We start from the raw sequence: 57,137 nt of genomic DNA, 5'->3' as shown, positions 1-57,137 counted from the left end.
TATTGCCGAAACCGGCGCAGGCCAGCATGGTGTCGCTACGGCAACTGTGGCGGCGCGCTATGGCCTGGAATGTGTGGTTTACATGGGCAGCGAAGATGTGCGCCGCCAGGCTTCCAACGTGTACCGCATGAAGCTGCTGGGCGCCACCGTGGTGCCTGTGGATTCGGGTTCGCGTACGCTTAAAGATGCGCTTAACGAAGCCATGCGCGATTGGGTGACCAACGTCGAGAACACTTTCTACATCATTGGTACGGTGGCCGGGCCTCATCCCTATCCCGCCATGGTGCGCGACTTCCAGGCCATCATCGGGCAGGAATGCATAGAACAGGTGCCCCTGGAAACCGGTCGTCAGCCCGATTTTGTGGTGGCGGCGGTGGGCGGTGGCTCAAATGCCATGGGTATTTTTCACCCCTACATTGATTACCAAGACGTCAAACTCATAGGGGTTGAGGCAGCCGGCGAAGGCTTAAGCTCCGAGCGCCACGCGGCCTCGTTGAATGCGGGGTCGGTTGGTGTGTTGCATGGCAATCGCACCTACGTTTTACAAGACGAAAACGGTCAGGTCTGCGAAACCCATTCGGTTTCCGCCGGTTTGGATTACCCCGGCGTTGGCCCAGAGCACGCCTGGTTGAAGGATTCCCAGCGAGCCCAGTACGTAGGCATTACCGATAGCGAGGCCCTGCAGGCTTTTCACGATTGCTGCCATACCGAGGGCATCATGCCGGCGTTAGAGTCTTCTCACGCCATTGCACATGCCGTCAAGCTGGCCCCTACCTTGCCTAAAGACAAGGTAATTCTGGTTAGCTTGTCTGGTCGTGGCGACAAAGACATGCATACGGTCGCCGAATTCAGTGGTATTAAGCTATGAGCACCCAAGTCAATACAAACGACAGGCTGGCAGCAGCTTTTGCGCGCATCACACCGCGTCCCGCATTGATCCCGTACGTCACCTCGGGCTATCCGTCAGCGCAGGCCACCCCTGCGGTCATGCATGCCTTGGTTAAGGCCGGTGCCGACATCATCGAGCTCGGCGTTCCGTTTTCCGACCCTATGGCCGACGGCCCCGTCATTCAGCAGGCTAGCGAGCATGCCATTCGCCAAGGCGTAGGCTTGGTTCACGTTCTGCAAATGGTCGAGGCCTTCAGGCGTGATGATCAGCAGACCCCCGTCGTGCTGATGGGTTATGCCAACCCTATCGAACGCATGGGTCAGGCTAAGTTTGTCGAGCAGGCCCAAAAAGCCGGCGTAGACGGTGTTTTGGTTGTTGATTACCCTCCCGAAGAAGTGGCCGAGTTTGCCGCCATGATGGAGGCTGCCGGCATGGCGCTGATCTTCCTGTTGGCGCCCACGTCTACCGACGAGCGCATTCAACAGGTGGCCCAAGTAGCGCGAGGCTACGTTTACTATGTTTCGCTTAAGGGCGTTACAGGCGCAGGCAATCTCGACGTCGATGATGTGGCTAAGCGGCTAGACGCCATTCGGCGTCACATCAAGGTGCCCGTAGGTGTAGGCTTTGGCATCCGAGACGCAGATAGCGCCCAGCGTGTGGGTAAGGTGGCAGACGCCATTATTATCGGCACCAGGCTGATTCAATCCATGCAGGAAGCCGTAGCGCAAGGCGAGCAAGCAGGTACTGACTCATCCGGGCTAGATCAGCGTGCCGCGCAGGCGGCGCACGATTGGCTGTCGGGTATTAGTCAGGCCTTGCAGTCTGTTGCGGCGCCCACCCAGATAACCGAGGATGCTTCACGATGAGCTGGATAGAAAAAATATTGCCGCCACGGATCAATCGCACGAATGATGCGAACTCCCGACGCGTGCCCGAAGGGCTTTGGGTCAAATGCCCCAGTTGCGAAACCGTTCTCTATAAAGAAGATTTGGTTGCCACGCTGAACGTGTGCCCTAGTTGCAGCCATCATATGCGTATCGGCGCCCGCGCCCGCATCAATTCGCTGCTCGACGCCGAAGGTCGCGTCGAAATCGGGGGCAGCACGCGCCCTATGGATCCTCTTAAGTTCAAGGATTCGCGCAAGTATCCCGACCGGGTTTCTGAGGCCGTCAAACAGACGGGGGAATCCGAGGCCTTGGTCGCCATGTCCGGGCGCATCCAAAACCTGCCAGTGGTGTTGGCCTGCTTCGAATTCGCTTTCATGGGCGGCTCCATGGGCTCGGTGGTGGGGGAGCGTTTTGCACGGGGTGTGCAAGAAGCCATACGTCAGCGCAGTCCCTTTGTTTGCGTGGCTGCCTCGGGTGGGGCGCGCATGCAAGAAAGCCTGTTTTCGTTGATGCAGATGGCTAAAACCAATGCCATGTTGACGCGTCTTTCCGAAGCCGGTCTGCCTTTTATCAGCATTCTTACCGATCCCACCATGGGCGGGGTCTCGGCTAGTTTTGCTTTCATGGGCGATGTCGTGATTGCCGAGCCTAAGGCCTTGGTGGGTTTTGCCGGGCCTCGAGTCATCGAGCAGACGGTGCGCGAGAAGCTGCCCGAGGGCTTTCAGCGTGCCGAGTTCTTGTTGGCTAAAGGTGCTATAGACATGATCGTCGATAGGCGCGAGTTACGCTCCGAGTTGGCGCATCTGTTGGCTTTGCTGACGCGTCAGCCAGCCGAAGTCATTGCCCAGGAGAGGCCGACGCCGCAGGCATAAAAATAAGCGCCACTTTACAAGTGGCGCTTGGTAGCAGCAGATAAAGGCCGGGTGGTATCACCCGGCCTTTATCGTTAGTGGGTTTCCACCTGCTGCAAAGGCTCGTCGGCGACGGCGCTGACACGCTTGCGTGCACGGCCCAGAACAGGCTTAGGCGCGTCATGAGCCTCTGGTGAAGTGGCTTGTGGACGGGTCTCGATCAGTTGCAGGCCGGATTCCTGAACAGCGCTGGCCACGATGGGTGCCTCAGGGCTGGCAGGCGCAGTCTGTGCGGGAGACGGCTCGGGCTTGACGTCTGCCACAGGCGCTGCTGCCTGAGGCTCAACTTCAGCTTCAACCTTGGCAATGGCTGGTTCCGAGGCTTCAGGGGCAACATCATTGATGACCGTTTCGATAGGCGCTGGCGTTTCGGCCGGGGCTTGGGCGACGGTTTCAGCAGATGCTGCGGTCGGCGAAGCAGTGACTTCAGCTTGGTCGGCAGGCGCGCTGCTCTGCGCTTGAGGCTCGGCTTGAACTGGCTCGGTTTGCACCGACTCGGCTTGTGCAGGTTCGGTCTTTTCAGCTTCGACCTGTTGCACAGGCTGTTCCTGGGTTACCGGGGCAGCGTCCGAGGGAAAGGTGAGGGCCTGAGGATCGAACTTTGGCGTCTCGTGTGTGACGATGGCGGGTTCGGCTGCGACAGGCGCTGCAGCTTCGGTTTGAGCCGGTGTGGACACCTGGACATGGTCTTCGGTGGCGGCTGTGGATGAGGCCGTCTCGACCTGAGCGCTGACGGGGGTTGCCGGCGTGTTCGCGTCGCTATCATCTTCTGCCGTGTCGTCGGCGTTGATGTCCGTAGCGGCGCCTTCAGCGCCACGGCGGCTGCGACGACCGCGACGACGACGGCGCTTGCGCTCGGGGTCGACTTGTTCGCCGTCTTGGCTGGTTTCCAGTGCCTCGGTATCGGTGTCGCCGGCCTCTTGCGAGTCGCTTACATCGACGGCTGGCGCGGCTGGCACATTCGCGGCAACGGCTGCTGCCGCAACGACGGGCGTGGAAGTGACCGCGTTATCGCCGGCGCTGGTAGCTTCTTGCAGCGAAGTGTCAGTGGCTTGTGGGTTATCAACGGCCTGGGCCTCGTCTCGGCGGTTACGGCCACGGCCACGGCGGCTGCGACCATTGCGGCTGGAGCCACCTTCTTGGGCTTCTTCAGTGGCTGCGGCGACAGGTGCGGGTGCCTCGATAACAGGAGCGGTCTCAGGCTGACGACGCGGCGGGCGTGTGCTGCCGTTGGCAGACTGGCGTGTGTTGCGACGCTGCTCGGTATCTTCTTCGTCCGTGCGACGCTCGTTGCGGCGACCTCGGTTGCGTTCGCGGTCTGCTTGGCCTTGTTGTGCTTGGGCACCGCGTTCGCGACGGCCTTCGCCACGGTTGTTGCGCGAGCCATTACCGCCTTGTGCGTTGCGGCGGGAGCTACCTTCGGTCTTTTTGGCGCCTTCGGTGCTGCTATCAGCTTGAACCGCATCGTTGGCGGCATTGCCGCTCAGCCAAGAGAAGAGGCGCGTGAACAGCCCTGGTTTGGGCGTGCCTTGAGCGGCGGGCGCTGCAGCGGCTGCCTGGACTTGTGGTCGCGGTGCGGGCTGTGAAGGCGTAATGCCTTTAACCAGTGCTTCGGGGCGCTGACGGGCTTCTTCGGCCTTATTGGGTTGCCACTCTACCAGGGTGCTGGGCGCTTGGGCCAAGTCAAAGCTGGATTTGCTGTCCTCGAGACGTGGGTCGTCGTGGCGCAGGCGTTCAATGTGATGGTGCGGGGTTTCGAGGTTCTTGTTGGGGATAAGAACCAAGTTGACCTTAAGGCGCGACTCGATCTTGGTGATGTCGTTGCGCTTTTCGTTAAGCAAGTAAGTGGCCACCTCTACCGGCACCTGCGCATGCAAGGCAGCGGTGTTTTCTTTCATGGCTTCTTCTTGCAGCAGGCGCAACACGTGCAGGGCGCTGGATTCCGCGTCGCGGATGACGCCGGTGCCATTGCAGCGTGGGCAGGTGATGTGTGAGCCTTCGTTCAGGGCTGGGCGCAGGCGTTGGCGCGAGAGCTCCATCAGGCCGAAGCGCGAAATCTTGCCCATTTGTACGCGGGCGCGGTCGAAGTGCAGGGCATCGCGCAGGCGCTGTTCAACGGCGCGCTGGTTCTTGCTGTCCTCCATATCGATGAAATCGATGACGATCAGGCCGCCCAAGTCGCGCAGGCGCAACTGGCGGGCGACTTCGTCGGCGGCCTCAAGGTTGGTGCGCAGCGCGGTTTCTTCAATATCGGCACCGCGCGTAGAACGTGCGGAGTTGACGTCGATGGCGACCAGCGCTTCGGTGTGGTCGATGACGACCGCACCGCCCGAGGGCAGTTGAACCGTACGCGAGTAGGCGGTTTCGATCTGGTGTTCGATCTGGAAGCGCGAGAACAGGGGGACGTCGTCGCGATACATTTTGACCCGATGCAGATTGTCGGGCATGACCACGCTCATGAAAGCCTGGGCTTGCTCGGCTATCTCTTCGGTGTCTATCAGTATTTCACCGATTTCGGGTGAGAAATAGTCGCGTATGGCGCGAATGACCAAGCTGGATTCGAGGTAGATGAGGATGGGGGCGGCGTTCTCGCGTGCGGCGGTGTCTATGGCCGTCCACAGTTGCATAAGATAGACCAAATCCCACTGCAGCTCTTCGACACTGCGGCCTATGCCCGCAGTGCGGGCAATCAGGCTCATGCCTTGGGGCACGTTGAGCTGCTCCATGGCTTCGCGAAGCTCTTGGCGGTCTTCACCCTCTACGCGGCGCGAAACGCCACCACCACGAGGGTTGTTGGGCATGAGCACCAGATAACGGCCGGCCAGCGAAATGAAAGTCGTCAGGGCGGCGCCTTTGTTGCCGCGTTCTTCTTTCTCGACCTGGACAATGAGTTCCTGGCCTTCTTTCAGGGCTTCTTGGATGCTGACGTTACGGTGGTCAACGCCTTCTTTGAAGTAGCTTCTGGCGACTTCTTTAAAGGGTAGAAAGCCGTGACGTTCTTCGCCATAGTTAACGAAGCAGGCTTCGAGGCCGGGCTCGATGCGGGTGATGACGCCTTTATAGATGTTGCCCTTGCGCTGTTCGCGCCCGGCAGTTTCGATGTCCAGATCGATGAGTTTCTGTCCATCGACGATGGCGACGCGTAATTCTTCTTGATGCGTCGCATTGAACAACATGCGTTTCATGAGGTGTTTCTCCGTAGTCATGGCGCTCCGTTTATCGGAGCGCGACCGCGGGCCACACTAGGTACGGCGCAAAAGCTTGCAGGGGGCAGGGGGCCGACGGCGCCTTGCCCCGACGACGTCAGGCAGGCACGATGCGTGGATGATCACGCGATTCAGTCAGCAGTAGGGTCAGGGTCACGGGTGGTGAGGTTGACGAAAAACGGTTTGCTGGGAGTGACAGACGAGCCTGTAAAGTAGGAGGGCTCGTCTGGTGCGTATGCGATAACTTTTTTGCAATGCTTCAGTGCCGCAAGCGGCTGGCAAGGGGTTGGGAAGGGCGGCAGTATGTCTGCTCGCCAAATATTTATCAACGCAACCCGTTGCGCCGGCGACCTGGTGACCCGAAAGCTGGAATTCAGGCAGTACAATAGTGTGGTCTTGCGACCCACGGAGACGCATCCGTTGCATCTCTACGCAGGTGTGTTTCCCAGCTTTCATAGGCTGACGCCAATTATATATGCGACCTTCCCCCAAGGGCAAACTATCTTCCCCGCCGCCTGCCGCGCCTAGTGTCAGGTTCTTCCAGATCGACGCCAACCATGCCGGGCAGCGCCTGGACAACTTCCTCGTGGGGGTTTGCAAGGGAGTGCCCAAAAGCCACGTCTATAAGGCTATACGCAGTGGGCAGGTGCGGGTCAACAAGGGCAGGGCGCAGGCTGAGTATCGCCTTGAAGACGGCGACCTCGTACGCATTCCTCCTATGCGTTTGCCGCAGCCCAGCCAAGCGCGTGCGGTGCCGCCTGGCCAGTTTCCCATAGTCTTTGAAGACGACGCCATGCTGGTGGTTGATAAGCCGGCCGGAGTCGCAGTGCACGGGGGCAGCGGGGTGTCGTTCGGTGTCATAGAACAACTCCGTGCGGCCCGACCCGGCGAGATGCTCGAACTGGTGCATAGGCTGGATCGTGAAACTTCGGGGCTGTTGATGGTGGCCAAGCAGCGTAAGGCGCTGGTGGCTTTGCACCAACTGATGCGGGAAAGTGGTGGTCGCAAAATGTATCAGGCGCTGGTGGTGGGTGATTGGGTCAACGACAGGCAGCACCTGCGCCAGCCTTTGTTCAAGTGGCTCACGCCGTCAGGTGAGCGCCGCGTTCGGGTCGACCCCGAAGGTAAGCCCGCGCACACTATTGTTACCCTGCTTGAGCGCTTTGGTGATTATTCGTTGGTGCAGGCGGAGCTGCGCACTGGCCGCACGCACCAGATCCGGGTGCATCTTGCCTCTAGCGGCTTTCCTATAGTGGGCGACGAAAAATATGGCCCTGATGCCGTGCGGGCCGAGTTCTCCGCCCGAGGGTTCAAGCGTATGTTTTTGCATGCCGGCAGGCTGGAAATCCCACATCCTCTCACCGGCGCGCCGCTCACATTCGAAGCGCCCTTGCCCGAAGCGTGTCGTCGACTTCTCGAAGATTTGCGCGCACGCGCTTAAGAGCGCCATGGAAAAGACGTTTTATGTCTAGGGCAGGCTTTTCAGAATGCCCAGTGTTTCGGCGTCGGCAATACCGTTGAATAAGAAAGGCCTGTAGTGCATTTGGAAAGCCCTTACGACATTGCGGGTAGCGTCATCCCATACCCCGCTGCGCGGCACTTCGTAGCCTACCCGCGCTAGTTGTTCTTGCGTCCATGAGGCGTCCGGTAAGCCATTGCGCTCAAAATCCGCCTTGTGCTGCGCGGCCAGTTGCTCGTCATACCAGCGGCCCAGGCCGTCCTGGGCGAGTTTTTTCCAGGGAAACAAAGGGCCGGGGTCTACCTTGCGTTGGGGGGAGATGTCGCTGTGCCCCACAATATTGTGAGGAGCGATGTCATGCCGTTGCGCGATGTCCTTCAGCAGCAGGCCCAAGGCTTCTATCTGAGCGTCAGAGTAAGCGGCCCAGTCTGTGGTTTCGCCCGAAGGGGCGTACGAGCCACCGGCATTGACGATCTCCACGCCTATTGACGAAGCATTGAGCCAGCTGCGGCCATACCACGAGCTGGCGCCGGCATGCCATGCGCGTTGATTTTCATCCACGAGCTGGTAAATGCGGGGCTCGGGATGGTCGGTGATTAAATAGTGGCTGCTGACGCGGTGGCGGGACAGCAGGGTAAGGGAGCGTTCTGTGGGGGCGGAGGTGTAATGCAGCACGATGAATTCCACCCGGCTGCTTTGGCTGACGGCCTGAATGCTGCGATCTATGGCAAGCTCGCGAGGAAGTGGCCCTGTGGCGCATGCGCTCAGCAGGGCCAGCGCAACCATGCAGGGTGGGGTCCAAGGCAGTCTCATGCCCCTATTGTAGGGCTCTGGCGCTGGGCCTGCTAGCTCGCCAAAAACAGAAAAATACTAGGTTTTTTGTTGAGGTCTGGTGGTGGCCGAGACTTCCACTGGTCTATGGTGCACGTGCGTATCCACTCTTCTGGGGTGGTCAGTGCCCGGGCAATGCATAGGCGGGTGCCGCCATGAAGTGCTTGTGTCAGGGCTTTGAACATCGGCTCGTTGCGATACGGGGTCTCGATGAATAGCTGGGTCTGGCGGTGCTTGCGTGACTCGGCCTCCCATTGCTTGAGGCGTTTGGCGCGTTCGCCGGGCTCCACCGGGGCGTAACCATGAAAGGCGAAGCGCTGGCCATCCAAGCCGCTGGCCATCAGTGCCAGCAATAAAGAGGACGGGCCCGTCCAGGGGCGCACGGGTATTCCCATGCGATGCGCTTGGGCGGCGACTAGTGCGCCAGGATCTGCAACGGCGGGGCAGCCGGCTTCGGAAACCAAGCCGATATCCTGGCCTTGCTGGGCGGCTGCCAGCCAAGAGCGGATGTCTTCGGGGCGTGTGCGCGCCTCCAGGGTGTGGATGGTGATGCTTTGCAAAGGGTGGGGTGTGCCGACTTGCTTCAGAAAGGCGCGTGCGGTTTTGGCGTTCTCGGCGATATAAATGGTCAGTCGTCTAGCCTGTTCTTGCGCGGCGACCGGTAGCCAGGTGTCGGTGGGGGAGTCGCCCAAACCCACGGGGATCAAATGCAGGGTGCCGGGTGAGCTCATGTGGCGCAGCCCTCGGTGAGCGACGCGGCCAAGGGATTAACGCCGAAACTGCGCAGCATGCGGCTAAGTGCAATAAGGGGCAAACCTATGATGGCGGTAGGGTCGTCGCTGTGCATGGCGTCCATCAGGCTGATTCCCAGGCTCTCTGCCTTGGCGCTACCTGCGGTGTCATAGGGAAGATCTAGGCTGAGATAGGTCTCGATTTCTTGATCGCTGAGTTCGCGAAAAATGCAGCGGGTGATGACGTCTTGGGCCTCAAAGCGTTGACCATCGTGTACGCACAGCGCGCTATGAAACAATACTGTCTGCCCGCTTAAGTGTCGAAGCTGAGCCACGGCTTTTTCATGAGTGCCGGGTTTTCCGATGGCCTCGCCGTTTACGGTGGCTACCTGATCGGCGCCAATCACCAGGCTGCCTGGGTGTTGCTGGGCGACTTTGCGCGCCTTGTCTACCGATAACCGCAGCGCAAGCTCGTGCGGCGTTTCTCCAGGTCGTGGGCTTTCGTCCACATCGGGGGATTGAGTGGTAAAAGGCACGTGCAGGCGCGACAAAAGTTCGGCGCGGTAGCGAGAGCTGGAGGCAAGAATAAGCGGCATGAGGTTGATTGTGGGCTTTGGCCCACAGTTTGACGTTATCTAGGGATAAGCGCTATTATCTAATGTTTTCCCGGTCTTCGCTTGGGCTACTATTATGGTGGCTTGAATTGTTGGTTTAAATTGCTGGTTCAAGCCGGCCCAACAGCTAGCAAGCAAAGATAGGGTCAGCGGCGATAAGGATCGGCGGGGGTTTATGCAAGGGCTAGACGCAGAAAAACGCTTTGTCGATGCTTTTGGGCTGGCTAGGGCGGGTCAATACCTCTCGGGCGAGCTTGCTTTGGCCGAGTTTACGCGGTTTTGCGAAGGGCTTACGCCTCAGGCGGGGCGGGTGCAGTGGCAGGTGCAGGGCGAATATAATGCGGCAGGTCAGGCTTTTTTGACTGTTCAGGCGCAAACCATTGCCGTGCTCGAATGCCAGCGTTGCCTTCGTCTTTTCGAGCAGCCCTTGCAAGTATCGAACCGGCTAGAGGTGGTGCGTAGCGACCGTTCCCTGGAAGGTGACGATGCGCCCGATGCCGTAGAACGCATAGTAGGAAGCAGTCGCTTCGACCTGCAGGCGCTCATCGAGGACGAACTCATCTTGGTTCTGCCCTATGTGCCGCGCCACGAGGTGTGTCCGTCCAAAACGGTCGAAACACCGCGGGTAGAGCCAACTGAAAACGCCAAACGGCCTTCGCCGTTTGCGGTGTTGGGAAAGCTGAAAAAGCCTTCCGCACCATAAGTATTGTTTAGGTTTATTTAATTAGCATGCGGGTATCGCGCCATAGTGTTGCGGTGTCTGCCACCAGGAGTCATCATGGCTGTTCAGCAAAACAAAAAGAGTCCGTCCAAGCGCGGCATGCATCGTTCGCACGACGGTCTGGGTACGCCTCCCACGGCCATCGAACCCACCACCGGTGAACTGCACCTGCGTCACCACATCAGCCCCAACGGTTTTTACCGTGGTCGCAAGGTCCTCAAGACCAAGAACGACGAGTAATACCGGTCCGACTGCGATCTGACTACAGATTGCGCCTTTGATGTCATTGAAACCGATCCAGATCGCCGTGGACTGCATGGGCGGCGATATCGGCCTGCCCGCTACGGTCACGGCTGCGTACCAGTTCGCGCAGCAGCACGCCGACACGCGCTTTTTGCTCGTGGGCGACGTGGCGGCCATCGAGGCTCGCTTGCGGGCCCTGGGCTGTCGAGATAGTAGCTGGTACCGCTTGGTGCCGGCCTCTGAAGTCGTGGCCATGGACGACCCGGTCGAAGTCGCTTTGCGACGCAAAAAAGACTCGTCCATGCGCGTGGCCGTGCAAGCCGTCAAAAACGGCGAAGCCAATGCTTGCGTCTCGGCGGGCAATACCGGCGCCTTAATGGCGATTTCCCGTTATGTGCTCAAGACGCTCGACGGTATAGATCGCCCGGCCATTGCGACGTCCATCCCGAATCAAAAGGGCGGCGCCACCACCGTGCTCGACCTCGGCGCCAATGTCGACTGTTCCGCCGAGCATTTGCTGCAGTTTGCCATCATGGGCGCGGCTTTGGTCACCGCCCTGTATGGGCGTGACCGTCCCAGCATCGGCTTGCTCAATATCGGCGAAGAGGTCATCAAGGGTAACGAAGTCGTTAAGCAGGCTGCGGTGCTGCTACGTCATAGCGGGCTTAACTTCTACGGTAACGTCGAGGGCGACGACATCTGTAAGGGTACGGTGGATGTCATCGTCTGTGATGGCTTTGTGGGTAATGTTGTCCTCAAATCCATAGAGGGCCTGGCTCGCATGGTCAGCAGCATGATGCATGCCGAATTCAAGCGCAATTGGCTGTCCATGGCGGCTGGTTTGGTGGCGCGTCCAGTCCTTCAACGGTTTCGCGGTCGAGTAGACAACCGTCGCTACAATGGCGCGGCATTGCTGGGTTTGAAAGGTATTGTCATCAAGAGCCACGGCTCGGCGGATGCCTATGCCTTCGGGAATGCCTTGCAGCGTGCACGTGAAGCCGTGTATAACGGCTTGCTCGAAGGTACGGCCACTGCGGTAGAACAGATTCGGCGAAGCTTATCCGCCGCAAACGTGCAAGCCGTACCGCCGGACGAAACAGTCTCTCCCCCCTCCAGCGTGCCTGGGGCCTGACGGAAGTGAATATGTCCTACGCAAAAATCATCGGGACGGGCAGTTGTTTGCCTGCTCGTGTCGTGACCAACGACGACCTGGCCGCCGAACTGGCTACGCGCGGCGTTGAAACTTCCGACGAATGGATAGTCGAACGTACGGGTATACGGCAGCGTTACATGGTCGAGCCTGGCACGACAGCGACAGACCTTGCCGCTATCGCTGCGCGTGCGGCTCTGGAAGATGCCGGTATCGAGCCGCAAGCCATTGATCTCATCATCGTGGCTACCTCTACCGCCGAATACCTCTTCCCCTCTACAGCCTGCTTGGTGCAAGCCCGACTGGGCTGCCACGGCGCAGCTGCATTCGATGTGCAAGCCGCTTGTACCGGCTTTGCCTACGCCATGGCCACCGCCGACAGTTACGTCCGTGCGGGCCGGGCGCGCAATGTCCTGGTCATCGGCTCAGAAACCTTCTCCAATATTCTCGACTGGGACGACCGCCGTACTTGCGTACTGTTTGGCGATGGCGCTGGCGCAGTCGTGTTGTCGGCCAGCGACGAGCCAGGGGTGCTTGGCGTACATTTGGGGGCCGATGGTTCCCAAGAAAAAATTCTGTACGCTGCGGGCCACGTAGCAAATGGTCAAGTTACGGGCGATCCCTTCCTGCGTATGGATGGTCAAGCTGTGTTCAAGCAGGCTGTGAATGCCTTGGCGAACTCGGCTCAAGAAGTTTGCCGCCAAGCGGGCGTTCAGCTCGAAGAGATAGACTGGATGGTGCCGCACCAGGCAAACGTGCGTATCTTGAATTTTCTGTCGCGCAAGCTGGGCATAGCGCCCGAAAAAGTTGTGATCACGTTGGACAAACACGCCAATACATCGGCGGCCAGCGTGCCTCTTGCCCTTGATGCTGCGCGTCGCGACGGTCGTATAAAGCCTGGTCAACTGGTGTTGATGCAAGGTGTGGGCGGCGGGTTCACTTGGGGCTCGGTGCTGATCCGCATGTAAGGCGGGTCGGGCTGCAACCAAGACATAAAAACAAACATGAGGAACGAGCTTTAGCATGAGTAAGATTGCATTCGTCTTTCCGGGGCAGGGGTCGCAGACTGTAGGCATGCTTGATGCCTGGCAGGAGCACCAAGGTGTGCAGGAAGGCATGGCGCGTGCTGGCCAAGCACTGGGCCAGGATCTTTCTGGTTTGATTGCTCAAGGGCCTGCCGAAGAGTTGAATCTGACGCTCAATACTCAGCCGGCGATGCTGGCCAGTGCCGTTGTGATGTACCAGGCATGGATAGCGGCGGGTGGTGCTGTCCCCGTCATGGTGGCTGGCCACAGCCTGGGCGAATATTCTGCGTTGGTGGCGGCGGGTTCGCTTACCCTTGAAGATGCGGTTCGCTTGGTGCGCATACGCGCCGATGCGATGCAGCGTGCTGTGCCGGTGGGGCAGGGTGGCATGGCTGCCGTCCTGGGCCTTGACGACGACGCCGTGCGCGAGGTTTGCGCCCAGGCTGCGCAGGGGGAAATCGTCGAAGCCGTTAATTACAATGCTCCGGCTCAGGTAGTGATTGCGGGCCATCAGGCTGCTGTAGCGCGTGCCTGCGAACTCGCCAAGGCTGCTGGTGCCAAGCGTGCCCTGATGCTGCCGGTTTCCGCACCTTTTCATTCCAGCTTGCTCAAGCCGGCTGCGCAGGTGTTGGCTGAGGCCTTGGCGCAAACCGACGTGCGCGCGCCTACCGTTACATTAGTGAATAACGTTGATGTTGCTTGCCCAACCGAGCCCGCACAGATACGCGATGCCTTGGTTCGCCAAGCATGGCATCCCGTGCGTTGGGTCGAAACCATACAGTTCATGAAATCCGCAGGTGTCACGCATGTGGTTGAATGCGGGCCCGGCAAGGTGTTGAGTGGTCTGGTCAAACGCATAGACCGTGATCTCCAGGTGTTGTCCATTTCCGATCCCGCCTCGCTCGACCAGACGATTGCGGCCTTAAGGGGGTAAGCAAAGTGAAAGATCAAGAACTGCAGGGCAAATTGGCCCTTGTCACCGGCGCGACTCGCGGCTTGGGTAAAGCCATTGCGCACGAGTTGGCCACACGTGGCGCGGTGGTGGTCGGCACCGCTACCAGCGAGGCCGGCGCGCAAAGTATTAGCGAAGCCCTGGCGCCTTTCAATGGGCGCGGTGTCGTACTGAACGTAGGTGATGCCGCTGCTTGTGAAGCGCTGGTCGCTGAGCTGGCCAAAGAAGACGGCGGCCCCCATATTCTCGTCAATAATGCAGGCATTACGCGCGATATGCTTGCCATGCGCATGAAGGACGATGATTGGGCCGACGTGATCGATATCAACCTATCGTCGGTTTTCCGCTTGTCTCGTGCTGTCATGAAGAGCATGATGAAGGCACGTTGGGGGCGCATTATCAATATCACCTCCATCGTTGGTTCTAGCGGCAACCCGGGTCAAGCTAACTATGCAGCGGCCAAAGCCGGCGTGGCGGGTATGTCTCGCGCGCTGGCGCGCGAGCTGGGCAGCCGCGGCATCACGGTAAACTGCGTGGCGCCCGGGTTTATCGAAACCGACATGACGCGTGCCCTGAGCGAAGCTCAGGCGGCGGCGTTGCTGACACAAATTCCGCTGGGTCGTCTGGGTTCGCCCGCTGACGTAGCCTACGCCGTGGCGTTTTTGGCCAGTCCGCAAGCTGCCTACGTCACAGGAACCACTGTGCATGTCAACGGAGGCATGTACATGTAGTATGCGTGCCAGGCGCTTTTGCATGCCCGAACCGCTTAGCGATTTCGGAACGAGCAAGTCAAAGCGCCCGACACGTTCTAAAATCGAACAGGGTAAAATCTGTTCACTTTGAAGTGTTACCACTGGACACAGCATTTGTTTGCTGCAAAATGTCAGGCTATACGGAAACACGTTTTTTTGTCATGGTCGGTATCCCCTTCTTCCGACCATTTGGCTATAATTCGCGGGATTTTTTTCCCAATTGGAGATCTGCATGGAAAGCATCGAACAGCGCGTCAAGAAGATCGTCGCTGAACAACTTGGCGTTAACGAAGCCGAGATCAAGAACGAATCTTCTTTTCTTGACGACCTCGGTGCCGATTCACTCGACATGGTCGAACTCGTGATGGCACTTGAAGACGAATTCGAAACCGAAATCCCCGATGAAGAAGCCGAGAAGATCACTACGGTCCAACAGGCGATGGACTACATCAACTCGCACAATAAGTAATTGGTACAAGGCTGCGGCCATAGGCTGGCAAGTCCAGCCGGCTTAGCCATGGCGGTTTCCAAAGCAAGGCTCCGAGTCTGAGTCGCTATCGTCGGCAGGCTTTCAGCCTGTTATAAAGCACGATGACATGTCAGTCTCCTGCCTGGGCAAGGCGTCCGGGCCATGCTGGGTTCTTTGCTTATCGAGCCGCCTTTTTTACATTTCGGGAGTCAATCTGTGAAGCGACGTGTCGTCATAACCGGTCTGGGCATTATTTCGCCCGTAGGCAATAACATACAAACCGCTTGGGACAACATTGTCAATGGTCGTTCCGGTGTCGGTACGATTACGCGTTTCGACGCCTCAGTTTTGACTGCGCAGATTGCCGCCGAAGTCAAAGACTTCGACGTTTTGCAGTATTTGCCCGCAAAAGAAGTCAAGCAAATGGATACCTTTATCCATTATGGTATTGCGGCGGGTATACAGGCTTGGCAAGATGCCGGCCTGGATGTCCAACAATGCGACGCTGAGCGCATGGGTGTGATTGTAGGCTCTGGTATTGGTGGGCTACCTCGCATCGAAGAAACTCAGATCGAATTTTCCGAGCGCGGTCCGCGGCGTATTTCGCCTTTCTTCGTACCGGCTTCGCTCATCAACCTGATCTCAGGGCAATTGTCCATACGCCTGGGCCTTAAAGGCCCCAGCTATGCAGTGGTGTCTGCGTGTACCACGGGCTTGCACTCCATCGGTGATGCCGCGCGTCTTATTTCATACGGCGATGCCGACGTCATGCTGGCCGGCGGTGCCGAGTCTACGGTTTCCCCGCTGGGTATTGGCGGCTTTGCCGCCATGCGGGCCTTGTCTACACGCAATGATGATCCCACAACAGCTTCGCGCCCTTGGGACATCGATCGTGACGGCTTTGTGCTGGGCGAGGGGGCTGGTGTCTTGGTGCTCGAAGAATACGAGCATGCTCGTAAACGCGGCGCGCGCATTTACGGCGAGTTCTGCGGCTATGGCATGAGCTCCGATGCCCACCACATTACCTCGCCCGACCGCGATGGTCCCCGCCGCGGTATTGAAATGGCTTTGCGCGACGGCGGTATCAACCCCAGCGAAGTCAATTATGTCAATGCTCACGGTACGTCTACGCCTTTGGGCGACAAAAACGAAACCGAGGCCTTGAAGTTGGCATTCGGCGATCACGCCAGCAAATTGGTGGTCAACTCCACCAAGTCCATGACCGGGCATTTGCTGGGCGCGGCAGGGGGTATCGAAGCCGTGTTCACCACATTGGCGGTGCATCATCAGGTTTCGCCTCCCACTATCAACATCTTCAACCAGGATCCCGAGTGCGATCTTGACTACTGCGCCAACGAAGCCCGTGATCTCAAGATCGACGTGGCGCTGTCGAATTCCTTTGGGTTCGGCGGGACCAACGGGTCCATGCTGGTCCGCCGGCTCTAAGGTAAGCCCGTTGCCGCAGGCAGTCGGAACCCTTTGGAGCCTGCGCAGGCCTTTGCATGTGCAGGCACTCGTTACGGTCTCCCTCTTTGTTATTTTGGCAGGCTTGGCTTGGGTGCTGCCCTTGCTGGCCCTTGCTCTAGTGGCTTTGTTGTGGTGTACACGCCACCACGCACGCAATGGTTTGTTTAACCCCTCGGACGTGCTGCAAGTAGGGGGCTCACAATGGTGTCTGTTCGACGCCGGCGGTAATCTTAAGCTGGCCAATGGCCACGCCCTGCATTTATGGAATGGGCCAGCTTGGAAGGTGTTACGCTTACAAGGCGTATCGCCTGAAGGCAAGCTTATGCGCTACGACGCTACATTATGGCGGGCCAGCGCAAGCCCTCAGGCGTGGCGTCAGCTGCATGACCTTACCGCGCGCTTGGCTGCGCAGGCTTCCATCATCAAAGGGGCGCCATGACGGAACGCGATGTCGACGCCGAACTTGTCGCCCGTGTCCAAAAAGGTGACAAACGAGCCTTCGATCTATTGGTCATCAAGTACCAACGCAAGATCATGAGGCTGCTGTCGCGCATGATACGCGACCCTGGCGAAATCGAAGATGTGGCACAAGAAGCCTTTATCAAGGCTTACCGAGCCCTGCCTCAATTCAGGGGCGAAAGCGCCTTTTACACTTGGTTATATCGCATAGCGGTTAACACTGCTCGCAACTGGCAAGCGGCGCAAGCCAGGCGCCCAAGTGTATCCGACACTGTCGAAACAGAAGATGGTGAAACTTTTAGCCAGATTGACAACCTAAGTGATATCAGCACGCCGGAGTCGCAACTGGCCAGTCGCCAGATCGTTGAAACGGTCAATGCCGCCATTCAGGCGTTGCCCGAAGAGTTGCGTACCGCCATCGTGCTTCGTGAAATCGAAGGCATGAGTTATGAAGATATTGCCCAGACCATGGATTGTCCCATCGGTACGGTGCGTTCACGCATATTCCGCGCTCGCGAGGCGATTGCCACGCAGTTACGCCCAGTGCTGGATAGCAATGCCGATCGCCGATGGTAAGGAGTGTTGAATGACACAAGAGGCTGTTAAACCAAACATATCTGACGAAGTCTGGGAAAGCACCTTGTCTGCCTGGATGGATGGGCAAGAAGAAATGCGTACGGAAGACCTCGACACCCCTTACGGGCGGCAGGTCTGGGACACCTATCATATGATCGGTGATGCCCTGCGCAGCGAAGAGCTTGCTTTCCGGCCCACCGACCTTTTCTATGCCCGCCTTTCCCGCGCCATCGATGCCGAGCCGCCCGTGGTGGTCGCCCAGCATAAGGTGTTTACGCGCTCGCGCTTAGGCTGGTCTGGGGCGGCAGTGGCTGCGGCTGTGGCCACGGTGGTGTGGGTTGCCATGCCTTATCTGTCCGGCGAAGTGTCGCCGGGTGTCTCCGAACCCGTCATGGCTTCGTCCGACGATTCCGGCTTTTACACCTATGTTGATGCGCATCGGCAGTTCGCCGGCGGCAGCCCCATACGTCAGGTGTCGCTGGATGTCGGGGTCTCCCATTGAGGTGCGGCGCATGAGTCGCATGCTTGGGGTTGGCTTGTCTTCCGTTCGTAAAGTCGCGCCTGTTTGGGGTGGCACCGGTAAATGGATGTTGGTGTTTGCCTTGGCTTTGCCCGTGCTGGCGCAGGCCCAGGTAACTGAAGATGACGGTTGGCAAAGGCTTCAGAAGGTTCAGCAGGCCGCGCGCCAAGTTGACTACGCGGGCGTATTTACCTGGCAGCAGGGGGCTACGCTACAGTCTTCACGCATCACCCATATCGTAGATGGAACCGGCGAGCGCGAAAGAGTCGAAGTGCTGGACGGCGCGGCGCGTGAGTTCATCAGGCATAACGATGTCGTGCAATGTCTGGTGCCCGAGAAAAACCTGGTGCTTGTCGAAGAGCAACGCATACAGCGGTTTCCCAGCCTTATGCTGGATCAGGAAGAAGTTCTGCAAGATCGCTACGAGTTATCGATAGGCCCCAGCGACCAGCGTGTGGCGGGTCGCAGTTGCATGCTTATCGATATTCGGCCTAAAGATACTTTGCGTTATGGTCAGCGTCTTTGCATAGACGAAAAAACGGACCTCTTGCTCAAGGCGCAAACCTTGGACGAATTCGGTAAGGTTATTGATCAGGTGGCTTTCACCTCGATTCAATTTGACGGAGCCGTCCAGGCCGAGCAGCTTAAACCGGCCTGGGACATCTCTACCTGGAAAGTCGTACAAACCGCCGGCGAACCTGTTCAGGCTGACGCTTTAGGTTGGCGCATCACACCGCCCTCGGGTTTCCGGTACGTAGCGCAGATGGCTCGTCCTACAAGGGCGGGGCAGCCGGTCACCCACTTGGTTCTCACCGATGGTCTGGCAGCTATTTCAATTTTTATTGAGCCTGTTTCTGAACGTTCTGGCGGACAGCCTGTCCAATCTCGCAGTGCCGGTGCCATGAGCATTCGCGGTCTGCGTGTGGCAGATTATTGGCTCACGCTGGTGGGCGAAGTACCGCTTGGAACGCTCGAAACTTTGGCGGGGCAAATAGAATATGTGCCCCCTGTCGGCGCAAGTAAATAGAAATTCCTTACTTCCAGGAGTAAAAAAACATGCTGGCTACACAACAAGAAAGTGGTAGAAAAATGCGGCAATGGTTGGCGATTGCTTCCATGTCGTTGGCCTTTGCCGGTGGCGTTCTGCCTGCGGCTCAAGCACAGGTCGCTACCGCCCAACCTTCGGCAGCGCTGCCCGATTTTACCGAGATCGTTGCGCGTACGGAAGGTTCCGTCGTTAACATCAGAACCACCGAAACCGTCGCGGTTCGTCCCTCGGGCTTTGGGCCTGGCGGCGGCTCTGATCCCTACGAAATGTTCCGTTGGTTTTTCGGGCCTGAATTCTCGCCTCCCGGCGCGCCAGGCGCCCCCGGGCCTCAGCGTCGGGGTGAAACGCCTCAGCAGCCCCAAGAACGCACCGTTCCGCGTGGCGTAGGGTCGGGTTTTGCGATCTCGGCAGATGGCTACATTCTTACCAACAACCACGTGGTTGACGGCGCCAACGAAATCTTCGTCACCATGACGGACGGCACGGAATTCAATGCGGAAGTCGTGGGTACGGACCCGCGTACCGACATTGCCTTGCTCAAGGTAGATGCGAAAGACCTTACCCCCTTACCCATAGGTGATTCTCATCAGCTCAAGAAGGGCCAATGGGTCTTGGCAATCGGTTCGCCTTTTGGTTTGGACTCTACCGTCACTGCGGGCATTATCAGTGCCATTAATCGCGAGACGGGCGATTACCTGCCCTTCATTCAAACCGATGTCGCCGTCAACCCTGGTAACTCGGGTGGGCCTTTGCTTAACCTGGCCGGCCAGGTGGTGGGCGTGAACTCCCAGATCGTGTCGCGCAGCGGCGGGTTCATGGGTATTTCTTTGGCTATTCCCATCGACGAAGCCATGCGTGTGGTAGAGCAGCTCAAAGAGCACGGCAAAGTGACTCGCGGTCGCATCGGTGTGCAAATCGGTGAAGTCTCCGACGAAGTGGCTAAGGCTATCGGTTTGGGCAAAGCTCGTGGCGCCATGGTTTCCCATGTCGAGAAAGGGGGGCCCGCAGCGTCGGCAGGCGTGATGCCAGGTGACGTCATTACCAGTTTCAACGGCACCGACATCAAGCAATGGGCCGACCTGCCACGTATTGTGGGCGAAACCAAGCCAGATACCGCGGCAACACTGGAAGTCTGGCGCAAGGGTAAGGCCGTCAAGCTGAAAGTGACGGTAGGCGAGATGCCCAGCGAAGCCACGCAAACCGCACAGCGTGAAGGCCCCGTAGCCGAACCCGAGAAAACCGACGTATTGGGCTTGGCGGTTGCCGATGTGCCCGAGCAAGCCCGTAAAGAACTGGGCATCAAGGGCGGTGTTCAAGTTCGCGACGTACGGGCACCTGCCAATGCCGCAGGGCTCCAGCCTGGCGACATCATTCTTACCGTAGGCGACACTGACATTACCGATGCAAAGCAGTTCGCCAAGGTGGTCAGTGGGCTCGACGCTTCCAGCAAAGCAGCGCTGCTGGTGCTCAGCGATGGGCAGACGCGTTGGGTCTTGGTGCAGCCCAAGGCGAAATAAGCCCCGGAAACGGCTAAAATGCCGTAGACGGCAATAAGGCCCGCTTTATGCTGGCCCCGGAGGAGCGCTGCCGGCGCTCCTCTTTTTATGTATCTCCCTCAGGGCGCCGTCTCCCGAGCAGGGGCTTTTCCGCTCATATATGGATCACATCCGCAATTTTTCCATCATCGCCCACATCGACCACGGTAAATCCACATTGGCGGATCGGCTTATCCAGACCTGTGGTGGTCTGGAAGCTCGCGAAATGTCCCAACAAGTGCTTGACTCTATGGATATCGAGCGCGAGCGGGGTATTACCATCAAAGCCCAAACGGCTGCGCTATCGTACAAGGCCCAAGACGGCCAGGTCTATCAGCTCAACCTCATCGACACCCCGGGTCACGTCGACTTCTCTTACGAAGTCAGTCGCTCGCTTTCTGCCTGCGAAGGCGCACTGCTGGTGGTGGACGCCTCTCAAGGCGTAGAAGCCCAAACGGTGGCCAACTGCTATACCGCTATCGAACTCGGGGTCGAGGTGGTGCCCGTCTTGAACAAGATGGACCTTCCTTCCGCCGACCCAGAAGCTGCCGCCCAAGAGGTCGAAGACGTTATCGGCATTGATGCCAGCAACGCCATTCCCGCCAGTGCCAAAACAGGCATGGGGGTGGTCGAGATCCTCGAAGCCGTGGTAGCGCGTATACCACCCCCTACGGGCACAGTAGATGCACCCTTGCAAGCCCTGATCATCGACTCGTGGTTTGATAACTACGTGGGTGTGGTCATGCTGGTGCGCATCATGAATGGTGTCCTGCGCCCCAAAGAAAAAATCATGCTCATGGCCAGTGGTACCACCCACCTATGCGAGCAAATCGGGGTCTTTACGCCTAAGTCCGAGAACCGACAACAGTTGTCGGCCGGCGAGGTGGGCTTTGTCATCACAGGTATCAAAGAGCTTGAGCATGCCAAGGTGGGCGACACCATTACTTTGGCGGGCAAGCCTGCACCCGAGGCCTTGCCAGGCTTCAAAGAGGTTAAGCCGCAAGTGTTTGCCGGTCTTTATCCGGTCGAAAGCAGCGAATACGATCAACTGCGCGATGCGCTCGAAAAGCTCAAGCTGAACGACGCGTCGCTGATGTTCGAGCCCGAAGTCTCACAGGCGCTGGGTTTTGGGTTCCGATGCGGCTTTTTGGGCCTCTTGCACATGGAAATCGTGCAAGAGCGCTTAGAGCGCGAATTCGACATGGACATCATCACCACCGCACCGTCGGTGGTGTACGAAGTCGAAAAACGCGACGGTAGCGTCTCCTTCATCGAAAGCCCCTCGCGCATGCCCGAAGTCGGTGCCATTACCGAAGTGCGCGAGCCCATCGTCATCGTCAGTTTGCTGATGCCCCAAGAGTACGTGGGGGCTGTCATGTCTCTGTGCACCACCAAGCGCGGCGTGCAGCAGAACATGGTGTACCATGGCCGCCAGGTCAATCTGGTCTACGAAATGCCCTTGGCCGAAATCGTTCTCGACTTCTTCGACAAGCTTAAGTCCGTCTCGCGTGGCTATGCCTCCATGGACTACGAGTTCAAGGCTTATCAGCCTTCCGACGTGGTCAAGGTAGACATCCTCATCAATGGTGATCGAGTCGACGCACTGTCCATGATTGTGCACCGCAGTAACGCTCGTTACCGTGGGCGCGAGGTGGTCAGCAAGATGCGTGGCCTGATTCCACGCCAGATGTTCGACATCGCCATTCAAGCCGCTATTGGCGCCGAAATCGTTGCGCGCGAAACGGTTAAGGCATTGCGCAAGAACGTCTTGGCCAAGTGCTATGGCGGCGATATTTCGCGCAAGAAAAAGCTACTCGAAAAGCAAAAGGCCGGCAAGAAGCGCATGAAGCAAGTCGGTAACGTCGAGATTCCGCAAGAGGCCTTCCTGGCTATCTTGCAGGTCGAGGACAAATAACAAACGGTCAGCGTAACGACAAGGTCGGGAGTCATGAACTGGGATTTCGCGTTGCTATTATTCATCCTGTTGGTGCTAACCGGCGCCATCAGCCTGTTGGAGTGGGGCTTTTTGCGCCCGCGTCGGCGTCGTCGTGCCGAAGCGCAAATGGCGGTGTACGACGCCAACCCTACGGGTATAGGCTCTGTTGAAGCGGCGCGCTTGCGGCGTGAAGCTTACGAGCAAGCACACCGTGTGCCCGGCTGGATAGAGTTCTGCGTAGGCTTTTTCCCCATCATCCTGGCGGTGTTCTTGGTGCGCTCGTTTTTGGTTGAGCCTTTTCGCATCCCCTCGGGTTCCATGCTGCCCACCCTGCAAAGCGGCGATCTTATCCTGGTCAACAAGTTCCAGTATGGTATTCGCCTACCTGTAGTCGATAAAAAAATCATCGATCTAGGTGAACCCAAGCGGGGTGATGTGGTCGTGTTCCGTTACCCCGTCGACCCCAAGGTAGACTACATCAAGCGTGTAGTGGGTTTGCCGGGCGACGAGGTCTTGTACCAAGGTAAAAAGCTGTTCATTAACGGCCAAGAGGTTCCTCAGCAGCGCGACGGCGACTACTACGAGCCCGATCAGTCCGTCTATGTCAGTCAATACACCGAAGAGCTGGGCGAAAAGCCCAACGACATCCTGTATAGCCGCCGGGTCGCTCAGGATTACATGCCCATCACCAACTATCCTTTCCGTGATCAGTGTGAATACTTCACGGCCGGCATACGATGCAAGGTGCCCGAAGGGCATTACTTCATGATGGGCGATAACCGCGATAACAGCCTGGACAGCCGATATTGGGGGTTTGTGCCTGATCGCAACATCGTGGGTCGGGCTTTCTTCATCTGGATGAACTTCGGTTCGCCCAGTCGCATCGGTGGGTTTAACTGATGAGCAAGCTACCGGCGCTTGAAAAGGCCCTGGGCCACACCTTCCGTGATCGGGCATTGCTTGAGCAAGCCGTTACGCATCGTAGTCACGGGGCTAAGCACAATGAACGCCTGGAGTTCCTGGGCGACTCCGTGCTTAATTTCATCGTGGCGGCCAAGCTCTACGAGCGCTTCACCAAAGTTGACGAAGGTGATCTTTCGCGCCTGCGCGCTAATTTGGTCAAGCAATCTGCCCTGGCCGACATTGCCCAAGGCCTGGATCTGTCTTCTTACCTGCGTTTGGGCGAAGGCGAGCTCAAAAGCGGTGGTTTCCGCCGTCCGTCCATCTTGGCCGACGCGCTGGAAGCCATCTTGGGAGCTGTTTTTCTGGATGCGGGCTTTGATGCCGTGCAGGCCGTCATTGCCAATCTGTACGAGCCCCTGCTGCAGCAGATAGACCCCAAGACCCAAGGCAAAGATCCTAAAACCTTGCTTCAAGAGCTGTTGCAAGGGCATAAGTTCGACCTGCCCTTGTATACCGTGGTGGCAACACATGGGGCGGCTCACAATCAAACCTTCGATGTCGAGTGCTTCATAGAGGCGCTTGATATCAAGGTCTCTGCGGGTGGCAGCAGCCGCCGTGCAGCCGAGCAATTGGCGGCTACTCAGGCTATAGAAGCCGTACGCCAGGCCTTGCCTGCCAAAAAGCGTAGCGCAAACCGTAGCCGTGCACGTAAATCGGCTCAGTTGTCCCTGCCGGTGGCAGTGGTCCAAGAGCACAAGTAATCGGTGCCGCCTGTGCCCCGCGTGGCCAGGCAAACCAGGAGAATTCTCATGAACCAACCCTTTCATTGTGGTTTTGTGGCCGTCGTAGGCCGTCCCAATGTGGGCAAGTCCACGCTGATGAACGCGTTGGTCGGCGGTAAGGTGTCGATTGTGTCGCGCAAGGCGCAGACCACGCGGCACCGTATTCATGGTGTCTACACCAACGACAGCCATCAATTCGTATTTGTGGACACCCCCGGTTTTCAGACGCGTCATGGCGGCGCCATGAATCGTATGATGAACCGCGTCGTGACCCAGGCCTTGGCCGACGTAGACGTGGTGTTGCATGTCATCGAGGCGGGTAAATGGAGCGAAGCCGATGCGCAGTTGCTACCTTTGCTACCCAAAACCCGGCCTGCCATTCTGGTGGTCAATAAAGTAGACATGGTCAAAGACAAAAGCAGCCTGTTCGCCTTTGTCGAAAAAATCATGGCTCAGCATGCTTATGCGGCTGTGGTACCCATCAGTGCCGCCAAAGGCTTCCAGCTCGATGCCTTGCGTACCGAAATCGCCCGGCATTTGCCCGAAGGCGAACCTATGTTCGAAGAGGATGCGCTTACAGATCGGCCTGTGCGCTTCATTGCGGCCGAGCTGCTACGTGAAAAAATCTTCCGCTTGGTGGGTGATGAACTGCCTTATGCTTGTACCGTTGTGATCGAGCAATGGGAAGAAACCGAGCGCGGCGTCAATATCGCGGCCTGTGTTTTGGTCGAGCGCGACAGCCATAAGCCCATTTTGCTGGGTGCGGGGGGCGGGCACATGAAACGCATTGCCACCGAAGCGCGGCAAGATATGGTCAAGCTGCTCGACAGGCCTGTGCATCTGGACGTATACGTCAAGGTACGCAAGGGTTGGTCCGAACGCGAAAGCGCCTTGCGTGAACTGGGCTACGACTGACGCATCATGAGCAGACGCGTCCACCGCGTGCACGAAGTGCCGGGCTATCTGCTGCACTCAACGGCCTGGAAAGAAACCTCCTTGATCGTGCAGGCCTTCACGCGCGAGCACGGTACCGTCGCGCTGGTGGCAAAAGGGGCTAAACGCTCGCAGTCGGTACTCAGGCCCGCCTTGTCCATTTTTCAGCCCGTGCTGCTTTCTTGGTCGGGCAGCCACGACATCAAAACCTTGATACGGGTCGAGTCTGCAGGGATACGCCCTATGGCGGGAAAAGCATGGATGTCGGCTTGGTACATGAACGAACTGCTGTTGCGCTTATTACCTCGTGAAGATGCGCACGAAACGCTGTTTGAAGCCTACGATGACGCTTTGCGTCAGCTGGCCCAAGGGGGCGCAGCGGCAGGCGCGCTGCGCCGTTTCGAATGGATACTGCTGACCGAGACGGGTTACGGCCTTGAGGGCACACCACCCGATTTCGAAGACCCGGCCCAAGCGGCTGCGCTACGCGCGCCTTTGCGAGAACGCATAGATTTTCTGCTGGCCGGTCGACCCCTAAATACACGCAAGGTGCTGATGGCCTTGCAGAGAGTCTAGACATGCAGCTGCCAAGCGTACTGGTGCTGGACACCTGCGTGCTGCTCTCTAATGTATTGCGCCGCATGTTTTTTCAGTTGGCCGCGCGTGGGGCTTTTCAGTTAGCCTGGAGCCCCATCATAGGCGACGAGTGGCAGCGTAATGCGCATCGTTTGTGGCGCACTGAACCCCAGTTATTACAGGCCCATTGGCAGGCCATGCAGCTGGCCTTTCCCCAGGCCGATATGGGAGACGTCTCGGCCGGCAAACAAGGTTTGCGTTATAGTGACCCCAAAGATTGGCATGTTATTGCCGCCGCGCGTTGCGCGCAGCTAAGGTGGCCGAACGAGACGGTTGCCGTGCTGACACGCAACGTGAAAGACTTCAGTCGTTCTGAGCTGCGCCGCTTAGGCTTGCAGCTGTGGGATCCCGACCAATGCCTGTGGCGGTATGCCCATGCAGGGTGGTCGTTACCTGCTTGGGCCCTGGATTGCCTCGCGGAGGATGCCTCGCGTGAGGGTCAAGCGTTGACGGTCGAGCAGATGCTTAAACGTGAACGCCTGTTTCGGTACGCCGCCTTCAGAAATACCGGCATACAGATAACTCAAAGCGACGCCCAGACCCGTGCAGCCATGGCGTAAGCTTAATTTGCATGGCGCTTAGGGAAAAAGCGCATCAACATGGTGCGTTTGGCTTTAGCGCTCTTGCTGCCACACGGGGGCGCCCGAGGGCGGCAGCGGGAGGTCTCTGCCGAGCATGCGTACCAGTTCGGTGGTAGAACCGACTTGCATTTTGCGCACAACATTGGCGCGGTGCACATCTACCGTTTTGGGGCTGATGCCCAGCACCTTGCCTAGTTCTTTGCTTGTCAGGCCGTCTAGCAAGCCACGCAGCACTTCGATTTCTCTTGAAGAAAGGTGTGCCAGTAGGCGACGCATGTGAACTTCGCTGCTGCGTTGCGTATGTCGTTGTAGCGCCAATCGCATGGCGCGACGTATGCTTTCCAGAAAGCTATCTGGATTGAACGGCTTTTGGACGAAATCTATTGCACCGGCTTGCATGGCATTGACAGCGGCGGGTACGTCGCCGTGAGCGGTCAAAAATACCAAAGGGATGTCGTCATGGCCGTGCGCTATCAGTTGTCGTTGTAGTTCCAGACCAGACATCTCGGGCATACGCAGGTCGAGTACGGCGCAGGCTGGGCCTTGAGCACGGCGGACTTCTGCCAGGAAGGCTTGGGCTGAGGTAAAAGCACGCGAGCGTATGCTAACTGACTCTAATAGCCATACCAACGCGTCGGTGACATCGGCTTCATCATCGACCAAGTAAACCTGAACCGTGTTCATGTTGGGTTTCCTTCTGGTGGGGCATGCCAGACAGGTATCGTGAAACGGAATTGGGCGCCGCGTTGAGCAGGAATGTGGGTTAACACGCCGCCATGCCATTCGATGATGGTGCGGCTAATCATCAGGCCCATGCCCAGGCCCGAGGCCTTGGTTGTAAAGTACGGCTCGAATAGCCGATTGGCGATGTTTGCATGTATGCCCGGTCCCGAATCACAAACGTCTATCTGAAGCATGGACGCTTCGTTGCTGCAGAGGTGGAGTTGGATGAGACGGTCGGGTACTGGAGACTCTGCCATGGCATCTATGGCGTTGATCAGCAAATTGACCAGTACCTGCTGAATTTCGACGGATCGGCAGTGAGCCGGCGGTAAGGCAATGCCGTCTTCGGGCAGCTGCAGCTGTACCTGTGTACGGCCATCGCGCAAAGGGAACTCCATCAACGCCAAGGTTTGTTGGATAAGCTTTTCGAGATGTGTGGGCTCGAAATCTGTTGCTTGGCGTGACATGAACCCGCGGACGTTACGTATGATTTGCCCGGCTTGCTCTAGGTGCAGCATCGCTTTATCCAAAGCCTGGCGTACTTCGGGCTGATGCTCGAGCGCTTCTTCGAGCCGATGGCGAATACCGCTGAGATAGCTTTGGCAGGCATTCAGGGGCTGGCCTAGCTCGTGGGCCAGCGCCGACGTCATTTGTCCCATTAGCGATAAGCGCGAGGCATGGGATAGTGCCGCTTGCTGTTCGTGCTTACGCTGCTGCTGCTGACGTTGATCGGTGACGTCGGAGAAAGTGAACACCATGCCTCGCTTGTCGCTAGCCAGGGGGGCCGCAATCACGGTGATCTGTCGCAGGCTGCCGCTGGATCTCAGCCAGCCGAACTCGAAGCGATTGACCTGTTGGCCGCCTGCCTGACCATAGGATTGCACCAGGGTTTCCAAAGAGCATGTCTGGTCGTTAGGCAGAATGACGCGTTGGCCGTCTGTTAGCAGAGCGTCTAGCTGGCGCCGGGTAGGGGCGCCCAACAACGCCTGTAAAGTGGGATTTACCTCGGCTACGCTACCCGTGCTGTCAGTCACCAGCACGCCCAGCGGAAGGTGGCGGAAAAGGGCGCGGTACTTTTCTCGGCTGTCGACTGCCAGGGCCTGAAGTTCGCGGCGCTGCTCGATTTCAGAGCGCAGAGCTTCATTGGTGCGACGCAAATTGAGGGTGCGGCGTTCGACCGTATGCTCCAGCCTTTGATTCAGGCGCCGCAGCCTGTCCTCTATCTGCCGTTTGTCATTGAGGTCTTGAACGACCCAGATAGAAGGGGAGTCGGAGTTGCCGGGAGAAAGCAGCCGCCCGGAGATCAGGCACCAGATCAGCGAACCGTCTTTGCGCGCCATTGGCCGCTCGTGGGTATAAAAGCCGTCTGGGGAAAACTCGCTCATGAACAGGCCCACGTCGTCGTAGGCGCGCTGATTGACATAAAGCTGGCGAACCGGTTGCCCTTCGAGCTCGCCGGGGCGATAGCCGAAAATTTCGGCCATGCGTGTGTTGGCCCAAAGAAAGCGCCGCTCTCGCATATAGCTGATGCCCACCACGGTGTTTTCCAGCACCAGCCAGGGCAACGCGTCTCCGGGCACCTCGGGGATGCCTGACAAGAGGCGCTGCAGCGTCGGCAGTGCAGGAGGAGACTGGGTAGGGTAAGCCATATCCCCTTGATTGTAGGCATGCGAATTCCATTACACGAGTCCTGGGAATCAGTGATTTCCCTGCGTTGCACTGCACTACGGGCTTGCTTTAGGCCCTAGGGAAACGTTCCCAATAGTGAAGACGCGGCGAGCTTTCTACCATGTGTACACAGATGAGGCGAACAGCGCATCTCACCATCACCACACAAGGAGACAGCATGCTCACTGTCGATATTGATACAGGCGGCACCATGACCGATGCGTTGGTATCGGATGGCGCTGTGCGCCTGGCCTTCAAGGTGGACACCACGCCACATGATTACACCGTGTCTTTTCTTGCCTGCCTGCAAGAGGCGGCCAAAGCAATGTCGTATGACAGCGTGGCCGAGTTCTTGCGCCGCGTCGATCTTATCCGTTGGTCGTCTACCATTACCACCAACGTATTGGGCGAGCGTCGCGGCTCCAAGGTTGGTTTGCTGGTGTCCAAGGGGCAAGAGGCCGCACTTTATGGCGAAGGGCGTTCTCCCATCATCGGGGAACTGGTAGCCGATGGCGCCGTTATAGGCTTGCCTCAAGAGCCTACGGCAGCCGATGTTCTGGCGGGGGTCAAGCAGTTGCTTGAGAACGGCGTACGCCGTATTTGCGTATGTCTGGCAGACACCTTTCCAGACAATACGGCCGAGCGTGACATCAAGCAAATCATAGAAGAGCAATATCCCGACCACATCATAGGCTCGGTGCCGGTACTGCTAGGCAGCGAGATGGCCCCCTTGCGCCATGACCAGACTCGGGCGCATTACTCGGTCATGAACGCCTATACCCATACCCAGTTGGCCAATTCGCTTTTCAAGGCCGAAGATCTGCTGCGGGACGACTACGGCTGGAACGGCCCTTTGCTGATCGGCCATACCAGCGGGGGCGTGGCGCGCATCGGTAAAACCAAGGCGGTTGACACCATAGAGTCCGGGCCGGTGTTCGGCACCTTCGGTGGTGCCTATATGGCAGGCTTGTACGGTTTCGAAAACGTGGTGTGTTTCGATGTGGGGGGTACCACTACCAAAGCCTCTATCGTGCGTAGCGGCGAGCCCGTCTTCCAGCGCGGTGGAGAGCTCATGGAGGTTCCCGTACTGACCTCATTTGCCATGTTGCGTTCTGCTGTCGTAGGCGGCGGATCCGTGGCCAGAGTCAAAAACGATGCCGTTTCTTTGGGGCCGGACAGTATGGGCGCCGCGCCCGGGCCTGCGTGCTATGGCTTGGGGGGAACGCAACCTACTCTTACCGATGCTTTGCACGTGCTGGGCTATCTGGATGGCGACAACTTTCTGGGCGGGCGGCGGCGTTTGCAGCTAGAGCGCGCCCGCCTAGCCATAGAAAAACAAATAGCCCAGCCCCTGGGCGTCTCTGTCGAACAAGCCGCTTTGGCGATCAGGGATGAGGCCGTCGCCATGATGGGCGAACTCATAGAGGGCATTTTGGCAGAGGCGGGGTTGGCAGCCAAAGACACTCCCTTGTTTGCTTTTGGCGGCAATGGCCCCATGTTCGCGGCCTTTGTCGCGCAGCGTTTGGGTATGCCGTCGGCTTACATTTTCGATCTTGGCCCAGTGTTCAGCACTTTCGGCTCCGCGATCTCCGATGTCGTGCATTGCTACGAGCAGGGCGTCGCATGCGAGTGGGGAGCTCAGGCCGAAACATTGCTGACACCTGTTATAGAGCAAATGCAGCGGCAGGCAGAGCGGGACTTGAAGGGCGAGGGGTTCGACCCCGCCAAAGCCAATCAGGTGTGGGAGCTTGATCTGCAGCTGAGCCCCGAAGAAGTCGCAACCGTGCGCATAGACACGCAAGCTACCGAGGCGGCTGCGATATTTGCAAAGCTGGACGAAGCGGTAAAGGCTCAAGGTCATGAGGGGCGCCAGGCATTGGGGTTGCGATTGTCTACGCGTTACGTAGTGGGTGCGCACGGAGCACAAGCGCGTCAAGCCCAAGCAGCCGCACCGAAACCCGAGCAGCGCGAAGCACAGTTCGTATCGGGCAAGAGGGAGGACGTGGCGGTCCATCGTTGGGAAAGCATGAATGTCGGGGACCGTGTTCAAGGGCCGGCAGTCATCAACGGTGCCACCATGACGTGCCCGGTGCCGGCAGCGTGGCAACTGAGCGTCGACGAATACGGTAACGCCAGCCTGACGCGTAGCTGAGCCTCATTCCTGGGAGACAACAATATGTCGCAAAGAATCCGTTTTACCGAGTATCTGGATCTCGATCTGGACTCCGAGCAATGGCATTGCCACGACTGCTCTTCGCCTTTGATCAGCGCCCGCGAAAACTACAAGCGCGGTTGCCTGGTAGCCGAGCGCATGCCTGAAGAAATACACAATCCGGTGATAGAGGGCGATTACACCTTCGCGCCAGACAAAGACTGGGTGCGCATACTGGAATTCTATTGCCCCAATTGCGCGCGTCAGATAGAAACCGAATACCTGCCGCCCGGCCACCCCATCACGCACGATATCGAACTGGATCTGGACAGCCTTAAAGCGCGTCTGGCCAAGGGGGATTTCATTATCCAAGACGGTAAGTTGGTGCGCGTCAAGCGGGCCGAACCCACCCAAGGAGCGCAGGCATGAAAAACGCGAATGCCCAAGAGGCTATCCATTCCATAGACATAGACGTGGGCGGCACCTTTACCGATCTGGTGCTGACGCTGAACGGCGAACGCATCATCGCCAAATGTCCCACGACGCCGCACGACTTATCCATAGGGTTTCTTGATGCCATCGAAGCCGGCGCAGACAAGGTGGGATTGTCCGTCGAGGAGCTGTTACCCAAGATAGACATCATTCGCTACAGCACCACTGTGGCGCTGAATCGATTGCTTCAACGACAAGGTCCCCGAATCGGCCTGCTTACCACTGAAGGCCACGAAGACGCCATTCTGATAGGCCGGGGCGCCCAATGGACTGACGGTCAACGCGTCTCAGAGCGACGCAATATCGCGGTGCAGAATAAACCCCTTCCCCTTATCGATCGTCAGATGATCTTTGGCGTGCGTGAACGAGTGGACTCGGCCGGCGCGGTGGTCAGGCCCCTGGATGAAGAAGACGTCAGGCGCAAGTTGCGCATGCTGATGGATAGGGGGGCTAGAGCCATCGTGGTGTCGTTGTTGTGGAGTTTCATGAACCCGGTGCACGAGCGTCGCGTGCGAGAAATCATCCGCGAGGAATACAAGGAATATCACATCGGCTTTGTGCCTGTGGTGCTGTCCTCCAGTGTGGTCAGCAAGATAGGTGAGTACGAGCGCACCATGACGGCGGTGCTAGACGCCTACTTGCAGCGCTCCATGCAAAATGACATCGGCGCCACCTGGGACAAGCTGCGCGACAGAGGATACCGTGGCGCCTTCCTCATGATCCACAACTCAGGCGGTTCGGCGGACATCTTTAAAACACCCGCTAGCCGCACCTTCAACGGCGGCCCCGTGGCCGGCCTGATGGGCTCGGCCTATTTTGCCGAGCAACTGGGTTTCAAGAATGTGATTGCGGGCGACGTAGGGGGAACCAGTTTCGACGTGGCTTTGGTGGTAGAGAGCAATGTGCGCAACTACACCTTCCGCCCCGTCATAGATAAATGGATGGTTAACGTCACCATGATGCAAACCTTGTCCATTGGGGCAGGGGGCGGTTCTATTGCCAGCCTGGATCAAGGTCGGCTCATGGTTGGCCCGCGTAGCGCAGGTTCAATGCCAGGGCCGGTGTGCTACGACCTGGGGGGAACCGAACCTACCGTAACCGACGCCGACGTCGTGCTGGGTTATATCAATCCCGACACCTATTACGGCGGGCGTATGCCCCTGAATAAAGCCAAGGCCGAGAAGGCCATACGCGAGAAAATTGCCGAGCCTCTGGGCGTGGAAACCATAGAGGCCGCGGCTTTGATCAAGCGGGTGATGGACGAGAACATGGCGGGCGCCATCAAGCGCGAAGTGCATATGCGCGGTTATCACCCCGAAGACTTCGTGCTGTTTGCCTTTGGCGGGGCGGGGCCCACCCACATGGCGGGGTTCCGCGGCGATGTTCCCAAGGCTGTGGTGTTCCCGGCTGCACCGGTGTTTTGTGCCATGGGCGCATCCATCATGGACGTCATGCACATGTATGAGCAATCGCGGCGCATGGTGTTTATGCAGGCTATGACCGAAGAGCTGGTCGTAGACCGCGAGCTCTTCAATGCCACGGTAGAAACCATGATGGAAAAGGCCAGGCAAGAATTGGCCAGCGAGGGGCTGGATGCCGATGACGCGGTGTTCTCACTGGAGCTGGACATGCTATATGGCGGTCAGGTCAATCTGAAGCGGGCCGCTTCCCCTGTGCTGGCCATACGTTCCGATGAAGATGCGCAGGCCGTCTACGACGCCTTCGAGGCCGAGTTCTCACAAGCCTTTTCGCCTCTGGTCGTGAATAAGCCCGGCGGCGTCTACCTGGATAACTTTGTGCTGAAAGTCACGGTGCCCACCTGGAAGCCTGAATTGGCAGTGCAACCTATGCAGGCCGAAGACCCCTCGGCAGCGCAACTGGGGACTCGGGATGCCTATTGGCCTGAGACCAAGGCGTGGGTGCAGACACCGGTGTATCAATGGGAGCAGCTCATGCCCGGCAACCTGGTGCTGGGGCCAGCCGTCATAGAGGCCGAGCTGACCACCATTACTGTGCCGCCCGGCCAAAAGTTTTACATAGAAGAGCACGGGCTAGGCGTACTCGAAGCGGTGACGCCACCCAAGCCGCGCAAGCGCGTATCCGCCAGCGTCGCGGTGGCAGTCTAACTATTCCTTCAAGGAGAAACGAGTCATGGGCATCCCTACCTTAGAGCAAAAGCTGGAATGGCTTAAGCCGGTACCTGCTTCGCAGCGGGAGCTGGAATTGGCGGAACAGATAGACGCGGCCACCTTCGAAATTGGCTTTCAGCGCACCAACGATATTTTGGATGAAGGCATGGATGTGTTCGTCCGCTCATGCCGCTGCGCCATGGGCGTGGCGGGGGACTCGCTGGTCGCCATCATGACGGCAGCGGGCGACTTGGTGAATGGTTCTTGCGGCACCTATTTGCATGCCGTGATTCCTCCGCTGATCATCAAATACATCCAGAACACCTATGGCGACCAGATTCGGGACGGTGATCTCTGGTTTGCCAACGATGCGGTGTATGGGGGTGTACACAACCCTGATCAAATGGTGTGCATGCCGGTTTTCTACGAAGGCACACTGGTGGCCTGGACGGCGGCACTTGTGCACACGACAGAAACCGGCGCCATCGAACCAGGCGGCATGCCGGTGTCGGCGACCTCTCGCTTCGAAGAGGGCATGAACGTGCCTCCCATGCGCATAGGCCGAAACTTTGAACTGGACGAAGATGTCGTTTCCATGTTTACGGCTTTTGGTCTGCGTGCGCCTTCCATGATCGCCGTAGACCTTAAGGCGCGGTGCACCACAGCCGATCGGGTGCGTACGCGTTTGCTGGAATTATGTGAACGCGAAGGCCCTGATTACCTGACTGGTCTGTTCCGCAAGATGCTGCAAGTGGCCGAGGCTGGCGCACGCGATCTGATCGACCAGTGGCCGGACGGCAAGTATCGCTGCGTAACCTTCAGCGATGCCGTGGGCCTTAAGCAGGGTTTGGTACGCAGTTGCTTCATGACCATAGAAAAGCAAGGTGACCGCATGTTGGTCGACCTGTCTGAAACCGGGCCCGAAACGCCTTCACCCTACAACGCGCATCCACAGGCTGCCATTGCACACTTTTCCAACTACATTTACGAGTATCTGTTTCACTCGTTGCCTATCTCCAACGGCACTTTCGCCAGCATAGATTTCAAGTTTGGCGTGCGCACCTGCCTGTCTCCCGATCCTCGGGCAGCCACCTCGTGCTCGGTGATGATTTCTACCGGGGTGATGAGCGCGGTTCACAACGCCTGCGCCAAAGCCATGTATTCCACTTCGCTGTGGAAGCAAAGCGGCGCTTCCATGGGCAACGGTGGCAACGCGCTGGTATTGGCCGGTTTGAACCAGTGGGGGGCGCCCTTTGCCGACATGTTGGCTTATTCCATCAATACCGAAGGGCAGGGAGCACGACCCACCGAAGACGGTATGGATGCCTTCGGTTTCCCCTGGTGCGTGTTCGGAAGAGCGCCCAACACCGAGCAGGTAGAGAACGAATTTCCTTTATTGGTACCTCTTTCCAACCACTGGAAGGACTCCTGCGGGCATGGTAAGTATCGTGGCGGCGTAGGCACGGCTCAGATGTGGGTGGCCCACCATGTGCCTGCGGTTTACATGATGGCTATTGCCGACAACACCAAGCTGCAGACGCCGCAGCCGCTGTTTGGGGGATACGCGCCTTGCACGGTGCCGGGCATAGGCATACGCAATGCCAACGTCAAGCAGATGATGACGGACGGCAAGGAAGCCCTGGATATGGATGTGCAGTCTTTGTTGACCGAGCGCCCCATAGGCGGTGACTACGAGATCGAGTTTCAAGGGCGGTCGGTACGCCCTTACCAGGATGGCGACGTCGTTACCTTTGCCTTCAGTTGTGGCGGCACAGGCTATGGAGACCCCTTAGACCGGGATGCTGACGCAGTGGGACGGGATATCGTGAAAGATGTCTTGTCGGCGCAAGCGGCTATGCATGTTTATAAAGTCGTATGGGACGAAACCACGCAAACCGTGGACACCCAAGGTACCGAGGTGCTGCGGGATCGCGAGCTGGCAGCGCGCAGAGCGCGGGGGCGACCGTATGACGAGTTCGTTCAAGAGTGGTCGCAACAAAAGCCGCGAGACGAAATTCTGAGCTACTACGGTAGCTGGCCTGACGCACGTGAAGTGACACCGCTGCTGCGGGCCTGACATCAAAGGGGGCAATATGTGGCGTAAACGTATGCAAGATCTATCCCGAGGTATGGGCAAGCCTCATGCCCCCTTGTTTGCTCCGTTGCTGTTTGGCGTTGCCGCGCAGATAGAAGCCATTTCTGTCGAACAGATGCGGCAAGACGGCACCCGTATCCGTAAGAACGTGGGTGAGCTGCGGCGTGCGCTAGGCATGGAAACCGTGTTTTGCAGCGCGCCGGACGAAGCCATGTTGGCAGGAGCCGCGCAAGCAGGGGCAGACCTTGAAAGCGTCCCCACGGTGGCCGCAGCCCTGGAAGCCGTGCGCCAATGGCAAGCGGATACCAGCGAGCCGGTAATTGTGGCGGCGTTTCACGGCCCCGGTCGCGTTTTTCATTGGCAGCAGCAGAATGGCGCCTCCGGAGATGCGGCGCTCAGGTTCGAGCAAATCGGCGACTTGCTGGCGTCTTGGGTCCGTAGCTTCGCAGAGGCAGGGATTCACATGGTGCAGTGGTACGACACGCCCCCTCAAGACACTGCCTTGATGGACGCCTGGAAGGGGGCCTTGGGAACGGCGGGTAATGTGGCGCGTTTTCATCGTGTGGCTTCGGTGTTGCTACAAGAGGCTGACGGCCAGCCGATATGGCCGGCTCAGGCGATAGCCTGCCCCACTCAAGAGCAGCATCCAGGAGCCATGCCTCGCCCACATGGTCGAGCTTGGCCTGCCGATCCGCAGCTTTGGTCTCGTTTGCCCGGCGATGATGCCGCCGAGCGCCTGATTGCCACAGCGACAGAAGTGCCGGCCGAAACCGAGGTGGCGAGCCTGATGGCCAGCGTACAGCGCATTCGGGAGACCTAAAATGGCGGTAAGAATGACGATTCCGGTCACCATCCTGACCGGCTTTCTTGGAAGCGGTAAGACCACCTTGGTGAATCGCATCTTGCGCGAACCCATGGGGGAACGCGTCGCGGTTATCGAAAACGAGTACGGCGAAGTGGGGGTGGATGCCGAGTTTCTTGCCCGCAGCGGCGAAGAAACCATTATTCAGCTGGAAAACGGCTGTTTATGCTGCACGGTAAGGGGCGATCTGGCGCGTGCCTTGCACGAGTTAGCCACGCAGGCGCGGGATCAACGCATTGAATTTGATCGGGTGCTGATAGAAACGACAGGTTTGGCCGACCCAGGGCCCATCATCCAAACCTTCCTGGCGGAAACCGCCATTGAATCCATGTTTCACCTGGATGGCATAGTCACAGTGGTCGACGCCGTACATGCCCAAAGCCAGGCAGATCGCCTGGAGTTTCGTGCGCAGGTTGCTTATGCCGACCGCATCGTGGTCAGTAAGCTTGATTTGCCACAAGCGCAAGACGCGGCGGCAATAGCAGATGGCTTGGCGCGATGGAATCCTAGGGCGCCCATACAGGCATGCAATTTGCACGAAGCTCAAATGAGCACGCTGTGCGACCATCTTTTTCAAGTAAGGGGGTTCGCGGCAGACTATGTGCCGCCCGAAGAAATAGGGCGGGCCTTGCAGGGCCAAGTCTGGGGCGCACTGGATGGCCGATGGCGCAAAGTGGGTGCTCATCACACCGAAGAGGTCAACAGTTGTGTTTTCACATCGCAAGAGGCTTTGCAACTGGATTGTCTGAACGAGGCCTTGGATAAATTGATAGCGCGCTATGGCAGCCGCTTATGGCGTTGCAAAGGTATTCTGCATGCCGAAGGGCATCGTGCACGTTTGATTCTGCAGGGTGTGCAAGGCCTGATCCAAATCGGCTCAGGCATGATGTGGCGCCCCTACGAGCCGCGCCGCACCGTCTTGGTTTTCATAGGGCAAAACCTGGAACCAGAACTTATTCAAGAGGCTTTGCTGCAGTGCGTGGCGGTACAGCCTGCTTAAGCCTACAGGTTGTTATGAAAACGCTGGGTAAAAGGCTGGGGTGGCATCGCGTCACGGCAGCAGCAGCTTCGATTGGCTAGAATAAGCGGCTTACACGCGCAAGGCTCCTGTCCGACCATCAGGTCGGGGTCAAGGCAAGGCATAGTGCCTAAGCTGTGCGCGGGCGATTGGAAGTCTTGATGCTGCATGTTTTAACCATTACCGCCCCTATTTATTTGCTGATTGTCGTGGGCTACTTTGCCGTGCGTGGCGGCTTGCTGCAAAAATCCGATACCCGGGCCTTGGGCCGTTTCGTTTTCATGTTCGGCTTGCCCGCCTTGCTGTTCAGCGCTCTTACGCAGCGCCATGCCGAGGCCCACATCGAATGGGGGTATATGGCGGCCTACGGTGTAGGTAGCGGCCTGGCCATGTTGGGTACCATTCTGTATGCCCGCAAGGTGCGGGGCGCTAGCGTGCCGCTGGCGGCGGTTCAAGGCATGTCTTCAGCGGCGTCCAACACCGCTTTTATAGGTTTTCCCATTCTGTACGAGCTGCTGGGGCCGTCTGCCGGGATGGCCTTAGCCATGTGCTTCATTATTGAAAACCTGTTCGTCATGCCGCTGGGCTTGGCTTATGCCGATAGCGCAGGGGGCAGCGGCAAACTGAAAGCGGCCCTGATGCGTTCTGCCAGGTCCTTGGTGCGCAATCCTTTGCTGTGGGGTTTGGGCCTTGGCTTGGTGTTCCGCGCTTTGGGCTGGCATTTACCAGCCGTACCCGACAAGGCCGTACAGATGGTGTCTATGGTGGCCAGTCCCTTGGCCCTGTTTGTGGTGGGCGGCAGCTTGGTGGGATTAAGGCTGGGGCATCACATACGCGATGTGATAACGGTGGTCGGCGCGAAACTGCTGCTGCACCCCTTGCTGGTAGGGCTGCTGGTGCTGGCGCTGCCCGCCATAGACCCAAGGCTGGGCATTGCTGCCGTGGTTAACGCGGCTATGCCTATGGCTGTCGTCGTGACGGTCTTGGCCCAACAGTACGAGCAAGAGGAGTTTTCTGCGGCGACTTTGCTGGTGGCTACGCTGAGCTCTTTTATCACCATCAATGTCTTGTTGATGGTGGTGGCGCCTTTATTGCCTGCCGCCGGCCAGTAGCCGGCGGTGGCTGCGGGCTTATTAGGCGCGGGCGCGGCTATCGCGCGGCGCCAGTTGCGTGAGCAAATAGATGGCGGCGCCGATAGCCACCAGGTGCCACGAACCGGTAAGCAGCGTGGCGATGCCCAAGGCTATCGCTACCAAAGAGCCGATCATCAAGGCTTTGCTATGGCGGCTGGCGAGGGCACCGATGGAAAGGCCGATAAGGATGGCTGCAAGCGTAAGAATGACGTAGTACATGTGTTCCCCTTGATGCTTATGCTTTTGCAAAGCGGCGTATCCGACAGATGGAATCCGCGTCTTTTTGTCATGTTGGCTTTCAGGGCCGCTCTCGCGCCCTGGGCGGCTTGATTCTAGCAGTTATCCCCGAGGGAATCACTCCACCACGACGGCATGTGTCTGCTTAGTCGTCAGCTCGCCTATGGCTTGCAGGTTCAGGCCCAAACCGGTCGCCATTTGCAGGAATTCGCGTTCACCTTCGGGAGTCACGGCCACCAGCAGGCCCCCACTGGTTTGCGGGTCGCACAAGAGGTCGCGCTGCGCATCAGGCAAGGGCGCAATGCGTTGGCCGTAGCTATCGAAATTGCGCCCGGTACCGCCTGGCACGCAGCCTTGCGCCAAGTAATAGTCGACGCCAGGCAGCCGTGGTACTTGGTCGAAGCGGATACGGGCACTGACGCCGCTGCCGTCGGCCATTTCTACCAAATGGCCTAACAGGCCAAAACCGGTGACGTCCGTCATGGCTGTGACGCCGGCCAGCTTGCCAAATGCGCTGCCTGCCGTATTCAACTTGCACATCCAGTCTCGTGCGGAACCCACGTCTTCATCGCGTAGTTTGGATTGTTTTTCAGCGGTGGTTAGCACGCCTATGCCCAGCGGTTTTGTCAGGTACAGCTTGCAGCCTGCTGTGGCGGTGTCGTTGCGCTTCATATGGGCTTTTTGCACCATGCCGGTAACAGCCAGGCCGAAGATAGGTTCGGGGGCGTCTATAGAATGCCCCCCAGCTAAAGGGATACCGGCTTCATCACAGGCGGCACGCCCGCCGCGTATGACATCGCGTGCGACTTCGGGCGGCAAGACATTAATAGGCCAACCCAGTATGGCGATGGCCATAAGGGGCGAGCCGCCCATAGCGTAGATATCGCTGATGGCATTGGTGGCGGCGATGCGGCCAAAATCGAAGGGGTCGTCGACTATGGGCATGAAAAAGTCGGTCGTTGAGACCACACCGCGGTCTTCGTCTATGGCGTAGACGGCTGCGTCATCACGTGAAGCATTGCCCACCCACAAGTTGGGGTCAAGATTCTGTGCGCCGCTGCCGGCCAGAATGGTTTCCAGTACCTTAGGGGAAATCTTGCAACCGCAACCGGCGCCGTGGCTGTATTGTGTCAGGCGTATGGCACTGCTCATGATCGCTCCATTGAGTGATTCGAACAGAGCCCATTCTAAACCAGCACCGGTGGACGCAGCCCGCTTGAAACCTAGGCCTCTACACGAAACCAGGCCGCATACAGGGCGGGTACAAAGATCAGTGTCAGTACCGTGCCCACAGCCAAACCGCCCATGATGGAAACGGCCATGGGGCCCCATAAGGCTGAAATGGTGAGCGGAATCATTGCCAGTATGGCGGCCAGGGCCGTTAACACGACGGGACGGGTGCGGCGCACCGTAGCGTGAATAATGGCGTCGCGAGGCGATTCGCCTTCAGCAATGTCGCGATCTATCTGTTCTACCAAGATGACTGCGTTGCGCATGACCATGCCTGCCAGAGCGATGACCCCTAAGGTGGCCACGAAACCGAAAGGCATTTGCGTGACCAGCAGGGCCAAGGTAACACCCACCATACCTAACGGAGCCGTCAGCAGTACCATGAACATGCGGCTGAAGCTCTGTAACTGCAGCATCAAGAAAATGGCCCAGAGCAGCAGCATGACCGGCACTACCAGGCCGATGGCGGCATTGGCCTTGGCGCTTTCTTCGGCGACCCCGCCTTCTTGAATTTCATAGCCCACAGGCAAGTTGGCTTCCAGCTCGCGTAGCGCCAAGCGTATCTCGGCAGAGACATCCGGTGCCTGGGCACCGCTGACATCGGCGCGCACGCCCAAGCTCGGTAAGCGATCACGCATCCACAAGCCGCCTTCTTCCAGCACGGGCTCGATATCGGCGACTTGGCTGAGGGGCACGCTACGGCCCGTGGCTGTATGCACGGCCAAGCTCCCCAATTGCTCGGCGTCCAGGCGTTCGTCGGCGCGAGCGCGCGCCACCACATCTATCAACTCGTTGCCGTCGCGTACCTGCGTGACGGTTTGGCCGCTTAGCATGGCTTGAAGCGTCATGGCGACGTCTTGGCTGTTGACGCCTAAGGCGCGGGCACGATCTTGGTCTATGCGAAAACGCAAGGCTTTACTGCGTTCGCTCCATTGAAGATTAACGTCACGCGTGTTGGGGTGGTTGCGCACGATATCGCGGACTTGGCCGGCGATGTCGCGCACGGTGTCTGGGTCTGCACCTTTAACACGGAACTGTACCGGGTAGCCTACCGGAGGGCCCAGTTCCAGCCGGTATACGCGTGATCGCAGATGGGAAAACTCGGCAGCGACGTGTTCTTGCAAGCTGGCAGCCAGGGCGTTGCCCTGTTCAAGATCGTGGGGATAGATGATGAGTTGCGCGTAATTGGGCTTGGGCAGCTCGGGTTCCAAGGCCAGGTAAAAGCGCGGAGAGCCGCTGCCCACGTAGGCGGTGACGGCGCGCACGCGCGGGTCATCTGCAAGCCATTGCTCTAACTTCTTGGTTTCGGCCAGCGTGGCGGCATAACTGGCCCCTTCTTCAAGTTGCAGGTCGACCAGAACTTCTTCACGGGGGGAGTCCGGAAAGAACTGCAGGGGCACCAGCCGGAAAGCACCCAAAGCGGCCACGAAGGCAAGCAAGGCTGCCACCAGCACGGTTTTGCGATGGCTGACGCTCCAGGCGATGCGATGCGTCAGCCAATTCATAAGCCTTTGTTTGAAGCGAGTCCAGCGGGTGTCGCGTTCGTGATGTTTGGCCATGTCGGGCAGCAGCAAGGTACCCAAATAAGGTGTGAACAAGACCGCGACCAGCCACGAAACCAGCAAGGCCAGAGTGACTACCCAAAAAATAGACTGGGTGAACTCGCTGGTAGAAGAGCGAGCAAAACCCACTGGGACAAAGCCCGCTGCGGTGATCAAGGTGCCGGTGAGCATAGGAAAGGCCGTGGACGTCCAGGCATAAGAGGCCGCCTTGGCGCGTTCCCAGCCTTGCTCCATCTTTACCTGCATCATCTCGACCGCGATGATGGCGTCATCGACAAGCAAGCCCAGCGCAATAATCAAAGCGCCCAGCGATACCCTATGCAGATGTATGCCCATGCGCCACATGATGAAGAAGGTGATGCCCAGTACCAGGGGCACCGAGAGTGCCACCACCAGGCCGGTGCGCCAGCCTAAGGCTATCAGGCTGACGGCCAGCACGATGGCCAGTGCCAGTAGAAAATGCAGCAAAAATTCGTTGATGGAATGGTCTACCAGCGTGGGCTGATCGACGATTTTTTCTATGATGATGCCGGCGGGAAGCTCGGCCTGAACTTGCGCGATGGCAGCATCCAGATTTTGCCCCAGGCCCAGAATGTCACCGCCTTCGGTCATGGAGACCGCCAGTGCGGTAACGGCTTGCCCGTCTCGGCGCATGGCGGACTCAGGAGGATCTACATAGCCTCGTGAGACGCTGGCGACGTCTCCCAGACGCATGCTGCGCCCACCAACGGCAATAGGAATCTGCTCGATATCTTCCACGGATTTCACAGCGCCTTCTACTCGCATGGCGATGCGGCTACGCGGCCCTTCGATGATGCCGGCGGGCATCACGATGTTCTGCTGTTGCAGGCTGGAGAGCAGCTGTGTGGGTGACAGACCCAACTGTGCCAATTGCGCTGGGCTGAACTCCACGTAGAACTTCTGTTCCTGTACCCCCAGCAACTGCACTTTAGAAACATCGGGTACCTGCAGCAAGCGCTCGCGGGCCGAGAGCAGTACCTGCTTCATTTGCGCATGGTCGAAACCGTCTGCATGAAAGACGTAGATGGAACCGAAGGTGTCGCCGAAGTCGTCATTGAAGAATGGGCCTATCACGCCCTCGGGCAGGGTGTGGCGAATATCACCGACGCGTTTGCGGGCTTGATACCAGCTTTCCTGAATTTGATCTTTTTTCGCCCAATCCTTAAGCGTCAGGAACATCGTTGCCCTTCCGGGGCGCACATAGCTGCGTGTGTAGTCGTACAAGGGGACTTCTTGCAAGGTGCGCTGGATTTTCTCGACGACTTGCTGCTGCATTTCAGTGGTGGTGGCGCCCGGCCAGGCCACGTCTACCACCATGACCATGATGGTCATTTCCGGGTCTTCCGAACGTCCCAAGTCGAAGTAGGCCAATACCCCCAAGACTACCGACAGAATCATCCCGAACACCACCAGTTGGGCGTGGCGCAGACCCCAGGCCGAGAGGTTGAACCTCATGGCAAGCGCCCGTCCCAAACTTGTACCTTCATACCGGCGTCCAGCCTGTGCACCCCTGCTGTGACAACGCGCTCACCGGCTTGCAGGCCCTGATTGACAATGATGTGGTCCGAGCTCATGCGCTCTACCGTGACGGGCCTGAGTTCCAGCGTGTCGGCTCCTTCGGGCAGCACCCAAACTGCGGTTTGCCCACCTTCTTGGGTCAGTGCGCCAAGAGGCAGCCGAAAACGAGACTGGCTAGAAGCAGTGAGAGCGCCCGATGGGCCAAGGTGCACGGAAGCCGTCATACCCAGCCTGGCCGTTTCAGGCATGTCTTGCAAAGTGATACGAACGCGGTAGGTGCGGGTAGCTGGGTCAGCCACTGGGGAAATCTCTCGGATGTGCCCTTGCAAGCGCGATTCGGGAGCGCTTAGGAGCACGGCCTCAGCGGGGGCGCCGGACGTCAGGCCGGCAATCTGATTCTCGGGGACATCGGCCTGGATTTCTCGGGCGCCATCGTAGGCAATGGTGGCGACGGGGGTGCCGGCAGCCACGACTTGGCCCACTTGAGCGTGAACCTGCGTTACCACACCGTCTGTGGGTATGGAGAGGTCTGCATAAGCCAGATTGTTGCGAGCCTGGCCCAGGCGGCTCTTGGCGGCCTCATACTGTGCCTGGGCATTCCCTAGGCCAGTTTCCAGGGCATCAAAATCGGCACGAGCAATGGCGCCTTTGTCCACGAGTTCGCGATGCCTGGCGACATCGCGCCGACTGCGTTCAAGTGACAGTCGGGCTTGCGCCACTTGCGCGGTGGCTTCGTCAACAGCCAGCTTGAAGGGCTCTGGATCCAACTGGGCGACCAGCCCATCACGCTCCAGTCTTAGGCCGATATCGGCGGGGCGACTGACTATGCGTCCTCCCACCCTGAAGGACAAGGTGCTTTCCACGCGTGCCGCAACAGTGCCGGGCAAAGATGGCCTGGCGGAGGGCGAGGATTCGGCTTCTAGCGTTTGTACTCGCACCCGAGTCGGTGCGGGAGGGTTGGGCTCGGCTTGATGACAAGCGGCCAGGCTCATGAAAAGAACCAGGAAAGGGGCGAGACGCAGCATTGAAGTGAATGACATTCGCGCACAGTCTTCGTTAAGGAAGTCTGGCCATTGTAACGGTGCGGTAATGAAGCCTTCAGCGCGATGGCTTCTTGCGCCGCCTCAGCTTCAGCTCGCTGCTGATGACCCCCAGTACGATGAGAGCGCCTCCGAACAGGGCCACACCCGGCAGGCGGTCGCCCGCGATGCGGCCTATGATGCCGGCCCATATGGGCTCGCTGGCGTATATCAAGGTTGCACGAGTGGGCGAAACGTCTTTTTGTGCCCAGTTCATGGTCAGTTGTATTAGGCAGCTGGCGGCACCTAGCCCCACTGCGGCTGATAGCCACACCCAAGAAAATGCAGGAATGTTTTCTCCGGCCAGCGGCATCAGCAACCAGGCCAATATGCCGGCTACCAACAGCTGTAAAGTCGTGACGCGGCGTAGGTTGACCTTGCCGGCATAGTGGCCGATAAGAATGATTTCGGCAGCGACGGCCAGAGCACCCAGCAGCGTTGCCCACTCACCCAAACTCATATGCAGGCTTGCGCTTGTAGGGCCTGCCAGCAGAATCAAGCCGCAGAAAGCCAGTGCCACTCCCACCAGATTCATGAAGCTTGGCGGGCGTCGCCAGACCAGCCATTGCAGCAAAGGCACGGCAGGGACATACATGGCAGTGATAAAGGCAGATTGGCTGCTGCTGATGGTTTGCAAGCCATAAGTTTGTAAGCCGTAGCCGGCGAACAGAAAACTGCCTATCAACAGGCCAGCCCGCAAGTCTTGCCGGGTCATGCCTGCCAGGGCGCGGCGAAACAGCACGGCACTGATCAGGCCTGCTGTTAAAAAGCGTAAGCCAACAAAAAATAGCGGGCCGCTGTGCTGCATGGCCAACTGTATGATCAGGAAGGTTGCCCCCCAGATCATCGTGATGCCTACCAGCGCCACCTCGTGCCGGTTTATCTTCAAGATAAGTGTTCCGTAGCCTTGGTTATGCGGGCTACATCATAAGCCAAGGGCTCCCGGGCGCGTGGGGCAAGGCGCACTGGTGAGCAAATAGAATTGCAGTACCATGCGTTAGGGCGTGCATATTGCTGCGCCCAAACGCATTCACTGATTCTATTAAGTTCACACCCATGAAGCTTTCCCAGCGTGCCCAGGCCGTCTCTACGTTTTATGCCATGGAGTTCGGCCAGCGCGCCGCGGCCCTTGAAGCCCAAGGTCATGACGTCATCCGCTTGAGTCTGGGAGAGCCCGATTTTGGTGCGCCACCTGCGGTGATACAGGCGGCGCATCAGTTGCTTGATACGCAAGCGCTGGCGTATACGGGCGCTTTGGGGTTACCGGCCTTGCGTGCAGCCATCGCGGGTTTTTATCGTGATGTTCACGGCGTATCGATTGATTCGTCGCGGGTCGTGGTGACGGCCGGTGCTTCGGCTGCGTTGTTGCTCATTACTGCCGCCTTGGTCGACCCCGGCGATGAAATACTGGTTGGAGACCCTTCCTACCCTTGCAACAGGCAATTTCTAAGCAGCTTTGGGGCCAATGTAAAACTGATTCCCACTGATGCGCGCACGCATTTTCAGCTGGATGCGGCTGCGGTTCGGGCGCATTGGAGCGACAAGACACGGGGCTTGATGATTGCCACCCCTTCCAACCCCACCGGCACTTCGGTGCCTGCAAGTGAGTTGCAAGCGATCTGTGCCTGGGCACAAGCGCACGACGCTTGGCGACTGGTCGATGAGATCTATCTGAACCTGGGGGATCACGATGAGCAGGGGCGGGCACCTGCTACGGTGTTGGCCTACGATACGCAAGCTATCGTGGTGAACAGTTTTTCCAAGTACTTTGGTATGACAGGCTGGCGGCTGGGCTGGTGTGTGGTGCCCGAAGCTATGGTGCCGGCGCTAGAGCGCTTGGCACAGAACTACTATATTTGCCCACCCACTTTGTCGCAACATGCCGCGCTGGCGTGCTTTACGTCGGAGTCGCTTGCCGTATGTGAGGCGCGTCGGGTCGAGTTGGCCGCGCGGCGTGACTTAGTGTTAAAGGGCTTGGCACGTATAGGTTTGCCGGTACCGGTGCCGCCTGATGGCGCGTTCTATGTGTATTTTGATGTCAGTGGTACAGGCATGAGGGCTTGGCAGTTTTGTGAACAAGCCCTAGAGAACGCACATGTGGCGCTTACACCGGGTAAAGATTTTGGGCCGTTAGGTGCCGATACTTATGTGCGCTTGTCTTATGCCTCGTCGGCACAGCAATTGCAGCTTGCTCTGCAACGTCTGGAAGCCTGGTTAGGCGGCCTCCAGACGAGCAGAGACTAAGGGGCTTTACTCCCTTACGAATTGGCCGAAATCGCTGGCGATGCTCATGTAGGTGTTGTACAGCATGCGCAGGTTTTCAGCGCCTATGCCGCCTTCCGCGTTCAAGTCCATTTCCAGCACACTCACGCCTTCATCGTTCAGATAGGCGCGAATCCACCGATAGCGCTGATTCCAGCTATTGATCTGGCGCAAGGGCACGGGCCTGTCGGTTTTGTATTCCGCTACGAACACCAGATCTTCACAATTGTCGGTGCCCATCGCGCACATCATATTGATGTATAAGGCATCGGCCCCTACTTGTGCTGGGTCGAGATGCAAGACCGGGGCGCCGCCTTCGGTGTCGATGGTGACGGATTGCCCTTCATCATCAGCAAGATTGACTAGGTTGTCTAGGTCGAAGCCGGTAAACAACTCGAGGGCGGCAGTGCTTGCGTACTCGTCGGCGTCGTAATCCTCTTCCGCCTCAAAAGCCAGTTCGTCATCGTCATCTTCGAAGATGCCCAGCCACTCCTGCAGTTCTTCAGCAGACATTTCCGTGCCATTCAGGCTTCCAACCTGATCAGCGAACACGAAGGTAGAGACAATATTGTCGCCATCGTTCTTGCCGACGTTCATCATCTCGGCAAGGCCGGCAGCATCGCGCACTTGCTCTTGCGCTTCGGCTGCAGCCTCAGCGGCAGGTAGCGACTCGTGAAGCATGCCGTACTGAGTCAGCATGCCCTCTACCATAGGCTTGGAAACCACTAGCTTTGCGTCTATGCGTTTGATGGCTTGAATGAACGCTTCGCGTAATGGGATGTCTTCAAAGGTCTCGGGCATCTGAAACTGCACGGTGGCGTTAAAGCTGCTTTCGCCCTTGTCGGTTTTCCAACTGATGGGCTGTAGGCTGATAACCGGCTGGCGAGCCAGCAGGCTGCGCAAGCTTTTTTCCACTACAGATTTGTATTGCTCAAGGTCGTCGGCATTCTCTTTGGCAAGGTCGCCCATGATCCGCTGCTGGGTTTCCAGCAATTGTTTGGATGCCAGGCCGTCCAACTGGTCAAACTTCACCACGGCAAGCCCGCTGCCTAGCGGGATGTCGTTGTAATGAATGTTGCCGGTTTCGTACGATGCCACTATCGAGAAAGTGTCAGTGTTTTCGCTGACTTTTGTCTTGTAAGAAAAGTCATCTATAGAAAGCTTGGTTTCCTCTTCGGGCATCAAGATTTCCAGGCGTTTCATCTTCAAGCTCGTGTCGCCCACGGCCATCCCGAATTTGCCCATCTCGGAAGCGGCATCCAGGGAAATGCCAGACCAGAGCATATTCATGCCGTCGTCGTCTGTGCTGCGCATGGCCAGTTTTTCGATCAGTGCTGCGCCCGTGAAGGCCTTTTTACGTACATCGAAGGTGCCATTCATCGTCATGCCGCTGAAATCCAGCGCCACGTCGTCTTGCGTGAATTGCAGCGGGGCAATACGCGAGGCGTGATAGACCGTGCCGCTGTAGCTGATGATGTCTTCGCTGGAAAGCGGGGTAACGCCTTTGAAAGCGTCAAACAGCTTCTTGAGTTCAGGCGTTTGCACTAACTGAGTGTGGGCAAAGGCTAAGCGCGGAACAAGAATGCCACGCGCCAAGGCGCTTTTTGGGAAGGGGCCGTGTTCGATATGGGTATCGAAGCTAATCTGCTTGGTCTTGGCATCGCCTGAAGCGAGTTCGTCTTCTTCGAGGGATAGGCTGTAGCGCGCCTGGCTAGAGAACCAGCCCCGGTCGTAGCTCACGGGGTCTATGCGTAGCTTGAACAGGGGGGATAAGCGTTGCAGTTCTTGGTTGGCGTCGACCACGTACCGCTGGTACTGTGCTTCTAGCGTTTTTCCTGTGTACCAACTTGCGCCTAGCCAGCCGGCGGCACCGACGACAATGACGCCGGTGGTGATTGCTGAAATTTTTTTCATGCTGTTTTATTCCGTAGAGGGACAAGAAGTATAACTAGGTAGAAACCCTTGCTTCTTTACCTGATTCCGCTACGGCGTAGTTTCTCCAGCGATGCACGGTTCAAACGCCGGGCTTCTTCTTCGGCATATTGCCTTTCACCGGGCTCGTAAGGGCCGTTGTACATGCATTGCTTGGGAGTGACGCGGCATTCGTTGTGACTTGCGTTGTGACTGGTCGAACCAGAGTCGCCGAAATTCAGAAGAGAGCACCCTGAAATGAGGATGCTGAGGGCAGCCGCCGCGCACAAGCGAGAGCAGCGCAGCGCTGACTTGGGTGTTGGGTAGAAATTTGCCATAGCCGGTTTTATAGCAAACTCCCAGAGTGACATCCAGAGTGCAACGCTAAAACAGTGTCAAGAATCCGCAGCAGCTTGTTTGGCGCTCGGGTGCATGATGACATCCATACGTTTACGACGCTGTGGAGGGAAAGAGCAATTGATGGACCTGCACACATAAACGTATGATTCACGCTTTTTGTAATAAATGAGAATCATTAATAATATTGCATTTTCGGCGTATTAATGAGCGGGCTTAATATCTATGTGGCGGTGCGGCGCAGGCCCTGGAAGAATTACCCGAGCGGCAACGTGAGACCTTCGTGCTGCATCGTTTTGATGGCTTGGTTTATGAAGAAATCGCCGCTCGCATGCACATTTCGCGTGCCTTGGTGAACAAGCTTATCTCGCAGGCAATGGCGTACTGCCGATTGCTTGTCAATTACCCGCAGGCCGAATACACGGTCACAGCCCAAAAGGATGCTGATCATGAGGCCTGATTCCCGTACGTTTGAGCTTTACGAGACGGCCTCAAGCTTGTTCATACGCAAACAGGCCGGGGAAGCGGTAGCCGTAGACAGTGTGACCGGCCAACAGGCGCGTGTGCCTAGTGCGCCTGATGTGGTGGGCAACTGGCGTACAGGTATTGCCATCGGGCAATGGCGTTTACACGCTGAGGGCACCTGATCAAGGCGATGACAGCGTCACCATTTTGGAGGCACTGGTGGTCCGTGGGGCTAGCGGGGGCTTGCCTGAGGCATATGCGGGCGGGCAAGTGGCCACGGGCCGTCGCGTAGGGGGGCTGGGCAATATGGGCTTTATGGACACCCCGTTCAACAGTACCGTCTGCACCAGCGAGATGATTGAAAACCAGCATACCGCGGCATACGCTTGCTGGGTGGTGCGATGTTCAATCAGGCGCGCATTACGCGTACGCCCACTGGCGAGAACGAGGGTAATGATGCGCCGGGTACGCCGCGCATGCAGTTGAATCTGGGTGGCGAATGGGATGTCAGAGCTTTGCCGGGTTTGACACTGTCGGCTCAAGTCGTGCACACCAGCAAACAGTATGTGGATACGGCCAACCTGCAAAGTATTCCTAACGGGACGCATTGGGATGTGGGTGCACGTTATCGCACTAAGGTGGGAGGCAAGTCAGCCATGTTCCGTCTTTACGTGCATAACGTGTTCGACAAAAGGGCATGGGTAGAGCTGTTATGGCTGGCTGCAGGTTTGCTTGCCTTACTCCCCATCCTTAACGCTCTCACTACCTCTCGTGGCTTCTGGAGCAGCCTTCAAGATAGAAGACCGCGTCAAGCTGTTAGGCCGTTTGGCTAAACCTAGGCGTACCGGCGGCTCAGTCGCCGCCAAACACTAAGCCGGCTTAGAAGGCTAGCTTGTTTGGTTCAGCCAAGCGGCTACGCCTTCCCCGGCCCAACGTCCCTGGGCCAAGCAGGCGGATAATAAATATCCACCAGTGGGCGCTTCCCAATCCAGCATCTCGCCCGCTAAAAATACGCCGGGCAGGGCCTTGAGCATCAGGTGCTCGTCCAGATCTTCGAAGCGCACGCCGCCCGCCGTACTGATGGCTTCGGCCAAAGGCCGAGTGGCATTCACTGTAATCGGTAAGGCCTTGATATAACGCGCCATGCGCACCGGGTCAGTGGCCGCTTGTGCCCCCATAACCTCCCAAAGCAAAGCCATTTTTACGCCGGAAATATTCAGTCGGGTTTTCAGATGGCTGGAAAGCGAACGGGCTCCACGCGGATATTGCACGCCGGCCAGCACTTGCTCTGGGCTGCGATCGGGCGCCAAGTCTAGCGTGAAGCTTGCGCTACCTTGAGCCTGAAGGGTTTCACGCAAGCTGCGTGAGAAGGCGTAAATCAAACTGCCTTCTACGCCGTGCTGACTGATAATAAGCTCGCCACGTCGCTCGTGCGTCTTGCCCTGCAAGTCGGTAAATCGTAAAGCCACGGTCTTTAAATGCGCCCCTGCATGGTGCTCACGTAGATGCTCGCTCCACGTTACATCGAAACCGCAGTTGGCACTTTGCAAGGGCGTAATATTTGCGCCCCTTGCTTGTAGCCAAGGCACCCAAGCGCCGTCTGAGCCCAGCTGCGGCCAACTGGCGCCGCCCAAGGCAAGCACCGTAGCCTGGGGCCGTGCTTCTACCGGGCCGTCCGGTGTTTCAAACGATAGGGCATAGGCCGCGTTCCAACCTGTCCAGCGATGACGCAACTGAAAGCGCACGCCCAGACCACGCAGGCGCTGCACCCAGGCGCGCAGCAAAGGCGCGGCTTTCATGCCTTCAGGAAACACTCGCCCTGAAGAGCCTTCAAAGGTTGTGATGCCCAGCGACTCGACCCAGGCGCGTAAAGCCGTGGGCGGAAAGTGATCGAGCATGGCTTGCAGCTGTGGCTGCGCAGGCCCGTAGCGCGTGCAGAACAGGCTGTAATCTTCGCTATGGGTGATGTTCAAGCCGCCTATACCGGCCCGAAGAAACTTGCGTGCAACCGAAGGCTTGGCTTCGTAAACGGTAACCGTGTGGCCGTTGCGCGCCAATACCTCGGCCGCCATCAGACCCGCCGGCCCGCCTCCGATAATGGCAACGGTAGAGTCGGGGTCAGAGGTCATGTCGTGAGTGAGTGTGCGCACTGCAGGATTATATCGTGGGCAGGCAGCAAGGCTGGGCTTGCGACCGGATCAAAAGAGGGCGAATTTTGGTTGGCGAATCCTATGCCCACCTACCCATCCTCATTGCAAACTGAAAAAACTACCGTGGGTCGAACTGCGCAAAGGCGCTTTCGATGTCGTCCTTCTTCATGCCGCTGGCTAAACAAAGAGTCAGCAATAAACGCGCTTTCTGGGGGGAGAGCCACCCAGCAGGAATCAGGCCCAGACGTTTAATAAGGTCGATCTCTGAACCGGGAAAGCCGTAGGTGTTCGTATACACCGGCCCGCCGGTCACCCGGGAGGCGAGCACAACGGGAAGGCTTTGGGTGAGTGCATGCAAGGCATCGAGCACTTGGCCGGGTACATGGCCCACACCCATGGCTTCAACGACCACGCCGCTATAGCCCAAGCTGGGTAAAGCGTTCAGCAAGGCCGGGTTTTCGTCCAGACAGGGTTTGGCAATGCAGACGGTCGGAAATGAGGAAGCCGCTAAGCGCAAGTTGGGGCGTGACTGAGGACGACGTAGTAGCCGGAGCCGACCTTCTAGAAAATAGCCTATGGGCCCGCCATTGGGTGACTGAAAAGAAGAGACCAAGCCTTTGTGCATTTTTTCAACGTTGGCTGCAGTGTGCAGTTCCTCGTTAAGCAGAACCAAGCAGCCCAGATCTCGAGTCTTAGGGTCGGCAGCTGCACTGATGGCGTTATGCAAATTGCTGGGACCGTCCGCGCTTAAGGCATGAGCACCGCGCATGGCGCCCGTGACAATGACAGGCGCATGACCTTGATAAAGCAAGTCGATCAGAAAGCTGGTTTCGTCAATGGTGTCGGTGCCTTGCACCATCACAATACCTGCAATGCCATCCGCGTCATCTTGGGCAAACCCTTGGGCCAGCTCAGCGATTTCAGTTAGCGTAATCGAGGCGCCCGGCTTCAGAAAAGGCGTAACGACATCGAGACTCGCAATCTCTTTAAGCGACGGGATTTGCGCCAGTAAAGCTTCGCCGCTGAGTGTAGGCGTGATGCCTGCTTGCGCACTCGGTGCCATGGTGATGGTGCCGCCCAGAACAACAACTTTAACGCGTGGCAATGACATGAATGGACTCCTGGTAAGTAAGTGCAGGGAACAAAGCGCCTCAGAACGTTGGGGGGGTGTTGATCCACACAATACGGGTGACACAGTCGCCGGGATTACGGTAGCTGTGAGGCAGATCGGAATGAAAGAAAAACGAATCTCCGGCCTCAACTAAATATTTCTTGCCGTTCACCACGATCTCCAGCGTGCCTTCCAGCACATAGCCGACTTCCTCACCCTCGTGCTCTAGCGTGCCATCGTTGTAGCCGCCGGGCTGAACGATGTGGATATGACCTTGGAGCAGATTACCTGGCAAGGCAGGGATCAAACGCTCAAGCGTAATGCCTATGCCGTTGTGCATCTGGTCGGTAGCTAGCACAGGCCGCTCGTTTGCACGCAGTACCACGGTATCGCGGTCTTCCGCAGAGGCGAACAAGAGCGCAATGTTGGTGCCCAAGGCCCGACAGATTTTGTGCAGCATGGGGATGGACGGATTGGCTTTGCGGTTCTCAACTTTGGAGAGCAGGCTGGTCGAACAGTCAACCAAGGCGGCCAGCTGTTGCAGCGTCAGCCCACGTGAGATTCGGGCATGCCTGATCCGTGAACCCACCAAAGTTTCCGAGAGCGCCATCTCGTCATCAAAGTCCTCTTTGGAGCGCGGAGCAGAACCCGTCATGGAGGATCTCCTTGTGTAGCAATTGGAAAGATCATAAGTATAAACACCAAGTTTCAATAAATTCAAACTAGTTGAATATACGGAAATTATGTTTATTAAAAGACAAATTGATTGAATTTGCATCAGGAGAAACGCGAATGCCCGGAGACTGGACGGCCCCTATGCGGGCCCCGTATAGCGCCATAGTGGATCGCCCGAAGTTAGTGCTTCCCCATGGCAAAAAGATGGCGGTTTGGGTGATTGTCAACGTAGAGCATTGGCACCACGACAATGCCATGCCGCGTGCCGTTTTACCGCCTCCTATGGGGCAAGCGCTCTTGCCCGACATCCCTAATTGGGCATGGCATGAATACGGCATGCGCGTGGGCTTCTGGCGATTTGTCGAGGTGCTTAAACGTCATCACATTACGCCTACCTTGGCGATTAACGGTTCTGTTTGCACGGCTTACCCCCGCATCGCCCAAGCGGCGCACGAGTTGAATTGGGAATTCATGGGCCATGGTTTCCTCCAAGGCCCCATGCACAAGGTGCCAGACCAGAAGCAAGCCATACACGACACCATTGAAGCGATACGCCAAGTCACGGGCAAACCCCCGCGCGGTTGGGAAAGCCCCGGGCTGACCGAAACCGCCGTTACCTTAGATTTGCTGGCGCAGGCCGGTATTGAATACGTGGCTGACTGGGTGCTGGACGATCAACCTGTGCATCTTAAAACTGAGCACGGGCCCATTACTTCAGTGCCTTATACGGTTGAACTGAACGACGTGGTCTTAAGCGCGGTTCAACTGCATACGTCTGACGAGCTGCTCAAGCGCGGCAAGCTGCAGTTCGACCAGCTATATGCCGAAAGCACCGACTCGGCACGGGTGATGGCGATCAGCATTCACCCCTACTTAACGGGCGTGCCGCACCGCATTGGCGCGCTGGATGCGCTGTGTCAGTACATCGCCGAGCACGAAGATGTTGCCTTTTATACCGGCGAGCAAATTCACGACTGGTATCAGACACAGCCCAAACCCGATTTCTGAATCTGTTGCGGCATCAGATCATCGATTGCCGCAAGAGTGCTTACTTAGACTTCACGCCGCTGGCGCTCAGGAGATAGCTTGCATGGAAAACAAACTGATCAATGAAGTGTTGGATCGTAAGGAAGCGCATTACAAGCCCTATGGCTGGCATCACTGGCCTGATTACCCTTGGATGTCCTACCAGTTTCGTCGTGCATTGGGTGAAACACAAGAGGGCGGAGGAGCCATCAGCGAGATATTCCAAGCTGGGGCGCGAATTGATCCGTCTGATTCCGAGTCTTGGTATCGCGAATGGCTACATATTGCAGACCGCAACCATAAACGCGGGGATGCAGAAGACAGTAAAGGTCACCTAGTCACCGCACAGAATTGCTGGCTGCGAGCCGTGGATTACTACCGTGAAGCCGAGTTCTGGTTGGAGGGTGAAGATCCACGCCGACTGCAGGTGTTCGACAAGCTAGAAGCATGCACTGAAAAATGGGGGCAGTATTTGAGCCCCAAGCTGGAGAAAGTGCAGGTGCCTTACTTGGATGGCAAATTCCTTTATGCCTACTTCCTGCGTTCACCCGTGAACCCTGCTGCGCAACAGCCGGTGCTGATGTGCTTTGGTGGTTTGGATTCGTTCAAGGACGAAATGTGGTTCATGGTGGCCCACGGCGCCATTCAGCGCGGAATGTCTGTGCTAATGGTGGATGGCCCGGGACAGGGTGGCACCATACGCCGTCACAAAATTGTGAACCGCCATGACTACGAAGTGCCTGTGGGTAAATGCATCGATTACCTGGAAACGCGTGCCGATGTCGACACCTCGCGTATTGCGATGAGTGGCTCGAGCCTGGGAGGCTACTACGCGGCACGTGCGGCCTCATTCGAGCATCGTTTGGCCGCCGTCGTTTCGCATGGCGCTATCTGGAGTGTGAACGAACTCTGGGGTTCCGCAGACGACAACCATGGCTTGGCCGGCCATATCCGCTGGGTATTCGGCGCCAAGTCTATGAAGGAAGCCTTCGAGAAAGGCAAAGACTTTGTGCTGGAGGGTGTCATTGACAAGATCCAGTGCCCCTACTTGATTCTGCACGGCGGGTATGACGTGCTGGGCGTTGACCAAGCCAAGAAGGTTTACGACTACGCCAAAAAGCATGGGGTGGACGTCACCTTGGACTTGGTCGGTGAAGAGGAAACCGGCGCCGAGCATTGCCAGCACGACAACCCCACTTTAGGCCAAGAGCGAATCAATGATTGGCTAACCGACGTGTTGGGGATAGATCAACGCGCTTTGCTCAAAGGCTGAGCACTGCACACACTTTCCCCCGAGCGTCTCGGGGGCGTTCACGCCCAGTACGGCGACCAAGGAGCTTAGGCATGAAACACAACGCACGATTTCGTCCGAAGGTAGGCCAAGCAGTTTTGGCCCTGTCCGTGGCAGCACTCGCGTGCTCAGCTGCGTATGCGGCCAACCCCGTCATGAAAATCGGTCATGTCGCCCCCAAAGGCGACCCACGCGATCTAGCCGCTAATCACGTTGCACAAATATTAAGAGAGTCCAAGAGCTGCCCCATGGATGCGCAAGTTTTTGCGGCAGGGCAACTGGGAGCCACGACCGACCTTATCGAGGGCATGCAGATAGGGTCTATCGAGGCCGTGATCTTGCCTGGGTCTTTTCTGGTGGGCTTTCAACCTTTGATGGGAATCTTCGACTTCCCCTTCTTGTGGCCGGACGACCAGGAGGAATTGTTGGCGGTACATGATTCGCCTGCGGTGCGCACCTTGCTCGACACCACCAATAAGCAAGGTATTTATTCGGTAAAGGTTTGGCATACCGGATACAAGCAGTGGACGGCTAACGAGCCCCTGCGCTCCACCGACGATTTTCGCGGCAAACGCGCTCGCGTCATGCCATCGGCAGTGCTGATCGAACAGCAAAAGGCCTTGGGCTTAACGCCGGTGGACATGCCTTTTCCTGAAACCTATAACGCCCTGCAAAGTGGTGCCATTGCCGCTCAAGAGAACCCGGTTTCCACCAGTTATCTGATGGCGCTACATGAAGTGCAAAAAGCGCTGACCATGACTAACCACGGTAACTTGGACCAGATTTTCATGGTCTCTAAAGCCTGGTTCGATGCTTTGCCAGAGGACTGCCGCAAGGCACTGACCGAGGCGGTGGATACCGGTGCGAAAACGGTGGTGGACGAAACGAATAAGTCTGAAGCCAAGGCCATGGAGGCGATGAAAGCTGCAGGCGTGGAAATTGTAGAGCTGACACCCGAGCAGCGCGCCGCCTTGCAAGAAGCCACTTTGCCCAAGGTACGCGCATTTTTCATCAAACAGAATGGAGATGCCGGGCGTGAGATTCTGGAAAGCATAGAAGCCGAAATCAACAAGGAATAAGCGCCATGAAAGCACTGGACAGTCTTCTTCGCGGTTTTGATGCCTTAGTCAAGGTGATGGCGGGGGTGTCGTTACTAGTTATCACCGTCGTATTGTTCATCAATGCGGTGGCACGGTACTTCGCTGATTTCGTGGTGATAGGCGGCGAAGAGCTGTCCAGGTATTTGATGGTGTGGGTGACTTTTCTTGGCTCTTACCTGCTGGTCAGGGTGCAGCGCCACATCACGGTAGATATTTTCTCAAGAGTGATTTCTAAGGGGGCGCTGCGTATCGTCAATATGCTGTGCGCCACTGTCGGCGCCATTACCTTGGGCTATATCGCCTGGCTAGGGTGGGAGCTGGCCAGCTTCATCTGGGAAACCGGACAGATGAGCAGCAGCTTGCCCATACGACGTGCATGGATCTATATGGCGATACCGGTGGGATGTGGCTTGATGGCCATTGCTTATGTGTTTGAACTGCTGGTTGCGATCTTCGGAGGCACGCTGCCGCGCGCGGGTGACTACGGTTTACCTGACGACCTCGCGACGGCTGAAAGCATCGATGTCAACGCTAAACCCGTCATTTCGAACTTCTAAGAGCCAACCATGCCAACCACCATACTCGTTGCTGTCGCTTTCTTTTTAGTTCTTGTTTCTTTCCCCATTTTCCTGGCTATTCTCACTGGCACAGTGT

At 57.7% G+C, this 57,137-nt stretch carries 54 protein-coding genes (2 of these 54 only partly in view); 39 read left to right on the top strand and 15 right to left on the bottom strand.

The window, feature by feature from the left end:
- The 3 genes in view from trpB to accD are tightly spaced (each overlapping or abutting the next) and all read left to right on the top strand, a layout consistent with a single transcriptional unit that may run on beyond the window.
- Nucleotides 1-868 carry the 3' portion of a tryptophan synthase subunit beta gene (trpB, locus tag H0484_RS01615; RefSeq protein ID WP_226952687.1) on the top strand. 332 nt of this gene lie to the left of the window's left edge, so the window shows 868 of its 1,200 coding nt (coding positions 333-1,200); its start codon lies beyond the left edge, outside the window; it ends in the stop codon at nt 866-868.
- A complete protein-coding gene (gene trpA, locus H0484_RS01610; protein WP_226952686.1) occupies nt 865-1,755 on the top strand; it encodes a tryptophan synthase subunit alpha in 891 nt (296 codons plus the stop codon). The genes trpB and trpA overlap by 4 nt, the downstream gene beginning before the upstream one ends.
- Nucleotides 1,752-2,648: an acetyl-CoA carboxylase, carboxyltransferase subunit beta gene (gene accD / locus H0484_RS01605; protein ID WP_226952685.1), complete on the top strand. Its 897-nt coding sequence runs from the start codon at nt 1,752-1,754 to the stop codon at nt 2,646-2,648. The genes trpA and accD overlap by 4 nt, the downstream gene beginning before the upstream one ends.
- A gap of 74 nt (nt 2,649-2,722) precedes the next feature.
- Here accD and H0484_RS01600 read toward each other — a convergent pair whose 3' ends face one another.
- Nucleotides 2,723-5,872, bottom strand: a complete 3,150-nt coding sequence (locus H0484_RS01600) for an Rne/Rng family ribonuclease (protein WP_226953009.1) — start codon at nt 5,870-5,872, stop codon at nt 2,723-2,725.
- A 496-nt stretch (nt 5,873-6,368) separates the two neighbouring features.
- On the opposite strand from H0484_RS01600, the gene H0484_RS01595 reads away from it, so the two are divergent.
- Nucleotides 6,369-7,334, top strand: a complete 966-nt coding sequence (locus H0484_RS01595; RefSeq protein ID WP_226952684.1) for an RluA family pseudouridine synthase — start codon at nt 6,369-6,371, stop codon at nt 7,332-7,334.
- Between the two features lie 27 nt (nt 7,335-7,361).
- On the opposite strand, the gene H0484_RS01590 is transcribed toward H0484_RS01595, so the two are convergent.
- From H0484_RS01590 to H0484_RS01580, 3 genes are read right to left on the bottom strand one after another with little or no spacing between them, the layout of a single operon-like run.
- A complete protein-coding gene (locus H0484_RS01590) occupies nt 7,362-8,138 on the bottom strand; it encodes an N-acetylmuramoyl-L-alanine amidase (protein ID WP_226952683.1) in 777 nt (258 codons plus the stop codon).
- 59 nt (nt 8,139-8,197) lie between these two features.
- The gene (locus tag H0484_RS01585) at nt 8,198-8,914 is read right to left on the bottom strand and encodes an SAM-dependent methyltransferase (RefSeq protein ID WP_226952682.1); all 717 of its coding nucleotides are present in this window, start codon (nt 8,912-8,914) and stop codon (nt 8,198-8,200) included.
- Nucleotides 8,911-9,510, bottom strand: a complete 600-nt coding sequence (locus tag H0484_RS01580; protein ID WP_226952681.1) for a Maf family nucleotide pyrophosphatase — start codon at nt 9,508-9,510, stop codon at nt 8,911-8,913. The genes H0484_RS01585 and H0484_RS01580 overlap by 4 nt, the downstream gene beginning before the upstream one ends.
- Nucleotides 9,511-9,703: 193 nt before the next feature.
- Between H0484_RS01580 and H0484_RS01575 the strand changes: the two genes are divergently transcribed.
- The 19 genes from H0484_RS01575 (at nt 9,704) to H0484_RS01485 (ending at nt 26,195) form a co-directional block, all read left to right on the top strand.
- Nucleotides 9,704-10,231, top strand: coding sequence for a YceD family protein (locus tag H0484_RS01575; RefSeq protein ID WP_226952680.1), 528 nt, complete (start codon nt 9,704-9,706; stop codon nt 10,229-10,231).
- Between the two features lie 75 nt (nt 10,232-10,306).
- The gene (gene rpmF / locus H0484_RS01570) at nt 10,307-10,489 is read left to right on the top strand and encodes a 50S ribosomal protein L32 (RefSeq protein WP_226952679.1); all 183 of its coding nucleotides are present in this window, start codon (nt 10,307-10,309) and stop codon (nt 10,487-10,489) included.
- A gap of 40 nt (nt 10,490-10,529) precedes the next feature.
- The gene (gene plsX, locus H0484_RS01565; protein ID WP_226952678.1) at nt 10,530-11,624 is read left to right on the top strand and encodes a phosphate acyltransferase PlsX; all 1,095 of its coding nucleotides are present in this window, start codon (nt 10,530-10,532) and stop codon (nt 11,622-11,624) included.
- Nucleotides 11,625-11,635: 11 nt separating this feature from the next.
- On the top strand, nt 11,636-12,610 hold the full coding sequence (locus tag H0484_RS01560; RefSeq protein WP_226952677.1) for a beta-ketoacyl-ACP synthase III: 975 nt from the start codon (nt 11,636-11,638) through the stop codon (nt 12,608-12,610).
- A 55-nt stretch (nt 12,611-12,665) separates the two neighbouring features.
- Nucleotides 12,666-13,601 (top strand): ACP S-malonyltransferase, encoded by a 936-nt coding sequence (fabD, locus tag H0484_RS01555; RefSeq protein ID WP_226952676.1) that lies wholly within the window; start codon nt 12,666-12,668, stop codon nt 13,599-13,601.
- Between the two features lie 5 nt (nt 13,602-13,606).
- A complete protein-coding gene (gene fabG / locus H0484_RS01550; RefSeq protein WP_226952675.1) occupies nt 13,607-14,350 on the top strand; it encodes a 3-oxoacyl-ACP reductase FabG in 744 nt (247 codons plus the stop codon).
- A 253-nt stretch (nt 14,351-14,603) separates the two neighbouring features.
- Nucleotides 14,604-14,840, top strand: coding sequence for an acyl carrier protein (acpP, locus tag H0484_RS01545; protein WP_226952674.1), 237 nt, complete (start codon nt 14,604-14,606; stop codon nt 14,838-14,840).
- A 216-nt stretch (nt 14,841-15,056) separates the two neighbouring features.
- Nucleotides 15,057-16,286 carry a beta-ketoacyl-ACP synthase II gene (gene fabF / locus H0484_RS01540; RefSeq protein ID WP_226952673.1) on the top strand — a complete coding sequence of 410 codons (1,230 nt, stop codon included), beginning with the start codon at nt 15,057-15,059 and terminating at the stop codon, nt 16,284-16,286.
- 58 nt (nt 16,287-16,344) lie between these two features.
- Entirely contained in the window at nt 16,345-16,746 is a 402-nt protein-coding gene (locus H0484_RS01535) for a hypothetical protein (protein ID WP_226952672.1), read from the top strand.
- Nucleotides 16,743-17,342 carry an RNA polymerase sigma factor RpoE gene (rpoE, locus tag H0484_RS01530; RefSeq protein ID WP_226952671.1) on the top strand — a complete coding sequence of 200 codons (600 nt, stop codon included), beginning with the start codon at nt 16,743-16,745 and terminating at the stop codon, nt 17,340-17,342. Before H0484_RS01535 ends, rpoE begins: the two co-directional genes overlap by 4 nt.
- 10 nt (nt 17,343-17,352) lie before the next feature.
- Entirely contained in the window at nt 17,353-17,844 is a 492-nt protein-coding gene (locus tag H0484_RS01525) for a sigma-E factor negative regulatory protein (protein ID WP_226952670.1), read from the top strand.
- Nucleotides 17,845-17,854: 10 nt separating this feature from the next.
- Nucleotides 17,855-18,889 (top strand): MucB/RseB C-terminal domain-containing protein, encoded by a 1,035-nt coding sequence (locus H0484_RS01520; protein ID WP_226952669.1) that lies wholly within the window; start codon nt 17,855-17,857, stop codon nt 18,887-18,889.
- 29 nt (nt 18,890-18,918) lie between these two features.
- Entirely contained in the window at nt 18,919-20,427 is a 1,509-nt protein-coding gene (locus H0484_RS01515) for a DegQ family serine endoprotease (protein WP_390624803.1), read from the top strand.
- Nucleotides 20,428-20,566: 139 nt separating this feature from the next.
- Nucleotides 20,567-22,360: a translation elongation factor 4 gene (gene lepA / locus H0484_RS01510; RefSeq protein WP_226952668.1), complete on the top strand. Its 1,794-nt coding sequence runs from the start codon at nt 20,567-20,569 to the stop codon at nt 22,358-22,360.
- A 33-nt stretch (nt 22,361-22,393) separates the two neighbouring features.
- Nucleotides 22,394-23,281 carry a signal peptidase I gene (gene lepB, locus H0484_RS01505; protein WP_226952667.1) on the top strand — a complete coding sequence of 296 codons (888 nt, stop codon included), beginning with the start codon at nt 22,394-22,396 and terminating at the stop codon, nt 23,279-23,281.
- Nucleotides 23,281-24,045, top strand: coding sequence for a ribonuclease III (rnc, locus tag H0484_RS01500; protein WP_226952666.1), 765 nt, complete (start codon nt 23,281-23,283; stop codon nt 24,043-24,045). Before lepB ends, rnc begins: the two co-directional genes overlap by 1 nt.
- Before the next feature lie 48 nt (nt 24,046-24,093).
- A complete protein-coding gene (gene era, locus H0484_RS01495; RefSeq protein ID WP_226952665.1) occupies nt 24,094-24,981 on the top strand; it encodes a GTPase Era in 888 nt (295 codons plus the stop codon).
- Between the two features lie 6 nt (nt 24,982-24,987).
- Entirely contained in the window at nt 24,988-25,575 is a 588-nt protein-coding gene (gene recO, locus H0484_RS01490; protein WP_226952664.1) for a DNA repair protein RecO, read from the top strand.
- Nucleotides 25,576-25,577: 2 nt separating this feature from the next.
- Nucleotides 25,578-26,195, top strand: coding sequence for a PIN domain-containing protein (locus H0484_RS01485; RefSeq protein ID WP_226952663.1), 618 nt, complete (start codon nt 25,578-25,580; stop codon nt 26,193-26,195).
- Nucleotides 26,196-26,249: 54 nt separating this feature from the next.
- Here H0484_RS01485 and H0484_RS01480 read toward each other — a convergent pair whose 3' ends face one another.
- Nucleotides 26,250-26,900, bottom strand: a complete 651-nt coding sequence (locus H0484_RS01480; RefSeq protein WP_226952662.1) for a response regulator transcription factor — start codon at nt 26,898-26,900, stop codon at nt 26,250-26,252.
- Nucleotides 26,897-28,588 (bottom strand): PAS domain-containing sensor histidine kinase, encoded by a 1,692-nt coding sequence (locus H0484_RS01475; protein WP_226952661.1) that lies wholly within the window; start codon nt 28,586-28,588, stop codon nt 26,897-26,899. Before H0484_RS01475 ends, H0484_RS01480 begins: the two co-directional genes overlap by 4 nt.
- A gap of 197 nt (nt 28,589-28,785) precedes the next feature.
- Between H0484_RS01475 and apcA the strand changes: the two genes are divergently transcribed.
- The 7 genes from apcA to H0484_RS01440 all read left to right on the top strand — a co-directional run bounded on the left by apcA (nt 28,786) and on the right by H0484_RS01440 (nt 38,467).
- Complete coding sequence (gene apcA, locus H0484_RS01470; RefSeq protein WP_226952660.1) at nt 28,786-30,759, top strand: acetophenone carboxylase subunit alpha; 1,974 nt, start codon at nt 28,786-28,788, stop codon at nt 30,757-30,759.
- Nucleotides 30,760-30,783: 24 nt separating this feature from the next.
- A complete protein-coding gene (apcB, locus tag H0484_RS01465; RefSeq protein ID WP_226952659.1) occupies nt 30,784-31,188 on the top strand; it encodes an acetophenone carboxylase subunit beta in 405 nt (134 codons plus the stop codon).
- Nucleotides 31,185-33,377 (top strand): hydantoinase/oxoprolinase family protein, encoded by a 2,193-nt coding sequence (locus tag H0484_RS01460; protein WP_226952658.1) that lies wholly within the window; start codon nt 31,185-31,187, stop codon nt 33,375-33,377. The genes apcB and H0484_RS01460 overlap by 4 nt, the downstream gene beginning before the upstream one ends.
- 25 nt (nt 33,378-33,402) lie before the next feature.
- Nucleotides 33,403-35,457, top strand: coding sequence for a hydantoinase B/oxoprolinase family protein (locus H0484_RS01455; protein ID WP_226952657.1), 2,055 nt, complete (start codon nt 33,403-33,405; stop codon nt 35,455-35,457).
- 31 nt (nt 35,458-35,488) lie between these two features.
- Nucleotides 35,489-36,295, top strand: a complete 807-nt coding sequence (locus H0484_RS01450) for a hypothetical protein (protein ID WP_226952656.1) — start codon at nt 35,489-35,491, stop codon at nt 36,293-36,295.
- A gap of 13 nt (nt 36,296-36,308) precedes the next feature.
- Nucleotides 36,309-37,337 carry a CobW family GTP-binding protein gene (locus H0484_RS01445; protein WP_226952655.1) on the top strand — a complete coding sequence of 343 codons (1,029 nt, stop codon included), beginning with the start codon at nt 36,309-36,311 and terminating at the stop codon, nt 37,335-37,337.
- Nucleotides 37,338-37,516: 179 nt separating this feature from the next.
- On the top strand, nt 37,517-38,467 hold the full coding sequence (locus tag H0484_RS01440) for an AEC family transporter (RefSeq protein WP_226952654.1): 951 nt from the start codon (nt 37,517-37,519) through the stop codon (nt 38,465-38,467).
- Nucleotides 38,468-38,488: 21 nt separating this feature from the next.
- Here the strand turns inward: H0484_RS01440 and H0484_RS01435 are convergent, their stop codons facing one another.
- The 5 genes from H0484_RS01435 to H0484_RS01415 all read right to left on the bottom strand — a co-directional run bounded on the left by H0484_RS01435 (nt 38,489) and on the right by H0484_RS01415 (nt 45,027).
- Nucleotides 38,489-38,707, bottom strand: coding sequence for a hypothetical protein (locus H0484_RS01435; RefSeq protein ID WP_226952653.1), 219 nt, complete (start codon nt 38,705-38,707; stop codon nt 38,489-38,491).
- Between the two features lie 135 nt (nt 38,708-38,842).
- On the bottom strand, nt 38,843-39,877 hold the full coding sequence (gene selD / locus H0484_RS01430) for a selenide, water dikinase SelD (protein ID WP_226952652.1): 1,035 nt from the start codon (nt 39,875-39,877) through the stop codon (nt 38,843-38,845).
- Nucleotides 39,878-39,948: 71 nt separating this feature from the next.
- Entirely contained in the window at nt 39,949-42,993 is a 3,045-nt protein-coding gene (locus H0484_RS01425) for an efflux RND transporter permease subunit (RefSeq protein ID WP_226952651.1), read from the bottom strand.
- Nucleotides 42,990-44,048: an efflux RND transporter periplasmic adaptor subunit gene (locus tag H0484_RS01420; RefSeq protein WP_226952650.1), complete on the bottom strand. Its 1,059-nt coding sequence runs from the start codon at nt 44,046-44,048 to the stop codon at nt 42,990-42,992. Before H0484_RS01420 ends, H0484_RS01425 begins: the two co-directional genes overlap by 4 nt.
- 106 nt (nt 44,049-44,154) lie before the next feature.
- A complete protein-coding gene (locus H0484_RS01415; RefSeq protein WP_315859898.1) occupies nt 44,155-45,027 on the bottom strand; it encodes a DMT family transporter in 873 nt (290 codons plus the stop codon).
- Between the two features lie 164 nt (nt 45,028-45,191).
- On the opposite strand from H0484_RS01415, the gene H0484_RS01410 reads away from it, so the two are divergent.
- Nucleotides 45,192-46,379, top strand: coding sequence for a pyridoxal phosphate-dependent aminotransferase (locus H0484_RS01410; RefSeq protein WP_226952649.1), 1,188 nt, complete (start codon nt 45,192-45,194; stop codon nt 46,377-46,379).
- A 6-nt stretch (nt 46,380-46,385) separates the two neighbouring features.
- On the opposite strand, the gene H0484_RS01405 is transcribed toward H0484_RS01410, so the two are convergent.
- Entirely contained in the window at nt 46,386-48,311 is a 1,926-nt protein-coding gene (locus tag H0484_RS01405; RefSeq protein ID WP_226952648.1) for a DUF945 family protein, read from the bottom strand.
- Between the two features lie 601 nt (nt 48,312-48,912).
- Here H0484_RS01405 and H0484_RS01395 point away from each other — a divergent pair.
- From H0484_RS01395 to H0484_RS01385, 3 genes are all read left to right on the top strand, one after another.
- Nucleotides 48,913-49,125, top strand: a complete 213-nt coding sequence (locus H0484_RS01395) for a sigma factor-like helix-turn-helix DNA-binding protein (protein ID WP_226953006.1) — start codon at nt 48,913-48,915, stop codon at nt 49,123-49,125.
- The gene (locus H0484_RS01390; protein ID WP_226952646.1) at nt 49,115-49,312 is read left to right on the top strand and encodes a hypothetical protein; all 198 of its coding nucleotides are present in this window, start codon (nt 49,115-49,117) and stop codon (nt 49,310-49,312) included. The genes H0484_RS01395 and H0484_RS01390 overlap by 11 nt, the downstream gene beginning before the upstream one ends.
- Before the next feature lie 219 nt (nt 49,313-49,531).
- Entirely contained in the window at nt 49,532-49,963 is a 432-nt protein-coding gene (locus tag H0484_RS01385) for a TonB-dependent receptor domain-containing protein (protein WP_226952645.1), read from the top strand.
- A 54-nt stretch (nt 49,964-50,017) separates the two neighbouring features.
- On the opposite strand, the gene H0484_RS01380 is transcribed toward H0484_RS01385, so the two are convergent.
- The 3 genes from H0484_RS01380 to H0484_RS01370 form a co-directional block, all read right to left on the bottom strand.
- Nucleotides 50,018-51,259 (bottom strand): TIGR03862 family flavoprotein, encoded by a 1,242-nt coding sequence (locus H0484_RS01380; RefSeq protein ID WP_226952644.1) that lies wholly within the window; start codon nt 51,257-51,259, stop codon nt 50,018-50,020.
- A 139-nt stretch (nt 51,260-51,398) separates the two neighbouring features.
- Nucleotides 51,399-52,391: an asparaginase gene (locus tag H0484_RS01375; RefSeq protein WP_226952643.1), complete on the bottom strand. Its 993-nt coding sequence runs from the start codon at nt 52,389-52,391 to the stop codon at nt 51,399-51,401.
- Nucleotides 52,392-52,431: 40 nt separating this feature from the next.
- Nucleotides 52,432-53,046, bottom strand: coding sequence for a cupin domain-containing protein (locus H0484_RS01370; RefSeq protein WP_226952642.1), 615 nt, complete (start codon nt 53,044-53,046; stop codon nt 52,432-52,434).
- 137 nt (nt 53,047-53,183) lie between these two features.
- On the opposite strand from H0484_RS01370, the gene H0484_RS01365 reads away from it, so the two are divergent.
- From H0484_RS01365 to H0484_RS01345, 5 genes are all read left to right on the top strand, one after another.
- Complete coding sequence (locus H0484_RS01365; RefSeq protein WP_226952641.1) at nt 53,184-54,074, top strand: polysaccharide deacetylase family protein; 891 nt, start codon at nt 53,184-53,186, stop codon at nt 54,072-54,074.
- 82 nt (nt 54,075-54,156) lie between these two features.
- A complete protein-coding gene (locus H0484_RS01360; RefSeq protein WP_226952640.1) occupies nt 54,157-55,365 on the top strand; it encodes an alpha/beta hydrolase family protein in 1,209 nt (402 codons plus the stop codon).
- Between the two features lie 71 nt (nt 55,366-55,436).
- The gene (locus tag H0484_RS01355) at nt 55,437-56,462 is read left to right on the top strand and encodes a TRAP transporter substrate-binding protein (protein WP_226952639.1); all 1,026 of its coding nucleotides are present in this window, start codon (nt 55,437-55,439) and stop codon (nt 56,460-56,462) included.
- 5 nt (nt 56,463-56,467) lie between these two features.
- Entirely contained in the window at nt 56,468-57,040 is a 573-nt protein-coding gene (locus H0484_RS01350; RefSeq protein WP_226952638.1) for a TRAP transporter small permease, read from the top strand.
- A 9-nt stretch (nt 57,041-57,049) separates the two neighbouring features.
- Nucleotides 57,050-57,137 carry the 5' portion of a TRAP transporter large permease gene (locus H0484_RS01345; RefSeq protein WP_226952637.1) on the top strand. Its footprint extends 1,190 nt past the window's final position, so only the first 88 of its 1,278 coding nucleotides appear in the window; its start codon is at nt 57,050-57,052; its stop codon lies off the right edge, out of view.

Source organism: Mesopusillimonas faecipullorum, from assembly GCF_020539505.1.
In the GTDB taxonomy this organism is placed as follows: domain Bacteria; phylum Pseudomonadota; class Gammaproteobacteria; order Burkholderiales; family Burkholderiaceae_B; genus Mesopusillimonas; species Mesopusillimonas faecipullorum.
The sequence above is the reverse complement of the archived record's forward strand: the minus strand, read 5'-3'. Positions and strand labels throughout refer to the sequence as shown.

Coding starts and splice junctions, on each gene's coding strand:
- trpA (WP_226952686.1), top strand. CDS start 865: ATGAGCACCCAAGTCAATACAAACGACAGGCTGGCAGCAGCTTTTGCG.
- accD (WP_226952685.1), top strand. CDS start 1,752: ATGAGCTGGATAGAAAAAATATTGCCGCCACGGATCAATCGCACGAAT.
- H0484_RS01600 (WP_226953009.1), bottom strand. CDS start 5,872: ATGAAACGCATGTTGTTCAATGCGACGCATCAAGAAGAATTACGCGTC.
- H0484_RS01595 (WP_226952684.1), top strand. CDS start 6,369: ATGCGACCTTCCCCCAAGGGCAAACTATCTTCCCCGCCGCCTGCCGCG.
- H0484_RS01590 (WP_226952683.1), bottom strand. CDS start 8,138: ATGGTTGCGCTGGCCCTGCTGAGCGCATGCGCCACAGGGCCACTTCCT.
- H0484_RS01585 (WP_226952682.1), bottom strand. CDS start 8,914: ATGAGCTCACCCGGCACCCTGCATTTGATCCCCGTGGGTTTGGGCGAC.
- H0484_RS01580 (WP_226952681.1), bottom strand. CDS start 9,510: ATGCCGCTTATTCTTGCCTCCAGCTCTCGCTACCGCGCCGAACTTTTG.
- H0484_RS01575 (WP_226952680.1), top strand. CDS start 9,704: ATGCAAGGGCTAGACGCAGAAAAACGCTTTGTCGATGCTTTTGGGCTG.
- rpmF (WP_226952679.1), top strand. CDS start 10,307: ATGGCTGTTCAGCAAAACAAAAAGAGTCCGTCCAAGCGCGGCATGCAT.
- plsX (WP_226952678.1), top strand. CDS start 10,530: ATGTCATTGAAACCGATCCAGATCGCCGTGGACTGCATGGGCGGCGAT.
- H0484_RS01560 (WP_226952677.1), top strand. CDS start 11,636: ATGTCCTACGCAAAAATCATCGGGACGGGCAGTTGTTTGCCTGCTCGT.
- fabD (WP_226952676.1), top strand. CDS start 12,666: ATGAGTAAGATTGCATTCGTCTTTCCGGGGCAGGGGTCGCAGACTGTA.
- acpP (WP_226952674.1), top strand. CDS start 14,604: ATGGAAAGCATCGAACAGCGCGTCAAGAAGATCGTCGCTGAACAACTT.
- rpoE (WP_226952671.1), top strand. CDS start 16,743: ATGACGGAACGCGATGTCGACGCCGAACTTGTCGCCCGTGTCCAAAAA.
- H0484_RS01525 (WP_226952670.1), top strand. CDS start 17,353: ATGACACAAGAGGCTGTTAAACCAAACATATCTGACGAAGTCTGGGAA.
- H0484_RS01520 (WP_226952669.1), top strand. CDS start 17,855: ATGAGTCGCATGCTTGGGGTTGGCTTGTCTTCCGTTCGTAAAGTCGCG.
- H0484_RS01515 (WP_390624803.1), top strand. CDS start 18,919: ATGCTGGCTACACAACAAGAAAGTGGTAGAAAAATGCGGCAATGGTTG.
- lepA (WP_226952668.1), top strand. CDS start 20,567: ATGGATCACATCCGCAATTTTTCCATCATCGCCCACATCGACCACGGT.
- lepB (WP_226952667.1), top strand. CDS start 22,394: ATGAACTGGGATTTCGCGTTGCTATTATTCATCCTGTTGGTGCTAACC.
- rnc (WP_226952666.1), top strand. CDS start 23,281: ATGAGCAAGCTACCGGCGCTTGAAAAGGCCCTGGGCCACACCTTCCGT.
- era (WP_226952665.1), top strand. CDS start 24,094: ATGAACCAACCCTTTCATTGTGGTTTTGTGGCCGTCGTAGGCCGTCCC.
- recO (WP_226952664.1), top strand. CDS start 24,988: ATGAGCAGACGCGTCCACCGCGTGCACGAAGTGCCGGGCTATCTGCTG.
- H0484_RS01485 (WP_226952663.1), top strand. CDS start 25,578: ATGCAGCTGCCAAGCGTACTGGTGCTGGACACCTGCGTGCTGCTCTCT.
- H0484_RS01480 (WP_226952662.1), bottom strand. CDS start 26,900: ATGAACACGGTTCAGGTTTACTTGGTCGATGATGAAGCCGATGTCACC.
- H0484_RS01475 (WP_226952661.1), bottom strand. CDS start 28,588: ATGGCTTACCCTACCCAGTCTCCTCCTGCACTGCCGACGCTGCAGCGC.
- apcA (WP_226952660.1), top strand. CDS start 28,786: ATGCTCACTGTCGATATTGATACAGGCGGCACCATGACCGATGCGTTG.
- apcB (WP_226952659.1), top strand. CDS start 30,784: ATGTCGCAAAGAATCCGTTTTACCGAGTATCTGGATCTCGATCTGGAC.
- H0484_RS01460 (WP_226952658.1), top strand. CDS start 31,185: ATGAAAAACGCGAATGCCCAAGAGGCTATCCATTCCATAGACATAGAC.
- H0484_RS01455 (WP_226952657.1), top strand. CDS start 33,403: ATGGGCATCCCTACCTTAGAGCAAAAGCTGGAATGGCTTAAGCCGGTA.
- H0484_RS01450 (WP_226952656.1), top strand. CDS start 35,489: ATGCAAGATCTATCCCGAGGTATGGGCAAGCCTCATGCCCCCTTGTTT.
- H0484_RS01445 (WP_226952655.1), top strand. CDS start 36,309: ATGACGATTCCGGTCACCATCCTGACCGGCTTTCTTGGAAGCGGTAAG.
- H0484_RS01440 (WP_226952654.1), top strand. CDS start 37,517: ATGCTGCATGTTTTAACCATTACCGCCCCTATTTATTTGCTGATTGTC.
- H0484_RS01435 (WP_226952653.1), bottom strand. CDS start 38,707: ATGTACTACGTCATTCTTACGCTTGCAGCCATCCTTATCGGCCTTTCC.
- selD (WP_226952652.1), bottom strand. CDS start 39,877: ATGAGCAGTGCCATACGCCTGACACAATACAGCCACGGCGCCGGTTGC.
- H0484_RS01425 (WP_226952651.1), bottom strand. CDS start 42,993: ATGAGGTTCAACCTCTCGGCCTGGGGTCTGCGCCACGCCCAACTGGTG.
- H0484_RS01420 (WP_226952650.1), bottom strand. CDS start 44,048: ATGAGCCTGGCCGCTTGTCATCAAGCCGAGCCCAACCCTCCCGCACCG.
- H0484_RS01410 (WP_226952649.1), top strand. CDS start 45,192: ATGAAGCTTTCCCAGCGTGCCCAGGCCGTCTCTACGTTTTATGCCATG.
- H0484_RS01405 (WP_226952648.1), bottom strand. CDS start 48,311: ATGAAAAAAATTTCAGCAATCACCACCGGCGTCATTGTCGTCGGTGCC.
- H0484_RS01390 (WP_226952646.1), top strand. CDS start 49,115: ATGAGGCCTGATTCCCGTACGTTTGAGCTTTACGAGACGGCCTCAAGC.
- H0484_RS01385 (WP_226952645.1), top strand. CDS start 49,532: ATGTTCAATCAGGCGCGCATTACGCGTACGCCCACTGGCGAGAACGAG.
- H0484_RS01380 (WP_226952644.1), bottom strand. CDS start 51,259: ATGACCTCTGACCCCGACTCTACCGTTGCCATTATCGGAGGCGGGCCG.
- H0484_RS01375 (WP_226952643.1), bottom strand. CDS start 52,391: ATGTCATTGCCACGCGTTAAAGTTGTTGTTCTGGGCGGCACCATCACC.
- H0484_RS01370 (WP_226952642.1), bottom strand. CDS start 53,046: ATGACGGGTTCTGCTCCGCGCTCCAAAGAGGACTTTGATGACGAGATG.
- H0484_RS01365 (WP_226952641.1), top strand. CDS start 53,184: ATGCCCGGAGACTGGACGGCCCCTATGCGGGCCCCGTATAGCGCCATA.
- H0484_RS01360 (WP_226952640.1), top strand. CDS start 54,157: ATGGAAAACAAACTGATCAATGAAGTGTTGGATCGTAAGGAAGCGCAT.
- H0484_RS01355 (WP_226952639.1), top strand. CDS start 55,437: ATGAAACACAACGCACGATTTCGTCCGAAGGTAGGCCAAGCAGTTTTG.
- H0484_RS01350 (WP_226952638.1), top strand. CDS start 56,468: ATGAAAGCACTGGACAGTCTTCTTCGCGGTTTTGATGCCTTAGTCAAG.